Consider the following 56,296-nt stretch of genomic DNA (forward strand, 5'->3'; position numbering starts at 1 on the left):
CCTGCTCGAGCGGATCGCCGACGACCCGACGGACCCGGGCGTCCTGCAGCCCGGCCAGGGCGCGCCGGACCGCTGCGCCTGGCTGTGGCCGTCCATTACCCTGGCGACGGGTCTGGTCCCGACCCCGGGTGACGACGCATGAGGTGATGAGCGGTGGTGCGCAGCGGCCGGGAGGTGCTCGAGGCCCGACTGGCTGCTGCGCAGGCCGTGAACGCGCGCGGCCAGCACCGGCGCGCGAGCCGTGCGTTCGCGCAGATCGTCCAGGACGTCGACGCCGCGGGCGAGGACGCGAGCCGGGACGACGCCTACCTGGCCGCGCGCGCCCTGCTGGGGCTCGCGCTCGCCGAGTTCGAGCTGACGGGCGACGTCGACGGCGCCTACGAACGGCTCGCCGAGGTCGAGGCGCGCGGTGCCGCGCTGGCCATGCGCGACCTGGCCCTCGTCGTGCGGTCGCAGCGCGGGCTCCTGCGGCTGCGGACCGGCGACGTCTCCGCCGCGCTGGACGAGCTTGAGACGGCGGCCGAGGTCATCGACGACGCGCGCCCCCTCGACGCGGCCGTCCTGCTGCTCAACCTCGGCTCCCTGCGCCTCGAGCTGGGCGACGCCGAGGGGGCGAGCCGCGACCTCGACGACGCCGTCCACCGGGCCACCGCGCTCGGGGACGAGCTCCTGGTGTCCAAGGCCCGGCACAACCTCGGGTACGCGGAGTACCTGCGCGGCGACCTGCCGGTCGCCCTGCGCGCCATGGACGAGGCCGCGGCGCAGGCGCCGGACCGGCACGCCGCCGTCGGGCTCATCGACCGCGCGCAGGTGCTGCTCGACGCCGGCCTGCTCACGGAGGCGGACGAGGCGCTGAGCGAGGCGCGCGAGCACCTCTCCCGCTACCGCATGCTGCGCGACCTCGCGGAGGTCGAGCTGGTCCGGTCGCGCGTCGTGCTCGGCCTGCGGCGGTACGCCGAGGCGCGGCGCCTCGCCCGCTCGGCGTCGCGCCGGTTCGACCGCCTCGGCAACAGGCCGTGGGTGCTGCGCGCCCGCGTCGCGGAGCTCCAGGCGGCGCTCACGGAGCACCGCGCGACCCCCGTGGGCCCGGCGCGCGCCCGTCGGCACGCGACCTGGGCGCTCGACCTCGCGCACGACGGCGAGAGCCTGGACAGCGTCTCGGGTCTCGGGATCACGGTCCCCGCGCGACTCCTCGCCGTCGAGTGGCTCGTGTCCGCGGGCGACGTGCGCGGGGCGCAGGAGGTCCTGCGGGCCGTGCCCCCGCGGCTCGGCCGCGCGCCGCTCCCCGTCCGTCTCCAGCACGAGGCGGTCCTCGCGCAGCTCGCGTTCGTGGCCGGCGACCGGCGCGCCGGCGTCCGCGCCGTGCGGCGCGGCCAGGCGGCGCTCGCGGACCACCGCGCGCGGCTGGGGTCCGTGGACGCGGTGACGGCGTCCGCGGTGCACGGCGTGCGGCTCGGCAACGTCGACGTCGAGGCCGCGCTGCGCACCCGGCGCCCCGGGACGATCTTCGACGCCGTCGAGCGTGGCCGGGCGGCGTTCGCCGGGACGGGCCGCGTGCGCCCGCCGGCGGACCCGGTCCTCGCGGACCTCCTCGCCGCCGCCCGGCGCGAGGTCGAGGCGGCCCGCGCGCTGGGGGCGCCCTCGGACGCGGCCAGCCTCGCGCGCCGGCAGGACCACCTCCAGGCGGCGCGGCGCCTCCAGGACGACGCACGACGGCGCTCCTGGCAGCACGGGGGAGGGGCCGCCGCCCCGGTCCCCGCGTCGGAACGGCGGCTGCGCGCCACGCTGGCCGACGCCGGGTCCGACGCGGTCGTGGCCGACCTCATGCTGGACGGCGACGACGTGCTCGCCGTCCGCGTCAGCGCCCGGGGTTCCCGGCTCGTGCGCCTCGCGTCGCGCGCGGCGGTCGCCGAGCAGGTGCGCCGTGCGCGCGCGGACTTCGCGGTCCTGTCGAACGTGCTCATCCCGGTCCCCATGCGCGAGGCCGCGGTCGGCTCGCTGTCCCGGACGCTGGCCGCGCTCGACGACGCGCTCGTCGTCCCGCTCGAGGCGGACGGCGACCTCCACGTCGCTGCCCGCGACCTGCTGCTCGCGCTGCCGTGGGCCTCGCTGCCCTCGCGGCGCGGGCTGCGCACGTGGGCGAACTCGTGGGTGGACCTACGCGACGGCGAGCCGGTGCGTCGGACGGACGAGGCGCTCGTCGTCGCCGGACCGGGCCTGCGCTTCTCCGGCGCCGAGGCGAAGCTCGTCGCGTCCGTGTGGGAGGGGGCCGAGGCGCTCGCGGGGGAGGAGGCGACGTGCGAGGCCGTCGTCGACGGCCTGCGCACCGCGGGGGTCGTGCACCTGGCCGCGCACGGCACGCACGAGACCGACAACCCGTTGTTCTCGTCGCTCCGGCTCGCCGACGGCCCGCTGTTCGCGCACGAGCTCGACGGCACCGACCTGCACGGTGTGGTCGTCGTGCTGTCGGCGTGCGAGGTGGGGCTCTCGACGCCGCGCATCGGCGGCGAGTCGCTCGGCCTGACGAGCGTCCTGCTGCGGCTCGGCGCCCGCGCGGTGATCGCGAGCGTGGCCCCGCTGCGCGACGACGTCGCGGCGCGCGTCATGCCGTCGCTCCACGCCGAGCTGCGCGACGGCGCCATGCCGGGGACGGCGCTCGCCCGGGCGGTCGCCGACGAGCCCGAGCCGGTACCGCTGGTCTGCTTCGGCCCGCTGGTGCTCTGACGGCACGGGCCGCGGTTTGGAGCACGCGCCGTCGTCCCGTACGATGAGCGTGTACCCAAGACCGCCGGTCGTCCGACGCTGCCCGCAGACTCCGTCTGCAGGACGTGACGGACCGAAGTCCCGCCCACGAGGTGGAGGCCAGCGCAGGTAGCGAATCGACGACGTCCGCCCGGCCCCGCCGCGCGTGCGACTGCGAGCCCCGCGCCTGCGCGGGGCTCTTTCTCGTTCCGGGACGGACGCCGGTGGTACCACCACCGGAAGGATTGCCATGGCGAGGCCGGACAAGGCAGCCGCAGTCGCCGAGATCTCGGACAAGTTCCGCGACTCGAACGCTGCCGTGCTGACCGAGTACCGCGGGCTCACCGTCGCGCAGCTCAAGCAGCTGCGTCGGTCGCTCAGCGGCAACGCAACCTACGCCGTGGTGAAGAACACGCTGACCGCTATCGCGGCCAAGGAGGCCGGTGTCGAGGGACTCGACGCCGACCTGCAGGGCCCGTCGGCAATCGCCTTCGTCACCGGGGACCCGGTCGAGGCAGCCAAGGGTCTGCGTGACTTCGCCAAGGCGAACCCCGCGCTGGTCATCAAGGGCGGTGTCCTCGACGGGCGCCCCCTGACCGCCGCGGAGGTCACGAAGCTCGCGGACCTCGAGTCCCGCGAGGTCCTGCTGGCCAAGGCGGCCGGCGCGATGAAGGCCAAGCTCTTCCAGGCTGCCTACGTCTTCACCGCGAACACCGCCCAGGCCGCTCGCGTCATCGATGCCCTGCGTCAGAAGCAGGAATCGGAGGGCGCTGCCGCCTGATCCCGCGCCCGGGGCACGCCCCGGTCTCGTGATCCACGCAGCGCAAGCACACACCCCGCTTCTGGCAGGCCCGCACCGGGCCGCTGCCGAGCACCGACCGAAAGGAACGCCATCATGGCGAAGCTCAGCACCGACGAGCTCATCGAGCAGTTCAAGGAGCTCACCCTCATCGAGCTCAACGAGTTCGTGAAGGCCTTCGAGGAGACCTTCGAGGTCACCGCCGCCGCCCCCGCCGCCGTCGCGGTCGCCGCCCCCGCGGGTGGCTCGGGCGACGCCCCGGCCGAGGAGGAGAAGGACGAGTTCGACGTCATCCTCGAGGCTGCCGGCGACAAGAAGATCCAGGTCATCAAGGAGGTGCGCGCGCTCACGTCCCTCGGCCTGAAGGAGGCCAAGGACCTCGTGGACGGTGCCCCGAAGCCGGTCCTGGAGGGCGCGAACAAGGAGACGGCCGAGAAGGCCAAGGCTGCCCTCGAGGGCGCCGGCGCCACGGTCACCCTCAAGTGATCTCACCGGTCCCGTCCTGACGGGACCGGTCGCACGCCGCACGAGGCCCGCACCCCGCCCGGGGTGCGGGCCTCGTCGTTCCCCGGCGGCGGCGCCGGGCGGGCAGGAGGGCCCGGGGGCGGCCCCGCGGCGTCGCGCCGCGTCCCGGGGCGACCGGGATCCGACGGCGTCGGCGCACCGGCTTCACGGAACGGCCACGAGTGTGCCACCATGTGCGGGTCGACGACGCAGGACAGCGAGGTCGACAGCAGCAGGTTCAGGCCCGCACGGCGGGCCGGAGGACGGGCGACGAGGCCCGTGCGAGTACCGGCGAGGCGCGCAGCGCCCGGGTCCGGGCGGGGGAGTGCGCCCCGAGGTTGTGTGGCGACGCCTTCTTGGGGTATGCTCACGCTTTGCGCTGTCCTGTGCCCCCGATCTCATATACCCCCGACCCCCTCGACGACGTACGTGCGCGTCCGCGAGGTGTCGTGGCGGCGGTGATCGTGTCCAGCCCGGCCGGTGCAGCGTTCTTTCGATCTGCAGGGAAGGACCCCTCTTGGCTGCCTCGCGCACCCCTTCTGCTCCGTCCGCCGACGCCATCGCGAACCGCACCGCATCGCGTCGCCTCTCCTTCGCCAAGATCTTCGAGCCGCTCGAGGTCCCCGACCTGCTGGGCCTCCAGACCGAGAGCTTCGACTGGCTGCTCGGCAACGAGGCGTGGCAGGCGCGCGTCGCCGCCGCGGCCGAGGCCGGGCGCCAGGACGTGCCCTCGACGTCGGGTCTCGAGGAGATCTTCGAGGAGATCTCCCCGATCGAGGACTTCGGGTCCTCGATGTCGCTGTCGTTCTCCAACCACCGCTTCGAGCCGCCGAAGTACACGGCCGACGAGTGCAAGGAGAAGGACTTCACGTACGCCGCGCCGCTGTTCGTCACCGCGGAGTTCGTCAACTACAACACCGGTGAGATCAAGAGCCAGACGGTCTTCATGGGCGACTTCCCGCTCATGACCGAGCGCGGCACGTTCATCATCAACGGCACCGAGCGCGTCGTCGTCTCGCAGCTCGTCCGCTCGCCCGGCGTCTACTTCGAGCGCGCCGCCGACAAGACGAGCGACAAGGACATCTTCTCCGCGAAGATCATCCCGTCGCGCGGTGCCTGGCTCGAGTTCGAGATCGACAAGCGCGACGCCGTCGGCGTGCGCGTCGACCGCAAGCGCAAGCAGTCCGTGACCGTGCTGCTCAAGGCGCTCGGCCTCACGGAGTCCGAGATCCGCGAGCAGTTCGCGGACTTCCCCTCCGTGCTCGACACGCTCGAGAAGGACCACGTCCACACGCAGGACGAGGCGCTCGTCGACCTCTACCGCAAGATCCGCCCGGGCGAGCCGCCGACGGTCGAGGCCGGCCGCGCGCTCCTCGAGAACTTCTACTTCAACCCGAAGCGCTACGACCTCGCGAAGGTCGGCCGCTACAAGGCGAACAAGAAGCTCGGCATCGACGCGCCGCTCAGCGACTCCACGCTGTCGGTCTCGGACGTCGTCGCGACGATCAAGTACCTCGCGGCGCTGCACGCGGACCACGCGAGCATCCCGGGCACCCGCAACGGCGAGGCCGTCGAGGTGCGCGTCGAGACGGACGACATCGACCACTTCGGCAACCGCCGCATCCGCGCCGTCGGCGAGCTCATCCAGAACCAGGTCCGCACGGGCCTGTCGCGGATGGAGCGCGTCGTGCGCGAGCGCATGACGACGCAGGACGTCGAGGCGATCACGCCGCAGACGCTCATCAACATCCGCCCGGTCGTGGCGTCCATCCGCGAGTTCTTCGGCACGTCGCAGCTCTCGCAGTTCATGGACCAGAACAACCCGCTCGCGGGCCTGACGCACAAGCGTCGTCTCTCGGCCCTCGGCCCGGGTGGTCTCTCGCGCGACCGCGCCGGCATGGAGGTCCGTGACGTCCACCCGTCGCACTACGGCCGCATGTGCCCGATCGAGACCCCTGAGGGTCCGAACATCGGTCTGATCGGCTCGCTCGCGTCGTACGGGCGCATCAACCCGTTCGGCTTCATCGAGACGCCGTACCGCAAGGTGACGGCGGGCAAGGTGACCGACGAGGTCGTCTACCTCACGGCCGACGACGAGGACCGCCACGTCATCGCGCAGGCGAACCAGACGCTCAACGCCGACGGCTCCTTCGCGGACGAGCGCGTGCTCGTGCGCACCAAGGGCGGCGAGGTCGAGATCGTCCCCGGCGCGCAGGTCGACTACATGGACGTCTCGCCGCGCCAGATGGTCTCGGTCGCGACGGCGCTCATCCCGTTCCTCGAGCACGACGACGCGAACCGCGCCCTCATGGGCGCGAACATGCAGCGCCAGGCCGTGCCGCTGGTCCGCTCCGAGGCCCCGCTCGTCGGGACCGGCATGGAGTGGCGCGCGGCCGTCGACGCGGGCGACGTCGTCGTCGCGACGAAGCCCGGTGTCGTCACCGAGGTCTCGGCCGACCTCGTGCTCGTCGCGAACGACGACGGCACCACCGGCAGCTACCGGATCGCGAAGTTCCGCCGCTCGAACCAGGGCACGAGCTACAACCAGCGCGTGCTCGTCGACGAGGGCCAGCGCGTCGAGCCCGGCTCCGTCCTCGCGGACGGCCCGGCGACCGACGAGGGCGAGCTCGCGCTCGGCCGCAACCTCCTCGTGGCGTTCATGTCGTGGGAGGGCCACAACTACGAGGACGCGATCATCCTCAGCCAGCGTCTCGTGCAGGACGACGTGCTCTCCTCGATCCACATCGAGGAGCACGAGGTCGACGCGCGCGACACCAAGCTCGGCCCCGAGGAGATCACGCGGGACATCCCGAACGTCTCCGAGGACGTCCTGGCGGACCTCGACGAGCGCGGCATCATCCGCATCGGTGCCGAGGTCGGCGCGGGCGACGTCCTGGTCGGCAAGGTCACGCCGAAGGGCGAGACCGAGCTGACCCCGGAGGAGCGCCTCCTGCGCGCGATCTTCGGCGAGAAGGCGCGCGAGGTGCGCGACACGTCCCTCAAGGTGCCCCACGGCGAGTCCGGCACGGTCATCGGCGTGCGCGAGTTCAACCGCGAGGACGGCGACGAGCTGCCCGCGGGCGTGAACCAGCTCGTGCGCGTCTACATCGCGCAGCGCCGCAAGATCACGGACGGCGACAAGCTCGCCGGCCGTCACGGCAACAAGGGCGTCATCTCCAAGATCCTGCCCGTCGAGGACATGCCGTTCCTCGAGGACGGGACGCCGGTCGACGTCGTCCTCAACCCGCTGGGCGTCCCCGGTCGTATGAACGTGGGCCAGGTCCTCGAGACCCACCTCGGGTGGGTCGCGAAGCAGGGCTGGGACATCTCGCTCGCCGACGGCAAGGACCTCTCCTGGCGGGAGAACGTCCCGGAGATCGCCGCGACGTCCGAGCCGGGCCGTCCCGTCGCCACCCCGGTGTTCGACGGCGTCCACGAGGACGCGCTCACGGGCCTGCTCTCGACGACGATCCCGAACCGCGACGGCGACCGCATGGTCGGCGCCGACGGCAAGGCGCGCCTCTTCGACGGCCGCTCCGGCGAGCCGTTCCCCGAGGCCGTGTCGGTGGGCTACATGTACATCCTCAAGCTCCACCACCTGGTCGACGACAAGATCCACGCGCGCTCGACCGGCCCGTACTCGATGATCACCCAGCAGCCGCTCGGTGGTAAGGCGCAGTTCGGCGGTCAGCGCTTCGGCGAGATGGAGGTGTGGGCCCTCGAGGCGTACGGCGCGGCCTACACGCTCCAGGAGCTCCTCACGATCAAGTCGGACGACGTGCCCGGTCGCGTCAAGGTCTACGAGGCGATCGTCAAGGGCGAGAACATCCCCGACTCGGGCATCCCGGAGTCCTTCAAGGTCCTCCTCAAGGAGATGCAGTCGCTGTGCCTGAACGTCGAGGTGCTCTCGAGCGACGGCGTGTCCATCGAGATGCGGGAGTCGGACGACGACGTGTACCGCGCAGCCGAAGAGCTCGGCATCGACCTGTCGCGCCGCCCCAACGCGGCGTCCAGCGTCGACGAGATCTGATCTCGGGCAGGTGGGAGCGGGTCACCCCGCTCCCACCGACGACCCCCACACCAACCGTCTTTTTGGCGTCGGGGCCGGCCACGGCCGGTCCCGGCAGGCGAAGGAAGTAGGACAACTTGCTCGACGTCAACGTCTTCGACGAGCTGCGTATCGGCCTGGCCACGGCCGACGACATCCGTGCGTGGTCGCACGGTGAGGTGAAGAAGCCCGAGACCATCAACTACCGCACCCTCAAGCCCGAGAAGGACGGACTCTTCTGCGAGAAGATCTTCGGCCCCACCCGGGACTGGGAGTGCTACTGCGGCAAGTACAAGCGCGTGCGCTTCAAGGGCATCATCTGCGAGCGCTGCGGCGTCGAGGTGACGCGCTCGAAGGTGCGTCGTGAGCGCATGGGCCACATCGAGCTCGCCGCGCCGGTCACGCACATCTGGTTCTTCAAGGGCGTGCCCTCGCGCCTCGGCTACCTGCTCGACCTCGCCCCGAAGGACCTCGAGAAGGTCATCTACTTCGCGGCGTACATGATCACCTCGGTCGACGAGGAGGGTCGCCAGGAGGACCTCCCGAACCTCCAGAACGAGATCGACCTGGAGAAGAAGGAGATCGCGGACGCCCGCGACAACGACATCAACTCCCGCGCCCAGAAGCTCGAGGCCGACCTGGCCGAGCTCGAGGCCGAGGGTGCCAAGGCCGACGCGCGCCGCAAGGTCCGCGACTCGGCCGAGCGCGAGATGGCGCAGATCCGCAAGCGCGCCGACGCCCAGCTCGACCGTCTCGAGCAGGTGTGGGACCGCTTCAAGAACCTCAAGGTCGCCGACCTCGAGGGCGACGAGATGCTGTACCGCGCCCTCCAGGACCGCTACGGCACCTACTTCGAGGGCTCGATGGGCGCTGCGGCGATCCAGAAGCGTCTCCAGGACTTCGACCTGGAGGCGGAGGCCGAGTCCCTGCGCGAGACCATCCGCTCGGGCAAGGGCCAGCGCAAGACGCGTGCCCTCAAGCGCCTCAAGGTCGTCAACGCGTTCCTCACCACGACGAACTCGCCCACGGGCATGGTGCTCGACGCCGTCCCGGTCATCCCGCCGGACCTGCGCCCGATGGTGCAGCTCGACGGTGGCCGCTTCGCGACGAGCGACCTCAACGACCTGTACCGCCGCGTGATCAACCGGAACAACCGCCTCAAGCGTCTCCTCGACCTGGGTGCGCCGGAGATCATCGTCAACAACGAGAAGCGGATGCTCCAGGAGGCCGTGGACTCGCTGTTCGACAACGGCCGCCGTGGTCGTCCGGTCACCGGCCCGGGCAACCGCCCGCTCAAGTCCATCTCGGACATGCTCAAGGGCAAGCAGGGTCGTTTCCGTCAGAACCTGCTCGGCAAGCGCGTCGACTACTCGGGCCGTTCGGTCATCGTCGTCGGCCCGCAGCTCAAGCTGCACCAGTGCGGCCTGCCGAAGCAGATGGCGCTCGAGCTGTTCAAGCCGTTCGTCATGAAGCGCCTCGTGGACCTCAACCACGCGCAGAACATCAAGAGCGCGAAGCGCATGGTCGAGCGTGCCCGCCCGGTCGTGTGGGACGTGCTCGAAGAGGTCATCACCGAGCACCCCGTGCTGCTCAACCGTGCACCGACGCTGCACCGCCTGGGCATCCAGGCGTTCGAGCCGCAGCTCGTCGAGGGCAAGGCGATCCACCTGCACCCGCTCGTCTGCGCCGCGTTCAACGCGGACTTCGACGGTGACCAGATGGCCGTCCACCTGCCCCTGAGCGCCGAGGCGCAGGCCGAGGCCCGCATCCTCATGCTCTCGAGCAACAACATCCTCAAGCCGTCGGACGGCCGTCCGGTGACCATGCCCTCGCAGGACATGATCATCGGTCTGTACCACCTGACGAGCGACCGCGAGGGTGCCGAGGGCGAGGGTCGTGCGTTCGGCTCCGTGGCCGAGGCGATCATGGCGTTCGACCAGGGCACGCTGGACCTCAACGCCCGGGTGAAGATCCGCACCACGGACCTCGTCCCGCCGGTCTCCGGCTTCGAGGCTCCCGAGGGCTGGGAGGAGGGTCAGCCGATCCTCTTCGACACCACGCTCGGTCGCGCGCTGTTCAACGAGACGCTCCCCGTCGACTACCCGTACGTGAACTCGGTCGTCGACAAGAAGCGCCTCTCGGCGATCGTCAACGAGCTCGCGGAGCGCTACCCGAAGGTCGAGGTCGCGGCGTCGCTCGACGCGCTGAAGGCCGCCGGCTTCCGCTGGGCGACCCGCTCGGGCGTCACGATCGCGATCTCCGACGTGGCGACGCCCAAGGAGAAGGCCGTCATCCTCGAGCAGCACGAGGAGCGCGCGCTCAAGGTCCAGCAGCAGTACGACCGTGGTCTCATCACGGACGACGAGCGCCGTCAGGAGCTCATCGAGATCTGGACCCAGGCGACGGACAAGGTCGCGTCGGTCATGCGCGAGAACCTCGAGGCGAACGACCGCAACACCGTGTACCGCATGGTCGGCTCGGGTGCGCGTGGTAACTGGATGCAGGTCCGTCAGATCGCCGGTATGCGCGGTCTCGTGGCGAACCCGAAGGGCGAGATCATCCCGCGCCCGATCAAGTCCAACTACCGCGAGGGCCTGTCCGTCCTCGAGTACTTCATCGCGACGCACGGTGCCCGCAAGGGTCTGGCGGACACCGCGCTGCGGACCGCCGACTCGGGCTACCTCACGCGTCGTCTCGTGGACGTGTCGCAGGACGTCATCGTCCGCGAGGAGGACTGCGGCACCGAGCGCGGCCTGACCCTGCCGATCGCCGAGGAGCTCGCGGGCAAGCTCGTGCGCCACCCGAAGGTGGAGACGAGCGTCTACTCGCGCACCCTCGCGGCCGACCTGGTCGACCCCGACGGGAACGTCGTCGGCAAGGCCGGCGACGACGCGGGCGACGTCCTCATCGACGCCGCGGTCACCGCGGGCGTCCGCGAGGCCAAGGTCCGCTCGGTCCTCACGTGCGAGTCGCGCGTCGGCACGTGCGCCAAGTGCTACGGGCGCTCGCTCGCCACGGGCAAGCTCGTCGACATCGGCGAGGCGGTCGGCATCATCGCCGCCCAGTCGATCGGTGAGCCGGGCACGCAGCTGACGATGCGTACCTTCCACACCGGTGGTGTCGCCTCCGCGGACGACATCACGCAGGGTCTGCCGCGTGTCACGGAGCTCTTCGAGGCCCGCACCCCCAAGGGTGAGGCGCCCATCGCGGAGTTCTCGGGCCGCATCGCGATCGACGACTCGGAGCGCTCGCGCCGTCTGGTGCTCACGCCGGACGACGGCTCGGAGGAGATCGCCTACCCGGTGACGAAGCGTGCCCGCCTGCTCGTGCAGGACGGCGACCACGTCAACGTCGGCACGCAGCTCGTCCAGGGTGCGGTGGACCCGAAGAAGGTCCTGCGCATCCTCGGCCCGCGCGCCACGCAGAAGCACCTGGTGGACGAGGTCCAGGAGGTCTACCGCTCGCAGGGCGTGGACATCCACGACAAGCACATCGAGGTCATCGTGCGGCAGATGCTGCGTCGTGTGACCGTGCTCGACTCGGGCGACTCGCACCTCCTGCCGGGCGAGCTCGCCGAGCGCGGCCGCTTCGAGGACGCGAACCGTCGCGCGGTGGCGGAGGGTGGCCAGCCGGCCTCCGGCCGTCCCGAGCTGATGGGCATCACGAAGGCGTCGCTCGCGACGGACTCGTGGCTCTCGGCCGCGTCGTTCCAGGAGACGACGCGCGTGCTCACCGAGGCGTCGATGAGCGGTCGTCGTGACCCGCTCCTCGGCCTCAAGGAGAACGTCATCATCGGCAAGCTCATCCCGGCCGGTACCGGTCTTCCCCGGTACACCAAGGTCCAGGTCGAGCCGACCGAGCAGGCCAAGACGGAGCTCTACCCGAGCTTCGGCTACGACGAGATCGACTTCCCGGCGCTCGGCATGGGCTCCGGCGAGGCGATCCCGCTCGAGGACCTGGACTTCGGCGACTACCGCTGACGTCCCACGACGGGTGCCCGTCGGCTGCCGCGCCTCGTGCGCGGTGGCCGACGGGCACCCGTCGTCGTCCCTCCTGCGGGACGACGACGGGCCCGGGGGAGCGGCCGTGCTCGCGACCTGCTCCTTTGACTCCTTGCCGGGTGGAAGGTAACCTGGTAAACCGTGCCCGCGCCGTCGGGCCCTCCGTGATGTCCCTAGCGGGACGGTGCGGGCGAGCGATCGTCGCACACCGCCGCGTGGCGGTCTCCGGACGGGCCGATGTGAGTGCCCGGGCACTCCGGATCCCGGTCCTGGTGGCGCGCTCGCGCCCACGGCCCGGAGCCGGACCATCGAGCCGGTGGTAGGTGGCTGCTGCAGCGTCTCTCGCGCTGCGGGTGCCTCGTGCGATCGGCTCCAGCAGCCAGCACGACCACCATCGGGGATAGCCCCGGTAGCTCGAGAAGACACGGAGACGTAGTGCCTACGATCCAGCAGCTCGTCCGCAAGGGGCGGACCTCGAAGGTGGGGAAGTCCAAGACTCCCGCCCTCAAGGGCTCCCCGCAGCGGCGCGGTGTGTGCACGCGCGTGTACACCACCACCCCGAAGAAGCCGAACTCCGCGCTGCGCAAGGTCGCTCGCGTGAAGCTCTCCTCCCAGGTCGAGGTCACGGCCTACATCCCCGGCGTCGGCCACAACCTCCAGGAGCACTCCATCGTGCTCGTGCGCGGCGGTCGTGTGAAGGACCTCCCGGGTGTGCGCTACAAGATCGTGCGCGGCGCGCTCGACACGCAGGGCGTGAAGAACCGCAAGCAGGCCCGCAGCCGCTACGGCGCCAAGAAGGAGAAGAGCTGATGCCTCGCAAGGGCCCGGCCCCGAAGCGGCCGCTCATCGTCGACCCGGTCTACGGGTCTCCCGTCGTCACGCAGCTCATCAACAAGGTGCTGCTCGACGGCAAGAAGTCCACCGCCGAGTCGATCGTCTACGGCGCCCTCGAGGGCGTCCGGGCGAAGACGGACGGCGACCCGGTCGTCGTCCTCAAGCGCGCGCTCGAGAACGTCCGCCCGGCGCTCGAGGTCCGCTCGCGCCGCGTCGGTGGTGCGACCTACCAGGTCCCGGTCGAGGTGCGCCCGGCGCGTGCGACGACCCTCGCGCTGCGCTGGCTCACGGACTACTCGCGCGCCCGTCGCGAGAAGACCATGACGGAGCGCCTCATGAACGAGATCCTCGACGCCAGCAACGGCCTCGGCGCCGCGGTCAAGCGCCGCGAGGACATGCACAAGATGGCGGAGTCCAACAAGGCCTTCGCCCACTACCGCTGGTAGTCCGCACGACGGGCCCCGGGGACCGGAGCGTCCCCGGGGCTGTCGGCGGGTCCGAGGCCGGTCATCCCGGTCCGAGCAGCGCCCCCGACTCAACCCATCTAACGAGGGAAGCAGACCGTGGCACTTGACGTGCTGACCGACCTGAGCAAGGTCCGCAACATCGGCATCATGGCCCACATCGATGCCGGGAAGACCACGACCACCGAGCGCATCCTGTTCTACACGGGTGTGAACTACAAGCTCGGCGAGACGCACGACGGCGCGTCCACGACCGACTGGATGGAGCAGGAGAAGGAGCGCGGCATCACGATCACGTCCGCCGCCGTCTCGTGCTACTGGAACAAGAACCAGATCAACATCATCGACACGCCCGGCCACGTCGACTTCACGGTCGAGGTCGAGCGCTCCCTGCGCGTGCTCGACGGCGCCGTCGCCGTCTTCGACGGCAAGGAAGGTGTCGAGCCGCAGTCGGAGACGGTGTGGCGCCAGGCGGACAAGTACAACGTCCCCCGCATCTGCTTCGTCAACAAGATGGACAAGCTCGGCGCGGACTTCTACTTCACCGTCGACACGATCATCAACCGCCTCAAGGCGAAGCCGCTGGTCATCCAGCTCCCGATCGGGGCCGAGAGCGACTTCACCGGTGTCGTGGACCTGCTCGAGATGAAGGCGCTCGTCTGGCACGGGGAGACCCAGCTCGGCGAGGCGTACGACACCGAGGAGATCCCCGCGGACCTGGTCGAGAAGGCTCAGCAGTACCGCAGCGAGCTCGTCGAGGCCGTCGCCGAGGCCGACGAGGAGCTGCTCGAGAAGTACCTCGGCGGCGAGGAGCTGACGATCGCCGAGCTCAAGGCCGGCATCCGCAAGCTCGTCATCGCGGGCGAGGCGTTCCCGGTCCTGTGCGGCTCCGCGTTCAAGAACAAGGGCGTCCAGCCCATGCTCGACGCGGTCATCGACTACCTGCCGTCGCCCCTCGACGTGCCGGCCATCGACGGTCACGACCCGAAGGACGAGGAGAAGGTCATCCAGCGTCACCCCGACGCCTCGGAGCCGTTCTCCGCGCTCGCCTTCAAGGTCGCGGCGCACCCGTTCTTCGGCAAGCTCACCTACGTGCGCGTGTACTCCGGTCGTGTCGAGCCCGGCCAGCAGGTCGCCAACTCGACCAAGGGCAAGAAGGAGCGCGTCGGCAAGATCTTCCAGATGCACTCCAACAAGGAGAACCCGGTCGACGAGGCGAGCGCCGGTCACATCTACGCGGTCATCGGCCTCAAGGACACCACGACCGGTGACACGCTGAGCGACATGGCGAACCCGGTCATCCTCGAGTCGATGAGCTTCCCCGAGCCCGTCATCGACGTGGCGATCGAGCCGAAGACGAAGGCCGACCAGGAAAAGCTCTCCACGGCGATCCAGAAGCTCGCCGAGGAGGACCCGACCTTCCGCGTCAAGCTGGACGACGAGACCGGCCAGACCGTCATCGGCGGCATGGGCGAGCTCCACCTCGACATCCTCGTCGACCGCATGCGTCGCGAGTTCAAGGTCGAGGCGAACGTCGGCAAGCCGCAGGTCGCGTACCGCGAGACGATCCGCCGCAAGGCCGAGAAGATCGAGTACACGCACAAGAAGCAGACCGGTGGGTCCGGGCAGTTCGCGAAGGTCCAGGTGACCTTCGAGCCGCTCGACACGTCCGAGGGCGAGCTCTACGAGTTCTCCAACGCGGTCACCGGTGGTCGCATCCCGCGCGAGTACATCCCCAGCGTCGACGCCGGCATCCAGTCCGCGATGGAGCTCGGCGTGCTCGCCGGCTTCCCGCTGGTCGGGGTGAAGGCGATCCTGCTCGACGGCGCCTACCACGAGGTCGACTCCTCGGAGATGGCGTTCAAGATCGCCGGCTCGATGGTCCTCAAGGAGGGCGTCAAGCGGGCGGACCCGGTTCTGCTGGAGCCGGTGATGGCGGTCGAGGTGCGTACGCCCGAGGAGTACATGGGCGACGTCATCGGCGACCTGAACTCACGTCGTGGAATGATCCAGTCCATGGAGGACGCGACGGGTGTGAAGGTCGTCCGGGCCCACGTACCGTTGTCAGAGATGTTCGGGTACATCGGTGACCTCCGGTCCAAGACCCAGGGTCGTGCGGTGTACTCGATGCAGTTCGACAACTACGCCGAGGTTCCTCGGAACGTTGCCGAAGAGATCATCAAGAAGACCCGGGGCGAGTGAGTCCCCACAGGTCGAAGACCCGCACAACCATCAACCTGTAGGAAACCGCAACGCCCCGCGGATGTAGGATCTCTCGGTCGACATTCGCAACGTTCGGCACATCTACCCAAGTCCCAGGAGGACCCCAGTGGCTAAGGCCAAGTTCGAGCGGACCAAGCCGCACGTCAACGTCGGCACCATCGGTCACGTCGACCACGGTAAGACGACGCTCACGGCGGCGATCTCGAAGACGCTCGCGGACACGTACCCGGACCTGCCGGCGAACACGCAGCGCAACTTCGACGAGATCGACGCGGCTCCCGAGGAGAAGCAGCGCGGTATCACGATCAACATCGCGCACATCGAGTACGAGACGCCGAAGCGCCACTACGCGCACGTCGACGCCCCGGGTCACGCCGACTACATCAAGAACATGATCACCGGTGCCGCCCAGATGGACGGCGCGATCCTGGTGGTCGCCGCGACCGACGGCCCGATGGCCCAGACGCGCGAGCACGTCCTGCTCGCCCGCCAGGTCGGCGTGCCGTACCTGCTCGTGGCGCTCAACAAGTCCGACATGGTCGACGACGAGGAGATCCTCGAGCTCGTCGAGATGGAGGTGCGCGAGCTCCTCTCCTCGCAGGAGTTCGACGGCGACAACGCGCCGGTCGTGCGCGTCTCCGGTCTCAAGGCGCTCGAGGGCGACCCCGAGTGGACCGCGAAGATCCTCGAGCTCATGGAGGCCGTGGACGAGAACGTGCCCGAGCCCGTCCGCGAGCTCGACAAGCCGTTCCTCATGCCCGTCGAGGACGTCTTCACGATCACCGGTCGTGGCACCGTCGTCACCGGCAAGGTGGAGCGTGGCACGCTCGACCTCAACTCGGACGTCGAGATCGTCGGCATCCGCTCGCCCCAGAAGACCACGGTCACGGGCATCGAGACGTTCCACAAGCAGATGGACCAGGCTCAGGCCGGCGACAACACCGGTCTGCTCCTGCGCGGCATCAAGCGCGAGGACGTCGAGCGCGGCCAGGTCGTCGTGAAGCCGGGCTCGATCACCCCGCACACGCAGTTCGAGGCGCAGGTCTACATCCTGGGCAAGGACGAGGGCGGCCGTCACAACCCGTTCTACTCGAACTACCGTCCGCAGTTCTACTTCCGCACGACGGACGTCACCGGCGTCATCACGCTGCCCGAGGGCACCGAGATGGTCATGCCCGGCGACAACACCGAGATGACGGTCGAGCTGATCCAGCCGATCGCCATGGAGGAGGGCCTCGGCTTCGCCATCCGTGAGGGTGGCCGCACCGTCGGCTCGGGCCGCGTCACCAAGATCCTCAAGTGATCTGACGCTGCCTCCGCAGCACCTCGTCGAAGGCCCGGTCCCGTCCGCGGGGCCGGGCCTTCGGCCTGCGGTCACCGTCACACCGGCGTCGCGTCGTCCCGACTTGGACGACGGCGGCTTCGTGTGGCAGACTGTTCAGGTTGCCTGTTACGGGTGCGCTCTTTCACGTGTCGAACAGTGTGTTGAACCGGTCCTCTCGCCGAGGGCCAGGACCCCGGGACTTTTCCCGGGTCTGCGGGTTGAGCTCTCTGTGTCGCCATGGATCGAGTACCCCGCGGAGCACACGTTCCGACAGGCTCGCACAAACGTTGTGGTCCGGTTCGCGGAGCCGTGCGTCAGCACGGAGCCCGGCGGGAGTCCACATATCCAACGGCCCTGCGCCTCTCGGCGTGTGCGCCCAGGTGCGTCGCGACTACGCGACACGCCCGAGCGCGGGGGTCGGACAGCTAGCGGTTCGAGAGAGAGAGTCAGACGACGCCATGGCGGGACAGAAGATCCGCATCCGGCTCAAGTCCTACGACCACGAGGTCATCGACAGCTCGGCGCGCAAGATCGTCGACACGGTGACGCGCGCTGGTGCAACGGTCGTGGGTCCGGTGCCGCTGCCGACGGAGAAGAACGTCTTCTGCGTCATCCGGTCGCCTCACAAGTACAAGGACAGCCGCGAGCACTTCGAGATGCGCACGCACAAGCGGCTGATCGACATCATCGATCCCACGCCGAAGGCGGTCGACTCGCTCATGCGTCTCGACCTGCCGGCTGACGTGAACATCGAGATCAAGCTCTGAGGCTGGAGGACATCATGACTACCCCCCAGCAGAACGCGCGCCCGGTCACCGCGGTGCTCGGCACGAAGCTCGGGATGACGCAGCTCTGGGACGAGGCCGGGCGCCTCGTGCCCGTCACCGTCGTCGCGGTCGGCACGAACGTCGTGACGCAGGTGCGCACGTCGGACGCCGACGGCTACGCCGCCGTGCAGCTCGCCTACGGCCAGATCGACCCGCGCAAGGTCACGAAGCCGCTCAAGGGCCACTTCGAGAAGGCCGGCGTCACGCCGCGTCGTCACGTCGCCGAGGTCCGCACCACCGACGCCACCGAGTACTCGCTCGGCCAGGAGATCACCGCGGAGGCCTTCGAGGCCGGCGCCGTGGTCGACGTCGTGGGCACGACCAAGGGCAAGGGCACCGCCGGTGTCATGAAGCGTCACGGCTTCTCCGGCGTGGGTGCCTCCCACGGCTCGCACCGCAACCACCGCAAGCCCGGCTCGATCGGTGGGGCCTCGACCCCGTCGCGCGTCTTCAAGGGCCTGCGCATGGCCGGTCGGATGGGCAACGTCCGTCAGACCACCCAGAACCTGACCGTCCACGCGGTCGACGCCGAGAAGGGTCTGCTGCTCGTCAAGGGCGCGGTTCCCGGCCCCAAGGGCGGCGTCGTCCTCGTGCGCAGCGCCGCGAAGGGAGCGTGAACCCCATGTCCGCTCTGACCGTTGACGTGCTGGACCCCAAGGGCAAGAAGGCCGGCACCGCCGAGCTCCCCGCCGAGGTGTTCGACGTCGAGCTCAACGTCCCCCTGATCCACCAGGTCGTCGTCGCCCAGCGTGCTGCCGCACGCCAGGGCACCCACGACACCAAGTCCCGCGGCGAGGTCCGCGGTGGTGGTCGCAAGCCGTACAAGCAGAAGGGCACCGGCCGCGCCCGCCAGGGTTCGACCCGTGCGCCGCAGTTCGCCGGCGGTGGCGTCGTCCACGGCCCGACGCCGCGCTCGTACGACCAGCGGACGCCCAAGAAGATGAAGGCCGCCGCGCTCCGCGGTGCCCTCTCGGACCGCGCCCGCAACGGCCGCGTCCACGTGGTGACCGGCTTCGGTGTCGACGGCGTGCCGTCGACCAAGACCGCCGTCACGACGCTCGCCAAGCTCTCCGGGCGCAAGCACGTCCTCGTCGTCACCGAGCGTGGCGACGAGCTGACGATCAAGTCGCTGCGGAACGTCGAGCAGGTCCACCTCCTGGTGGCCGACCAGCTCAACACCTACGACGTGCTCGTCTCCGACGACGTCGTCTTCACGCAGGGCGCGCTCGACGCGTTCCTGACGGGCCCGGCCACGGGTCGCTCCGCGAAGGCCGTCGCCACCTCCACCGAGGCGGACGAGACTGCTGCCGAGGAGGCCGCGAAGTGACCACCGTGACCAAGGACCCCCGTGACGTGATCCTCGCGCCGGTCGTCTCCGAGAAGAGCTACGGCCTGCTCGACGAGGGCAAGTACACGTTCGTCGTCGACCCGCGGGCCAACAAGACCGAGATCAAGATCGCCGTCGAGCAGATCTTCTCGGTCAAGGTCGCCTCGGTGAACACGATCAACCGCAAGGGCAAGACGCGTCGCACGCGTTTCGGCCTGGGCAAGCGCAAGGACACCAAGCGTGCGATCGTCACCCTCCGCGAGGGCACGATCGACATCTTCGGCTGAGCCGACGAGAGCAGATTGAGGACAGATCCCCATGGGAATCCGTAAGTACAAGCCGACGACGCCCGGCCGCCGCGGCTCGAGCGTCGCCGACTTCGCCGAGATCACGCGCTCGCAGCCGGAGAAGTCTCTGGTCCGCCCGCTCTCCAAGAGCGGCGGCCGCAACAGCTCCGGTCGCATCACCACCCGTCACAAGGGTGGTGGCCACAAGCGTGCGTACCGCGTGATCGACTTCCGTCGTCACGACAAGGACGGCGTGCCGGCGAAGGTCGCGCACATCGAGTACGACCCCAACCGCACCGCGCGCATCGCGCTCCTGCACTACGCGGACGGCGAGAAGCGCTACATCGTCGCGCCGGCCAAGCTCAAGCAGGGCGACGTCGTCGAGGCGGGCGCGGGCGCGGACATCAAGCCCGGCAACAACCTGCCGCTGCGCAACATCCCGACCGGTACGGTCATCCACGCCATCGAGCTCAAGCCCGGTGGCGGCGCGAAGATCGCCCGTTCGGCCGGTGCGTCCGTGCAGCTCGTCGCCAAGGATGGGCCGTACGCGCAGCTGCGCATGCCCTCCGGCGAGATCCGCAACGTCGACCTGCGCTGCCGCGCGACGGTCGGCGAGGTCGGCAACGCCGAGCAGTCGAACATCAACTGGGGCAAGGCCGGCCGCATGCGCTGGAAGGGCAAGCGCCCGACCGTCCGCGGTGTCGCCATGAACCCGATCGACCACCCGCACGGTGGTGGTGAGGGCAAGACCTCCGGTGGTCGCCACCCGGTGAGCCCGTGGGGCCAGCCGGAGGGTCGTACCCGCCGTCCCAACAAGCCGAGCGACAAGCTGATCGTGCGTCGTCGCCGTACCGGCAAGAAGCGCTGATAGGAGCCTGGAGACATGCCTCGTAGCCTGAAGAAGGGCCCCTTCGTCGACGACCACCTGCAGAAGAAGGTGGACGCTCAGAACGAGAAGGGGACCAAGAACGTCATCAAGACCTGGTCCCGTCGGTCGGTCATCACGCCCGACTTCCTCGGTCACACGTTCGCCGTGCACGACGGTCGCAAGCACACGCCGGTGTTCGTCACCGAGTCGATGGTCGGCCACAAGCTCGGCGAGTTCGCTCCCACGCGGACCTTCCGCGGCCACGTGAAGGACGACAAGAAGGGTCGTCGCCGCTGACCCCCGGGTCAGTCTGGTGACGACCTGGACGGTCAAGAGACAAGAAGGCAGGACAGCAATGGAAGCCAAGGCGCAGGCGCGGTTCGTCCGTGTCACGCCCCAGAAGGCCCGGCGCGTCGTGGACCTCATCCGTGGCAAGCAGGCCTCCGAGGCCGTCGCGGTGCTGAAGTTCGCACCGCAGGCGGCGAGCGAGCCCGTCCGCAAGGTCGTGGAGAGCGCCATCGCCAACGCCCGGGTGAAGGCGGACCGCGCGAGCGAAGCGTTCGAGGAGCAGGAGCTCGTCGTGCGTGAGGCGTTCGTCGACGAGGGCCCGACCCTCAAGCGTTTCCGCCCCCGGGCCCAGGGCCGTGCGAACCGCATCCTCAAGCGCACCAGCCACATCACCGTGGTCGTCGCTCCGCGTGAGAACACGAAGGGAAGTGCCCGATAGTGGGACAGAAGGTTCACCCGCACGGGTACCGCCTCGGCATCACCACCGACCACCGGTCGCGCTGGTTCGCCGACAGCACCAAGCCCGGCCAGCGGTACCGCGACTACGTCCGCGAGGACGTCCAGATCCGCAAGCTCATGAGCACGGGTCTCGAGCGCGCCGGCATCTCCAAGGTCGAGATCGAGCGCACCCGTGACCGCGTCCGCGTGGACATTCACACGGCGCGCCCGGGCATCGTCATCGGCCGCCGCGGCGCCGAGGCCGACCGCATCCGCGGCGAGCTCGAGAAGCTCACCGGCAAGCAGGTGCAGCTCAACATCCTCGAGGTGAAGAACGCCGAGACGGACGCGCAGCTCGTCGCGCAGGGCATCGCCGAGCAGCTCGCGAGCCGCGTCTCGTTCCGTCGCGCCATGCGCAAGGGCATCCAGTCCGCGCAGCGCGCCGGCGCGAAGGGCATCCGCGTGCAGGTCTCCGGCCGCCTCGGTGGCGCGGAGATGAGCCGGTCGGAGTTCTACCGCGAGGGTCGTGTGCCGCTGCACACGCTGCGCGCGTACATCGACTACGGCTTCTTCGAGGCCCGCACCACGTTCGGCCGCATCGGCGTGAAGGTGTGGATCTACAAGGGCGACGTCACCGAGAAGGAGTTCGCCGCGCAGCAGGCCACGGCCGCTCCGCGCCAGGGCCGTGGCGGCCCGCGCGGTGAGCGCGGCGGCGACCGTCGTGGTGGCGGCCGTCGTCCCGAGCGTTCGGCCGAGCGGACCCCCGCGTCCGAGTCGCCGGCGGCGCCCGAGCAGGCTGCTCCCGCCGCAGAGGCGAAGGCCCCTGAGACCGGAACGGAGGCCTGAGTCATGCTGATCCCGCGCAGGCTCAAGCACCGCAAGCAGCACCACCCGTCGCGCTCCGGCGCGGCGAAGGGTGGCACCCAGATCTCGTTCGGCGAGTACGGCATCCAGGCTCTCGAGCCGGCGTACGTGACGAACCGCCAGATCGAGGCTGCTCGTATCGCGATGACCCGCCACATCAAGCGTGGCGGCAAGGTCTGGATCAACATCTACCCGGACCGTCCCCTGACCAAGAAGCCTGCCGAGACCCGCATGGGTTCCGGTAAGGGTTCGCCCGAGTGGTGGGTCGCCAATGTCAAGCCCGGCCGGATCGTCTTCGAGCTGGCGGGTGTCCCGGAGGACCTGGCTCGCGAGGCCATGCGCCGCGCGATCCACAAGCTCCCGATGAAGTGCCGTTTCGTGGTGCGCGAGGGTGGTGGCAACTGATGGCAATCGGAACGAAGGGGCTCGCCCCCGTCGACCTCGACGCCATGGACGACGAGACGCTCGTCGCCGAGCTCAAGAAGGTCAAGGAGGAGCTCTTCAACCTCCGCTTCCAGTCGGCCACCGGCCAGCTGGAGAGCCACGGGCGCCTCAAGGCCGTCCGCCGCGACATCGCGCGGATCTACACGATCCTGCGTGAGCGCGAGCTCGGCATCCGAACCGCGCCGAGCGCCGAGTGAGTGAGGCTGGAATGAGCGAGAACGCAACGAACGCGCCCGAGGCGGCCGAGGAGCGCGCGCACCGCAAGACGCGCCGCGGCTACGTCGTGAGCGACAAGATGGACAAGACCGTGGTGGTCGAGGTCGAGGACCGGGTCAAGCACCCGCTCTACGGCAAGGTCATCCGCCGCACGAGCAAGGTCAAGGCGCACGACGAGCAGAACTCTGCCGGCGTGGGCGACCTGGTGCTCATCATGGAGACCCGCCCGCTGTCCGCGACCAAGCGGTGGCGCCTCGCGGAGATCCTCGAGAAGGCCAAGTGATCCACCGGTCGTGACGGGCGGGCCCCGGCTCGCTCGTCACGACCGCTCTCGTGCCGCACCGCGGTGCGGCAACCAGTGAGGACAGGTCCGGCGGGTCCACCGCCCGGTCCTGGCCGGTTCACCCGCGAGGGACCCGGCACTGACAGCTATCCGTTCGGCAAGGCTCGCCCTCGGCGAGAACCGGCTCGACGACAGGAGTTCATTACATGATCCAGCAGGAGTCGCGACTTCGTGTCGCCGACAACACGGGTGCCAAGGAGATTCTCTGCATCCGTGTTCTCGGTGGCTCGGGCCGTCGCTACGCCGGAATCGGCGACGTCATCGTCGCAACCGTCAAGGACGCGATCCCGGGCGGCAACGTGAAGAAGGGCGACGTGGTCAAGGCCGTCGTCGTCCGCACCGCCAAGGAGCGCCGTCGTCCGGACGGTTCCTACATCAAGTTCGACGAGAACGCCGCCGTGATCCTCAAGAACGACGGCGAGCCGCGCGGCACGCGCATCTTCGGCCCGGTCGGGCGCGAGCTGCGCGACAAGCGGTTCATGAAGATCATCTCGCTGGCTCCGGAGGTGCTCTGACCATGGCCAAGATCAAGAAGGGCGACCTCGTCGTCGTCATCGCGGGCAAGGACAAGGGCAAGCAGGGGCGCGTCCTCGAGGTGCTCACCGACCGTGACCGCGTCATCGTCGAGGGCGTCCAGCGCGTCACCAAGCACACCAAGGTCGGCCAGTCGCAGCGCGGCACGCGGACCGGTGGGATCGAGACCGTCGAGGCCCCGATCCACATCAGCAACGTGATGGTCGTCGACCCGGAGACCAAGAAGGGCACCCGCGTCGGGTACCGCACCGAAGAGGTCGAGCGTGACGGCCGCAAGCGCACCGTGCGCGTGCGTGTCGCCAAGCGCTCCGGGAAGGACATCTGATGAGCACCGAGATCGTCGCCCCCGAGGTGCCCCGCCTGAAGCAGCGCTACCGCGAGGAGATCGTCGCCGGTCTGCGCGAGGAGTTCGGGCACGAGAACGTCAACCAGGTCGCCCGCGTCACGAAGATCGTCGTGAACATGGGTGTCGGTGACGCCGCCAAGGACTCGAAGCTCATCGAGGGCGCCATCCGCGACCTGTCCGCGATCACCGGCCAGAAGCCGCAGGTGACCAAGGCCCGCAAGTCCATCGCGCAGTTCAAGCTGCGCGAGGGCATGCCGATCGGCGCGCACGTCACGCTGCGCGGCGACCGCATGTGGGAGTTCCTGGACCGCCTGCTGTCGATCGCCCTGCCGCGCATCCGCGACTTCCGCGGCCTGTCGCCCAAGCAGTTCGACGGGAACGGCAACTACACGTTCGGTCTCACGGAGCAGTCGATGTTCCACGAGATCGACCAGGACAAGATCGACCGTGTCCGCGGTATGGACATCACGATCGTGACCACGGCGACGACCGATGACGAGGGCCGCTCCCTGCTGCGCCGTCTCGGCTTCCCCTTCAAGGAGAACTGACATGGCGAAGAAGGCCCTGATCAACAAGGCGGCCGCCAAGCCGAAGTTCGCGGTCCGCGCCTACACCCGGTGCCAGAAGTGCGGTCGCCCGCACTCGGTGTACCGCAAGTTCGGCCTGTGCCGCATCTGCGTGCGCGAGATGGCCCACCGTGGTGAGCTTCCGGGCGTCACCAAGAGCAGCTGGTAACAACTACGTCGTAGGTCCTGGCGGAGCGCGTCGCTCGACGCGCCCCGCCCGGATACCACGTCGAGGAAGGGCTAGAGCCCGATGACGATGACCGACCCGATCGCAGACATGCTGACGCGTCTGCGGAACGCGAACTCGGCTTACCACGAGACGGTGACCATGCCGTACTCGAAGCTGAAGTCGCACATTGCCGAGATCCTCCAGGCCGAGGGCTACATCTCCGGCTGGAGCGTCGAGGACGCGACGGTGGGCAAGAACCTCACCATCCAGCTCAAGTTCGGCCCGAACCGTGAGCGCAGCCTCGCCGGCGTGCGCCGCGTGTCGAAGCCCGGCCTGCGCAAGTACGTCAAGTCCACCGAGCTGCCGAAGGTTCTCGGCGGCCTGGGCGTGGCGATCCTGTCCACGTCCTCCGGTCTGCTCACCGACAAGCAGGCCGCCACGAAGGGCGTGGGCGGCGAAGTCCTCGCCTACGTCTGGTAACCCGGAAAGGAGATACGCCATGTCTCGAATCGGCAAGATCCCCGTTCCGGTTCCCGCCGGAGTGGACGTCACCATCAGCGGCGCGCTCGTGACCGTGAAGGGCCCCAAGGGCTCGCTCGAGCACCACGTGCCCGCCCCCATCCAGGTCGCTCAGGAGGACGGCACCCTCGTGGTGTCGCGCCCGAACGACGAGCGCGAGTCCCGCGCGCTGCACGGCCTGACCCGCACCCTCCTGGCGAACCTCGTCCAGGGCGTGACGCAGGGCTACGAGAAGAAGCTCGAGATCGTCGGCACCGGTTACCGCGTGACGGCCAAGGGCTCGGACCTCGAGTTCGCCCTCGGCTTCAGCCACCCGGTCGTCGTGACCCCGCCCGCGGGCATCACGTTCGCGGTCGAGAGCCCGACGAAGTTCTCGGTCTCCGGCATCGACAAGCAGCAGGTCGGCGAGATCGCAGCGAACATCCGCAAGATCCGCAAGCCCGAGCCGTACAAGGGCAAGGGTGTGCGTTACGCCGGCGAGGTCGTCCGCCGCAAGGCTGGAAAGGCTGGTAAGTAACGATGGCTCTGAAGGTTCTCGGCAAGGGCAAGGCCGTCGCGCGTCAGCGCCGGCACCTGCGCCTGCGCAAGAAGATCAAGGGGACCGCCGGTCGTCCGCGCCTCGTGGTGACGCGTTCCACGCGTCACATCACGGCTCAGGTCGTGGACGACACGATCGGTCAGACGCTCGCGTCGGCCTCGTCGCTCGAGGCGGACCTGCGTGCGCTCGACGGCGACAAGAGCGCCAAGGCCCGCAAGGTCGGCGAGCTCGTCGCCGAGCGTGCGAAGGCCAAGGGCGTCGACTCCGTCGTCTTCGACCGTGGCGGCAACAAGTACCACGGTCGGGTCGCTGCGGTCGCCGACGGCGCTCGCGAGGGCGGTCTGTCCCTGTGACGACGCCGACCATCCCCACACGGAAGCAAAGGATTCTCTGATGGCTGCAGGGCAGCGCAGCAACACCGGCGCCCCCACGGGTGCCGCCAACGAGTCGAGCGACCAGAACGCGCGCGGGGGGCGCCGCGACGACCGTCGCGGTGACCGTCGCGACGGTCGCCGTGGCGACGCAGCCGAGAAGAACGCCTTCGTCGAGCGCGTCGTCACCATCAACCGCGTCTCCAAGGTCGTCAAGGGCGGCCGCCGCTTCAGCTTCACCGCGCTCGTCGTGGTGGGCGACGGCGACGGCACCGTCGGCGTCGGCTACGGCAAGGCGAAGGAGGTGCCCGCGGCGATCGCCAAGGGTGTCGAGGAGGCCAAGAAGAACTTCTTCAAGGTCCCGCGCATCCAGGGCACCATCCCGCACCCCATCCAGGGTGAGGCCGCCGCCGGCGTCGTGTTCCTCCGTCCGGCCGCTCCGGGTACCGGTGTGATCGCCGGTGGTCCGGTGCGCGCCGTGCTGGAGTGCGCGGGCATCCACGACGTGCTGAGCAAGTCGCTCGGCTCGTCCAACGCGATCAACATCGTGCACGCGACCGTCGAGGCCCTGCGCAACCTGGAGCAGCCTGAGGCTGTCGCCGCGCGCCGTGGTCTCCCGCTCGAGGACGTGGCCCCGGCCGCGCTCCTGCGTGCCCGTGCTGCGGGGGTGAACGCCTGATGGCCAGGCTCAAGGTGACCCAGACGAAGTCCGCCATCGGCGGCAAGCAGAACCAGCGCGACACGCTGCGCACTCTGGGCCTCAAGCGGATCGGCGACACCGCCGTGAAGGAGGACCGCCCGGAGATCCGCGGCATGGTCGCGACGGTGGCGCACCTCGTCACCGTTGAGGAGGTCGAGTGACCATGGCTGAGAAGGCCACCAAGGAGACCGCCGAGGCTCCGAAGAAGAAGACCGCTGCGAAGGCGTCTGCTCCGGCGAAGGCCGAGCAGACCCCCGCGCAGACCGAGGGTGCCGGCGGCACGCTCAAGGTCCACCACCTGCGTCCGGCTCCCGGCGCCAAGAAGGCCAAGACCCGCGTGGGTCGTGGTGAGGCGTCGAAGGGTAAGACGGCGGGCCGCGGTACCAAGGGTACGAAGGCTCGTTACCAGGTTCCCGAGCGCTTCGAGGGTGGGCAGATGCCTCTGCACATGCGCCTCCCGAAGCTGCGCGGCTTCAAGAACCCGTTCCGCACCGAGTACCAGGTCGTGAACCTGGACAAGCTCGCGGCGCTGTACCCCGAGGGTGGCCAGGTCACCGTCGAGGACCTCGTCGCGAAGGGCGCGGTCCGCAAGGGCCAGCTCGTCAAGGTGCTCGGCACGGGTGAGATCACCGTCAAGCTCGAGGTCGCGGTCGACGCCCTCTCGGGCGCGGCTCGCGAGAAGATCCTCGCGGCCGGCGGTTCGGTCTCGGAGGACTGACACCCCTGGACAGGGCCGGTGGCGCGTACGCGCCGTCGGCCCTGTCCGCGTCTGAGGGCGCCTCCCTGCACGACCCGTGGTCCGTCCGGCAGCGCACCACGGTCTAGACTCTCCGACGGCTGTCTCCCCGCACCCCGGGGGTGACCGCCGTCACTCCCAGGTCCACGGCCGGCCCGTCCGGTGATCGGGACCGACTTGCCGTTCGACGCGGCGCTACGGCTAGGGTGCCTCTTGGCGCCCGTGCCGTGCGTCACACCTCGCCGGGCCTCCCGGCGACACGACATCCCGCCTCGGCGGGCCAGGAGGATAGGTGCTCAGCGCATTCGCCCGGGCTTTCCGGACGCCCGACCTGCGGCGCAAGCTGCTGTTCACGATCGCGATCATGGCGATCTTCCGGGTGGGGTCGTTCATCCCCACGCCCGGCGTGGACTACCCCAACGTGCAGCAGTGCATCGCGGAGACCGCCGACGGCAACGACCTGCTTAGCCTGGTCAACCTCTTCAGCGGCGGCGCGCTGCTCCAGCTGTCGATCTTCGCGCTCGGCATCATGCCGTACATCACCGCGAGCATCATCGTCCAGCTGCTGCGCGTCGTGATCCCTCGCTTCGAGGCGCTCCACAAGGAGGGCCAGTCGGGCCAGGCGAAGCTGACGCAGTACACGCGCTACCTGACGATCGCGCTCGCCATCCTCCAGTCGACGACCGTCATCACGACGGCGCGCAACGGCCTGCTCTTCCAGGGCTGCTCCGTCGACGTCATCCCGGACGCCAGCTTCGTCACGATGGCCCTCATGGTCATCACGATGACCGCGGGCACCGGTCTCATCATGTGGCTCGGCGAGCTCATCACGGAGCGCGGCGTCGGCAACGGCATGTCGCTGCTCATCTTCACGTCCATCGCCGCGAGCTTCCCGACCGCACTGTGGTCGATCGCCGGCGGCGCGAACGGCGCGACGAACTTCATCATCATGATCGCGGTCATCGTGCTCGTCATCGGGCTGGTCGTGTTCGTCGAGCAGTCCCAGCGCCGCGTGCCGGTGCAGTACGCCAAGCGCATGGTCGGTCGCCGCATGTACGGCGGCTCGAGCACCTACATCCCGATCAAGATCAACATGGCGGGTGTCATCCCGGTGATCTTCGCGGCCTCGCTGCTCGCGGTCCCGGGCCTCATCGCGCAGTTCGGCGACCAGAGCGCCGACTGGGTGATCTGGATCAGCACCAACCTGGCCGACCCGTCCGCGCCGCTGCACATCCTGCTGTACGTGCTGATGATCCTGTTCTTCTGCTTCTTCTACACGTCGATCACGTTCAACCCGGACGAGGTCGCGGACAACATGAAGAAGTACGGCGGCTTCATCCCGGGCATCCGTGCCGGCCGGCCCACCGCCGAGTACCTCGACTACGTCATCACCCGCATCACCTCCGCGGGTGCCATCTACCTCGCGCTCGTCGCACTGCTGCCGACGCTGGTCCTCATCGGGCTCGGCGTGAGCACGAACATCCCGTTCGGTGGCTCCTCGATCATCATCGTCGTCGGCGTCGGCCTGGAGACGGTCAAGCAGATCAACTCCCAGCTGCAGCAGCGCCACTACGAAGGGTTCCTCCGTTGAGCAACGCCACCGACGGCCAGTCCGCCGCGCGCCCCACGCGCCTCGTCATCATGGGCCCGCAGGGCGCGGGCAAGGGGACGCAGGCCGCCCGGCTCGCCGAGCAGCTGTCCATCCCGGCGATCTCGACCGGCGACATCTTCCGGGCGAACATCAAGGGCGGCACGGAGCTCGGCCGCCTCGCGCAGGAGTACACCGCGAAGGGCGACCTCGTCCCCGACTCGGTGACGAACGCGATGGTCCGCGACCGTCTCGCGCAGGACGACGCCGCGCAGGGGTTCATCCTCGACGGCTACCCGCGCAACGCGGCCCAGGTCGTCGAGCTCGACGCGATCCTCGCCGACCTGGGCGTCGCGCTGGACGGCGTCGTGGAGCTCACCGCGGACCGCGACGAGCTGCTCGCGCGCCTCGCGAAGCGCGCGGAGATCGAGGGTCGCGAGGACGACACGGAGGAGGCCATCGCGCGCCGCCTCGACATCTACGCGGAGCAGACGGCGCCGCTCACCTCCGCCTACGCGGACCGCGGCCTGCTGGTGCGGGTCGACGGGATCGGCGACATCGACGAGGTCACCGGCCGCATCGTGTCGGCGCTGACCGCGCTCGTCGGCTGAGCGCCCGCACGTCTTTCGGTCGGTTCTGAGGAGCAGCAGGGTGTTCGGTCGCGAGCGCATCGAGTACAAGACGCACGACCAGGTCCGGTCCATGCGCAGCGCCGGCCTCGTCGTGGCGCGCGCGCTCGGGACGGTGCGCGACGCCGTCCGACCGGGCATGACGACCGCCGACCTCGACGCGCTCGCCGCCGCGGTCATCGCCGACGCCGGGGCGACGCCGTCGTTCCTCGGGTACGAGGGCTACCCGGCGTCGCTCTGCGTGTCGGTGAACGACGAGGTCGTCCACGGCATCCCCGGGCCGCGGGAGCTGCGCCCGGGGGACGTCGTCTCCGTCGACTGCGGGGCCGTCGTCGACGGCTGGCACGGTGACTCGGCGGTCTCGTTCGTGCTCGGTGAGGGCGACCCGCACGACGAGGCGCTCGTCGAGGCCACGCGCCGCGCCATGTGGGCCGGGATCGCCGCGCTCGCGACGAGCGAGCGGCTGTGCGACGTCGGGGCCGCCATCGAGGACTCGGTGCGTGTCTCGGGGGAGTCGGACGGCGTCACCTACGGCATCGTCGAGGACTACGTCGGCCACGGGATCGGGTCCGCGATGCACCAGCCCCCGGACGTCCCGAACTACCGCACGCGCGAGAAGGGCCCGCGGCTGCGCCCGGGCATGTGCCTCGCGATCGAGCCGATGCTCACGCGGGGCGAGCGGTTCACCGAGGTGTGCGAGGACGACTGGACGGTCGTGACGGACGACGGCACCCGTGCCGCGCACTGGGAGCACAGCGTCGCGATCCTCGACGAGGGCATCTGGGTCCTCACCGCGCCCGACGGCGGCGCCGCGGAGCTCGCGGAGCTCGGCGTGCGCGTCGCACCGCTCGCGGCCTGACCGCGCACCGGCCGGTCGCGGGCCGCCTCGCTCCCGTCCGGCAGCGCTCGACGGCACCCGGCGCGACGGGGGAGTGACGCGTCGCACCGCGCGCACGACCCGCCACGGTTTCCCGTCCCTTGCCGGATGCCGTAGGATGGTCTGTCGGGTGTAGTCCGTGCACGTCGTTCATCCGGCCCCCGTCCCTCGGGACCCGGGCGACCGACCACCGCACGCGGCTCCACGCACCTCCCACGATCGGACGACCCTCGGGTCGGGCGTGCGCGGGAGTCCTAGCAGTTCAGACGAGAGTTAGCGGAGGACATGGCAAAGAAGGACGGTGTCATCGAGATCGAGGGCAGCGTGGTCGAGGCCCTGCCGAACGCGATGTTCCGCGTGGAGCTGGCCAACGGGCACAAGGTTCTCGCGCACATTTCGGGCAAGATGCGCCAGCACTACATCCGGATCCTCCCCGAGGACCGGGTCGTGGTCGAGCTGAGCCCGTACGACCTGTCCCGCGGCCGGATCGTCTACCGCTACAAGTAGTCGTCACGCGTCCACCCACTCACCCGCCTCGCACCCGGGACCACCGGGGCCGCTCGTCGGTCGCGCCCGGAGCGGGGCACCACTGAGGGAACGAAGATGAAGGTCAAGCCCAGCGTCAAGAAGATCTGCGACAAGTGCAAGGTGATCCGCCGGCACGGTCGCGTCATGGTGATCTGCGAGAACCTGCGGCACAAGCAGCGCCAGGGCTGAGCCCTCACCTGCGCCACGGGTGACGGTCCTCCGGGACCGCGGTCACCAGGCCGCCCGTCACGACGACGGCCGGCCACCAGCGCACCACCACGAACCTGCTCGGCACCCCGGACGCGAGTCCGGGAGGAGAACGCCACAGGCAGGGGAACCCCCGGCTCGGAGGCCGGGGCCCACGGAGCTCCCCGTGGGAGGGCGGTGCGACAGACCTCCGACGAAGCACGAGGAGCCGAAAGGCACATGGCACGTCTCATCGGCGTCGACCTCCCCCGCGACAAGCGGCTCGAGGTCGCGCTCACCTACATCTACGGCGTCGGCCGTACCCGCGCCCAGCAGACGCTGGCCGCCACCGGCATCAGCCCGGACGCCCGCGTGAAGGACCTCGGCGACGCCGAGCTCGTCGCGCTCCGCGACTACCTCGAGGGCAACTACAAGCTCGAGGGTGACCTCCGTCGTGAGGTGGCCGCCGACATCCGCCGCAAGGTCGAGATCGGCACCTACCAGGGCCTGCGTCACCGCCGCGGCCTGCCCGTGCGCGGCCAGCGCACGAAGACCAACGCGCGTACGCGCAAGGGACCGAAGCGCACCGTGGCCGGCAAGAAGAAGGCCCGCTGAGCCAGTCCGCAGGGCGGGCCCTGCTCGCGCACTGACGCGGACCTCACGGTCCGTCCCGTGCCGGGTGGAGATCCCCGCGGTCAGACCACCTCAGACCAGGAGAGAAGAAGGACATGCCTCCCAAGACTCGCGCCGCCGCTGGGCGCAAGCCTCGTCGCAAGGACAAGAAGAACGTCCCCGCCGGCCAGGCGCACATCAAGAGCACGTTCAACAACACGATCGTGTCGATCACGGACCCGTCGGGCGCCGTGATCGCGTGGGCCTCCGGCGGCGACGTCGGCTTCAAGGGCTCCCGCAAGTCGACCCCCTTCGCCGCCGGCCTCGCGGCCGAGGCCGCTGCCCGCAAGGCGCAGGAGCACGGCATGAAGAAGGTCGACGTCTTCGTCAAGGGCCCGGGCTCGGGTCGCGAGACGGCGATCCGCTCGCTGCAGTCGGCCGGCCTCGAGGTCGGCTCGATCCAGGACGTGACGCCGCAGGCGCACAACGGGTGCCGGCCGCCCAAGCGTCGTCGCGTCTGACCCTCGTCGTCGGCGTGCCGTCGACGGGCCGCCCGGTCACCGACCGGCCGAGCCCGTCGACGGCGCCCGTCACGGGGCAGCCGCCTCCTGACGGGGTCGACGCACCCTTCCCGGCCGGGTGGACAGAGTCCCGGCCGGGGCCGCGTGCCGCAGGCACGCACCTCGCCTTGAACCGTGCAGCGTCATATGGCGGACGCTCACCGAAAGGAAACCACCAGTGCTGATCGCACAGCGCCCCACCTTGACCGAAGAGGTCATCTCGGAGAACCGTTCGCGCTTCTCCATCGAGCCGCTGGAGCCCGGCTTCGGCTACACGCTCGGCAACTCGCTGCGTCGCACGCTGCTGTCGTCCATCCCGGGCGCGGCGGTCACCTCCATCCGCATCGACGGTGTGCTCCACGAGTTCACCACCGTGCCGGGTGTGAAGGAGGACGTGACCGAGGTCATCCTCAACATCAAGAACCTCGTCGTCTCCTCGGAGAACGACGAGCCCGTCGTGATGTACCTGCGCAAGCAGGGTGCTGGTGCGGTCACCGCGGCGGACATCGTCCCGCCCGCGGGTGTGGAGGTCCACAACCCCGAGCTGCACATCGCCACGCTCAACGACAAGGGCAAGCTCGAGATCGAGCTGACCGTCGAGCGCGGCCGTGGCTACGTCTCGGCCTCGCAGAACAAGTCGTTCGACGCCGAGATCGGCCGGATCCCGGTCGACTCGATCTACTCGCCGGTCCTCAAGGTGACCTACAAGGTCGAGGCGACGCGTGTCGAGCAGCGCACGGACTTCGACAAGCTGGTCGTGGACGTCGAGACGAAGCCGGCGATCTCGCCGCGCGACGCGCTCGCGTCGGCCGGCAAGACGCTGGTGGAGCTCTTCGGCCTCGCCCGCGAGCTCAACGTCGAGGCCGAGGGCATCGAGATCGGTCCGTCGCCGACGGACGCGGCCCTGGCCGCGGACCTGGCGCTGCCGATCGAGGAGCTCAACCTCACGATCCGCTCGTACAACTGCCTCAAGCGCGAGGGCATCCACCAGGTGGGCGAGCTCGTCGCACGCAGCGAGGCGGACCTGCTGGACATCCGCAACTTCGGTGCGAAGTCCATCAACGAGGTGAAGGAGAAGCTCGCCGAGCTCGGCCTGTCCCTCAAGGACTCGCCGCTCGACTTCGACCCGTCGGCCGCCGCGTACTACGACGGCGACGACGACGAGGCGACGTTCTCGGACACCGAGCAGCAGTACTGAGCCTGCGGCTCTAGACACCTCAGCGCGTCCGGGTCCGCACCTGCGGCGCGATCACTTCCCAAGGAGCACATCCCATGCCTACCCCCGCCAAGGGCCCCCGGCTCGGCAGCGGACCGGCTCACGAGCGCCTGATGCTCGCGAACCTGTCCACCCAGCTCTTCGAGCACGGCCGCATCACGACCACCGAGACCAAGGCGAAGCGCCTGCGCCCGGTGGCCGAGCGCCTCATCACGTTCGCCAAGCGCGGCGACCTGCACGCGCGCCGTCGCGTCCTGCGCGTCGTCCGCGACAAGTCCGTGGTGCACACGCTGTTCACCGAGATCGCCCCGCAGATGGCGGAGCGTGAGGGTGGCTACACGCGCATCACGAAGGTCGGCACGCGCAAGGGCGACAACGCGCCCCTCGCGGTGATCGAGCTCGTGACCGAGCCCGTCAGCCCGAAGCAGGCCGTCGTCCGCGAGGCGGAGAAGGCTGCCGAGAAGGCGAGCAAGAAGAAGGCCGACAAGCCGTCCAAGAAGGCCGACAAGGTCGAGGACGCGCCCGTCGAGGACGCCGCCGTCGAGGACGCTCCCGCCGAGGACGTCCAGGACGCGCCCGTCGAGGACGCCACGGAGGAGAAGAAGGAGGCCTGAGCCTCCTCTTCCCGCCCGAGCCCTCCGGGGCTCGTCGCGCAGGGCCCGGGACCGTACGGTCCCGGGCCCTGCTGCGTCTCCGGCTCTGCCGAGTCTCCGGCCCTGCCGCGTCCCTGGCCTGCCGCGTCCCGGCCGCTCCGGGGGAGGGGCACCGTCGGGCCGGGACGGGCCGAGCGAGCGGCCGGGTTCGACCCGGACGGCGGAGACCGGCCTGCCCGAGGTCGGCCTCGTGCCCCCTCGGGTCGATCTCGCGTGGAGCAGGGCCTACGGTCGAGCCGTGACCTCCACCGACGCGTCGCCCGGGACCGGGACGTGGCCGCCCGTCGTCCTCGTGCACGGGTCGCGCACCTCGCGCTCGATGTGGCGCGACCAGCTCGCGGCGCTGCGTCGCGCCGGTGTGCGGGCCGTCGCGGTCGACCTGCCGGGCCACGGCGTGCGGCGCGGCGAGGCGTTCACGCTCGACGGCGCGGTCGAGGCGGTCGCGTCCGGGATCGACGAGGTCGGCGGCCGCGCGCTCGTCGTCGGGCTGTCGCTCGGGGGCTACGTCGCGATCGAGACGCGCGCGCGGCACCCCGAGCGCGTCGTGGGGCTCGTCGCCGCCGCGTGCTCGACGCCGCCGTCGACGCGCCTGCGCGGCGGCTGGCTCGTCCTCGCGCGCGGGATCGAGCGGCTCCCGGACGGGGGAGCCGGGCTGAACCAGGCGCTCGTCGACCGGGCGATGACGGCCCAGGCCGCCGCCGACCTCGCGGCCGGCGGGTTCGCCCTCGACGTCATGAGCGCGATCCTGCGCGAGGTGGGGTCGGTCGACCCGGTCCGGGCCCTCGCGGCGGCGGACTCGCCGGTCTGGCTCGTCAACGGGCGCTGGGACCACTTCCGGCTGGGGGAGCGCGGGTTCCTCGCTGCGGCGCACGCGGGCGGGGCCCCGGCCCGGCTCGTCGTCGTCCCGGGCGCGCGGCACCTGGTGAGCCTGGACGCGCCCGTGGCGTTCAACCGCGTCCTGCTCGACGCGCACGGCGCGCTCGCCGCGGGCGCGCCGCCGGGGGGCGGGGACGAGGGCGCGCCACCGGGCCTCCTCGAGCCCGCCGCGGCCGCGCCCAGGCCGCGCACCGCGGACGGGGCGCCGGGCGACGGCGCGGCCGGTCGCTGAGGCGTCAGGCCGGCGGGAGGTCCCACGCGCGGGCGCCCCCGACGAGGGCCGCCGAGTTCGGCACCACGACGACGTCGTCGCCGAGCCGGTCGAGGACGCTCGGGGTGATGCGCCGCGAGTTGCCCCCGCCCAGGTAGAGGCGGTCCCACCAGAACACGGGCCGCAGCCCCTCGACGACCGCGAGGACCCGGCGCGACCAGAGCCCGTCGCCGAGGCGGCGGCGCTCGGGCTCGCCGACGTACTCGTCGTACGTGGTGCCCCGCCGCACCGGGGCGCGCGACCACTCGAGGTGCGGCGCGAGCCGGCCCCCGTGGAACAGCGCGGAGCCGAGCCCCGTCCCCAGCGTCAGCACCAGCTCCAGCCCGGACGCCGCGACGACGCCCGCGCCGTGCACCTCGGCGTCGTTGAGCACGAGCGCCGGGACGCCGAGCCGGCGCTCGACCGCCGCGCGGACGTCGAAGCTCGTCCAGGCCTCGACGAGCGCGGGGTCCACGCGCGAGCGGGGCCCGCTGCGCGTCACGTAGTGGGGCGTGTGCACGACGACTCCGCGCCGGATCATCCCGGGCATGCCCACCGTGACGCGGTCGGCGGGAGGCAGCGTGGCCGCGATGCCCGCGACCGTCTCGACGAGGAGGTCGGGCGGGAGGGGGTAGGGCGTGGGGACGCGCACCGCCGCGGCGTGCGCGGTGCCCGACGCGTCGAGCACGTTCGCCTTGATGCCGCCCCCGCCGCAGTCGACGGCGAGGGTGCGGACGTCGTGCGGGTCGCCGGTCATGGGCGGCAGCGTAGGCACGGCGGCGCGCGCGGCGCACGGGCGGGCGACTACGGTGAACTCCCGTGACCGCCGTCCCGCACCCCGCCCTCCCGGACCCCGACGCCCCGCGACCCGACGTGCCGGACGACGTCGTGCGCGTGCGCCTGGACCTCGCCTACCAGGGGACGGCGTTCGCCGGCTGGGCCCGGCAGCCGACGCTGCGCACCGTGCAGGGCACGCTCGAGGACGGGCTCGCGACGATCCTGCGGGGCGCGGCGCCGCGGCTCACGGTGGCGGGGCGCACGGACGCGGGCGTGCACGCGCGGGGGCAGGTCGCGCACGTCGACCTCACGCGGGCGCAGTGGGAGGCGCTGCCCGGCCGGTCCGACCGCGCGCCGGGGGACGCGCTCGTCGCGCGGCTGGGGGGCGTGCTGCCGGGGGACGTCGTCGTGCACCGTGCCGCGCCGGCCCCGACCGGGTTCGACGCCCGATTCTCCGCGCTGCACCGCGCGTACACCTACCGCGTCGCGGACGACCCGGCGCAGCGCGACCCGCTGCGCCGGGAGTGGGTGCTGTGGAACCGGCGGCCGCTCGACGTCGCGGCGATGGACGCCGCCGTGCGGCCCCTGCTCGGGGTGCGGGACTTCGCGGCGTTCTGCAAGCCGCGACCCGGCGCGACGACGATCCGGGAGCTGCAGCTCCTGTCGTGGTCGCGCCCGACGGACGGGCCCGACGCGGGGCTCGTGGTCGCGCACGTCCGCGCGGACGCGTTCTGCCACAACATGGTGCGCGCGCTCGTCGGCGCGTCGCTCGCCGTGGGGGAGGGGCGCCGCGACGTCGGGTGGCCGGCGGAGCTCCTCGCGAGCCGGCGCCGGGACGCGGGGGCAGGCGTCGTGCCGGCGCACGGGCTCGTGCTCGAGGAGGTCACCTACCCGCCCGACGCGGAGCTCGCGGCGCGTGCCGACCGCATCCGCGCCGTGCGGAACGAGGAGGACGTCTGGGAGGACGCGCCGCCCCGCGAGCCGGCCTGAGCCGGCCGCGGGCGGGCGCTCGCCCTCAGGGCTTCCTCAGGGCTTCTCAGGGCTCCTCGACGACGTGGACGGCGGCCTCCTCGGCGCCCGCGGCGCCCCCGGAGATCCCCTCGTCGTCGGCGTACGTGTCGTTCTGGCGCCCGTCGAGGGCGTCGGGGTCCGCGACGAGGCGGCCCGCGCGGGTCTCGTCGGGCCGCTCGGCCGGGTCGCGCTCCCACTCCTCCGGCTCCTCCTCGGCGAGGCGCTGGTCGAGCGTCTCGCCGTGCACCTCTTCCCACGGCGTCTCGCCGAAGTGGTTCGAGCGGGGGCGCTCGGGCGGGGAGTAGCCCTCGTCGAGCACGTCGTCCACGCCGCGGTCGAGGAGCGTCTCCTCGGGCTGGAGCTGGTCGGTGTCGCCCTCGGCGCCCGTCTCCGGGTCGGGGCTCGTAGCGGTGGTGTCTTCGCTCATGCGTCCCACCCTGGCACCTCACGGGGACGGACGCAGCCCCGGACGCGAGTGCCTGCGAGGGCGCCCGGCCGGGACTACGGTGGGGCCGCACCGCGCCCCGGTGCGCACCCGCTGGAGCACCCCTGAACCGGAGGACGACCCCATGGCCGGCATCGACGACATCCTGTCCACCGTCCCGCTCGACCAGCTCGCCGGTCGGCTCGGCGTCGACGAGGCGACGGCGCAGCGCGCGGTGGGCGCGGCGCTGCCCGCGCTGCTGGGCGGGCTGCGCGCCAACGCGCAGGACCCGGCGGGCGCGGCGTCGCTCGGTGAGGCCCTCGCGCAGCACGACCCGGCGCTCGTGGAGGGCGGCGTCGACCTCGACGACGTCGACACCGACGACGGCCGCAAGATCGTCGGGCACGTGTTCGGGCAGAACGAGCAGGCTGTCGTCGCGCAGCTCGCCCGGTCGACGGGCACCGGCAAGGACCTGCTCGCGAAGGTGCTGCCCGCGCTCGCGCCGATCGCGCTGGCCTTCCTCGCGAAGCAGCTCGGCGGCGCCGGGTCGTCGGGCGGCGTCCCGACCGGCACCTCAGGCGGCACGGCGGGCGGTACCGCGGCGGGGAAGGGCGCGGGCGAGCGGCCGGGCGCCTCGCAGACCGGCGGGGGCGGCCTGGGCGACGTCCTCGGCGGGCTCCTGGGCGGCGGGTCGGGCGCCGGCGGCGGTCTCGGCGACCTCCTGGGCGGGCTGGGCGGCCTCCTCGGCGGCGGCCGGCGCTGAGCCGTCCCGCCATCCCGCCATCCCGGCGTCCCGCCACCCGCCATCCCGCCACCCGGCGTCCCGCGTCTCGGCGCCCGCCGGCCGTGGTGCCGGGCGGCGGGTGGCGTCGGCCCGGCCGAAGTGCCGGACGCCGGGGTCCGCAAAGCGCGTGACCGCGCGGCCGACGTCGGGGACCATGACGGGGTGGGACACCTCGACCTCAGCGACGTCACGTATCACCTGCCCGACGGGCGCACCCTGCTCGACGGCGTCGACCTGCGGGTCGCGGACGGCGCGCGCGTCGCGCTCGTGGGGCCCAACGGCGTCGGGAAGTCGACGCTGCTGCGCATCGTCACCGGTGAGGTCGCCCCGCACGGCGGTGCCGTCGTGCGCAGCGGCGGGCTCGGGGTGATGCGCCAGGACGTCGGCCGCATCGACGACGACCGCACGGTGCGCGACCTTCTCGTCGGGCTCGCGCCGACCGCCGTCCGCGAGGCGGCGCTCGAGCTCGCGGCTGCCGAGCACGACATCATGACGGTCGACGACGAGCCCGCCCAGCTCCGCTACGCCCAGGCCCTCGTGGACTGGGCGGACGTGGGCGGCTACGACGCCGAGGCCGGCTGGGACGAGGTGACCGACGAGGTGCTGTCGGTCCCGTTCGAGAAGGCGCAGTGGCGCGACGTGCGGTCGCTGTCCGGGGGCGAGCAGAAGCGGCTCGCGCTCACGGCCCTGCTGCGTGGGCCCGAGGAGGTCCTGCTGCTCGACGAGCCGGACAACCACCTCGACGTGCCGACGAAGCGCTGGCTCGAGGAGCGGCTCGTCGCGTCGTCCAAGACGGTCCTCTTCGTGTCCCACGACCGCGAGCTGCTGTCGCGCACCGCGACCCAGGTCGCGACGCTCGAGCCGACGCCGGGCGGCGGCACGGTGTGGGTGCACGGCGGCGGCTTCGCGACGTACGCCCAGGCCCGTGCGGACCGGCGCGACCGGCTCGCCGAGCTCGCGCGCCGCTGGGACGAGGAGCACGCCAAGCTCCAGGAGCTCGTGCGGACGCTCAAGACGAAGGCCGCGTTCAACGACGGCCTCGCGAGCCGGTACCAGGCCGCGCGCACGCGCCTGCGCAAGTTCGAGGAGGCGGGGCGTCCCGAGGTCGTCGCGCGCGACCAGAACGTGACCGTGCGGCTCACGGGCGGGCGGACGGCCAAGCGCGCGGTGACGTGCGAGCGGCTCGAGCTCACGGGGCTCATGAAGCCGTTCGACGTCGAGGTGTTCTTCGGCGAGCGCGTCGCGGTGCTCGGCTCGAACGGCTCCGGGAAGTCGCACTTCCTGCGCCTCCTCGCCGCTGGCGGGAGCGACCCCGAGCCGGGCACCGTGCCCGACGACGTCGCCGGCGGCCCGGCGGCGCCCGCTCCCGTGGCGCACACGGGCCGGGCCGTGCTCGGGTCGCGGGTGCGGCCGGGGTGGTTCGCGCAGAACCACGACCACCCGGAGCTGCGGGGGCGCACGCTGCTGGAGATCCTCCACCGCGGTGAGGGGCACCGGGCGGGCATGGGTCGCGAGGGCGCGAGCCGGGCGCTCGACCGGTACGAGCTCGTGGGCCAGGCCGAGCAGCGCTTCGAGACGCTCTCGGGCGGCCAGCAGGCGCGCTTCCAGATCCTGCTCCTCGAGCTCGACGGCGCGACGCTGCTCCTGCTCGACGAGCCGACCGACAACCTCGACCTGCACTCGGCGGAGGCGCTCGAGGCGGGGCTCGCGGCCTTCCAGGGCACCGTGCTCGCGGTGACGCACGACCGGTGGTTCGCGCGCGGCTTCGACCGGTTCCTCGTGTTCCGCGAGGACGGCGAGGTCGTCGAGGCACCGGAGCCGGTCTGGGACGTCGAGCGCGTCCGTCGGGCGCGCTAGCCCTCCCTATCCTGGTGGGCATGGCCGTCCACAAGATCGTGCTCTTCTACGCCTTCACGCCGGTGCGGGACCCGCGTGCCGTGCAGCTCTGGCAGCAGGCGCTGGGGGAGCGGTGGCACCTCACGGGTCGCGTGATCGTGTCGGAGCACGGGATCAACGCGACCCTCGGCGGGACGGTCGAGGACCTCAAGCAGTACGTGAAGACGACGCGCCGGTACCCGGGCTTCGAGGGCGTCGACGTCAAGTGGTCCGACGGCACGGGCCGCGACTTCCCGCGCCTGTCCGTCAAGGTGCGCCCCGAGCTCGTCGCGTTCGGCGTGCCGGACGAGGTCCGGGTCGACGAGCACGGCGTCGTCGGCGGCGGGGAGCGGCTGAGCCCGCAGGCCCTGCACGACCTCGTCGAGGAGCGCGGCGACGACGTCGTGATGCTCGACGGCCGCAACGCGTTCGAGGCGGCCATCGGCCGCTTCCGCGGGGCCGTCGTGCCCGACGTCGCGACCACGCGGGACTTCGTCGCCGAGATCGACTCGGGCCGCTACGACGACCTCAAGGGGCGGCCCGTCGTCACGTACTGCACGGGGGGCGTGCGGTGCGAGGTGCTGTCGGCCCTGCTGCGCGCCCGCGGGTTCGAGGAGGTGTACCAGCTCGACGGCGGCGTCGTGCGCTACGGCGAGGTGTTCGGCTCGCAGGGGCTGTGGGAGGGGTCGCTCTACGTGTTCGACGAGCGCATGCACGTCGAGCTCGGCCCGGGGTCGACGCCGCTCGGCGCGTGCACGGCGTGCGGGGCGCCGACGGCGAAGTACGAGAACTGCGCCGACCCGAGCTGCCGGACCCTGCGCCTGTACTGCCCCGGCTGCGTCCACGAGGCCCGCTCGACGCGCTGCGAGACGTGCGTCCGGGAGCGCCCGGCCGCTTTGACCGGCGGCCTGCCTCGCGGGTAGTCTGGTGAGTCGTTGTGCTCATCTCACGACACCCGTGTCGCTAGCGCGCCCACTCGCTGCCGGCCAAGGAGCGGGTGTCGACCGAGCCCGCCGCGCAACGACCTGCCCTCTCGGCCGCACGCTTCAGCGGTCGAAGAAGACATCCTGAGACAGAAACGAAGGCTACGACCGTGCGTACGTACACCCCGAAGCCCGGCGACGTCCAGCGCGACTGGTACGTCATCGACGCGACCGACGTCGTCCTGGGCCGCCTGGCCACCCACGTGGCCACCCTGCTGCGCGGCAAGCACAAGCCGACCTTCGCTCCGCACGTCGACGGCGGTGACTTCGTCATCGTCATCAACGCCGGCAAGGTCGCCCTGAGCGGCAACAAGCGCGAGCAGAAGATGGCCTACAACCACTCCGGTTACCCGGGTGGTCTGCGTGCCGTCGCCTACGGCGACCTGCTCGACAAGCACCCCGAGCGTGCCGTCGAGAAGGCCGTCCGGGGCATGCTCCCCAAGACGACCCTCGGTCGCGCCCAGTTCGGCAAGCTGAAGGTCTACGCGGGTGCCGAGCACCCGCACGCCGCTCAGCAGCCGAAGCCGTTCGAGATCACCCAGGTCGCGCAGTAATCGCCGCCCAGGCGTAGCGCACAGAGAGACGCGAGGACACCACCCGTGGCCGAGACCACCGTCGACACCGACACCCTGGGCGACGAGACGCCCAGCACCTACACCTCCGAGTCCGCCGCCCCCACGGGCCGCGGCCAGAGCATCACCGCCCCCGGCCAGGCCCTGGGCCGCCGCAAGGAGGCCGTGGCGCGCGTGCGCCTCGTCCCCGGCACCGGCACCTGGAAGGTCAACGGGCGCACGCTCGAGGACTACTTCCCGAACAAGGTCCACCAGCAGCTCGTCAACTCCCCGCTGAAGCTGGTCGACGTCGAGGGTCGCTTCGACGTCGTCGCCCGCATCACGGGCGGCGGCTCCTCGGGCCAGGCCGGCGCGCTGCGCCTGGCGATCGCGCGCGCGCTCAACGCGATCGACGCCGAGCACAACCGCCCCGCGCTGAAGAAGGCCGGCTTCCTCACTCGCGACGCCCGCGTCGTCGAGCGCAAGAAGGCCGGTCTCAAGAAGGCCCGCAAGGCACCGCAGTACTCCAAGCGCTGATCCTGCGCTGTGCGCTCGTCGGCCCCGGTGGACCTCGTCCACCGGGGCCGACGGCGTTTGTGAGGAGCGGTGACCAAGACCCGTCGACGGCGGGCAGCGGCTGACGGTCGTACGGTCGGCGTACGGCCGGTACGAGGGGAAGGACTTCCATGGGACGGCTTTTCGGCACCGACGGGGTGCGCGGTCTCGCGAACGGCAACGTGACGGCGGAGCTCGCGCTGGACCTCGGCGTCGCCGCGGCCCGCGTGCTCGCGAGCGGTCAGGAGGAGGGGCACCGCCCGCGCGCGGTCGTCGGGCGCGACACGCGCGTGTCCGGGGAGTTCCTCGGCGCCGCGCTCATCGCGGGGCTCGCGAGCGCGGGCGTCGACGTGAAGGACGTCGGTGTCCTGCCGACCCCGGCCGTCGCCTACCTGACGAGCACCATGGACGTCGACTTCGGCGTCGTCATCTCGGCGTCGCACAACCCCATGCAGGACAACGGGATCAAGTTCCTCGCGCGCGGCGGCGTGAAGCTCGACGACGCGGTCGAGGACCGCATCGAGAGCCTCCTGGGCCAGGAGTGGGAGCGCCCGACGCACGGCGTCGTCGGCCGCATCTCCCCGGACTCGGGCCGCGCGGGCGGCGCGTACGTCGAGCACCTCATGTCGAGCATCGGCGCCGACGAGGACCACAAGCCGCTGGCCGGCCTGCGGATCGCGGTCGACTGCGCGAACGGCGCGGCGAGCGACGTCGGGCCCGCGGCGCTGCGTGCGGCCGGGGCGGACGTCGTCGTCATCAACGCGAGCCCCGACGGCCGCAACATCAACGCGGCGTGCGGCTCGAACCACCCGGAACAGCTCCAGGCCGTCGTCGTCGCGTCCGAGGCCGACTTCGGCGTCGCGTTCGACGGCGACGCGGACCGCTGCATCGCGGTCGACCACGGGGGCACCGTCGTCGACGGCGACCAGATCATGGGCGTCCTCGCCCTCGCGCTCAAGGACGAGGGCGCGCTCCCGCACGACACGCTCGTCGTGACGGTCATGAGCAACCTCGGGCTCCTCCTCGCGATGCGCGCGGCGGGGATCAGCACCGTCCAGACGGCGGTCGGCGACCGGTACGTGCTCGAGGAGATGCGCGCCCACGGCTACGGCCTGGGCGGCGAGCAGTCAGGCCACATCGTCATGTCGCGCTACGCGACGACGGGCGACGGCGTGCTCACGGCCCTCCAGCTCGCGGCGCGGGTGCGCGCGACCGGCCAGAAGCTCGCGGACCTCGCGGGCGTCGTGCAGCGGCTCCCGCAGACCCTGCTCAACGTCCCGGGCGTGGACAAGGCGCGCGCGTCGACCGACGAGGCGCTGCTGGCCGCGGTCGCCGGTGCGGAGCGCTCGCTCGGCGAGACGGGGCGGGTGCTCCTGCGGCCGTCGGGCACCGAGCCGCTCGTCCGGGTCATGGTCGAGGCGGCGACGCAGCAGCAGGCCGACGCGGTCGCCGGGCAGCTCGCGGGCGTCGTGCGCGAGCGGCTCGCCCTGTGAGCGCGTCGGGACGGCCGACGGGACGCGAGGCGGGCACGAGCGTGAGGCAGGGGGTCGACGAGGCGCTGCGCGAGCACGTGCTCGCGCTCCTCGCCGCCTACCCCGACGGCGTCCTGCCGATCGTGCAGGCCGGCCACCCCGTGCTGCGCACGCCGGCCGTGCCGTACGCGGGCCAGCTCGGCGACGCGCTGCCGAGCTTCCTCGACGCGATGCGCGCGACCATGCGCGCGGCGCCCGGAGTGGGGCTCGCCGCGCCGCAGGTCGGCCTCGGCCTCGCGGTGGCCGTTGTCGAGGACCCGGGTGCCCCGGACGTCGACGACGACCGGGAGCGAAGCCCCCTGGAGTACCGGGTGCTCGTGAACCCGCGCTACGAGGTCGTCGGCGAGGAGACCCGCACGTTCTTCGAGGGCTGCCTCTCCGTGCACGGCTGGCAGGCCGAGCGGACGCGCGCCCACGCCGTCCGGCTCACGGGCCAGGACGAGGCCGGCGAGCCGTTCGACGACGTGCTGACCGGGTGGCCCGCGCGCATCGTCCAGCACGAGACGGACCACCTGCGGGGCGAGCTCTACCTCGACGCCGCCGACCTGCGCACGCTGTCCTCGACCCTCGGGGTCGCGCGGCTCCCGGGCGCCGGGAACTAGCCCACCGGGCGTCCGCGGCCCCTGGTCCTCACGACGTACGGGCCCGCCGCGGGAAGTCGTCCGCCGGGATGACGACCCTGCCGCGGCGGGCACGGCAGAATCGTCACGGGCGCGGCGCCGTCGCGCCCGGGGTCCTCAGGGGTGAACCGGGGGTCTCCCTGATGGTCGTCGTCCTCGCGCTCCGTAGGCTTGTCCTGGTGCAGGACGACCGACCTGCCGCCACCGCCCGCCTGGCCTCCCCGCCAGCAGACGAACGAGGACGCCGTTGCCGGACGCCGTGTCGACCTTCCTGGAGAATCTCGAGCACTGGATTCTCGCCCTCGCGGCGTCCGCGTGGATCTATCCCGCCCTGTTCGGCTTCGCGACGATCGACGGGTTCTTCCCGCCGGTCCCCAGCGAGTCGGTCGTCATCACGCTCGCGGTCTCCGCGCACGCGACCGGCGAGCCGAACCTCGTCCTCGTGCTCCTCGTCGCGGCCCTGGGTGCCTGGACCGGGGACCAGATCGCGTTCGCGATCGGTCGCGCCGTCGGCACGGAGCGTCTGCGCATCCTGCGCACGCCCCGCGGGCGGCGCGCCGTGGGGTGGGCCGAGCGCGCCCTCGCGCACCGCGGGGCGTCGTTCATCCTCGCGGCGCGCTACATCCCCGTGGGCCGCGTCGCGGTGAACATGACGGCCGGCGCCGTCGGGTACCCGCGGCGTCGGTTCATGGCGTTCTCCGGCATCGCGGCGGTGACGTGGGCCGTCTACTCGGTGCTCATCGGGCTCGTCGCCGCCCGCTGGCTGGGCCACGAGCCGCTGCTCGCGATGGTCGTGGGCATCGTGCTGGGCGTCGGGAGCGGGTTCGTCATCGACCGCGTGCTCATGATGCGCGCGCGCCAGCGCGGCGAGCTGCCGCCGACGGCGCGGGTGCCTGTCGGAGAGGATGCGACCGACCCGGCCGGGGCCGCGCCGACGACCGGCGGGACGCCGGCCGCGACCGCGCCCAGCGGGGGCGCGACGGCCGGCGGGAACCCCGCGACCGGGCCGGTGACCGGCGCGCCCGCGCCCCGTCCGCGCGCGGCGGACGCCTCCGGGACGGTGCCGCCCGGGTCGTCGGGGGCGACGTCGTCGGGCACGCCGCCCCGCGCGACCTGACCCTGCCCTGTGCTGAGCGTGCCGCCTCAGAGCTTGCGCAGGCGGACGCGCTGGACCGAGTGGTCCGAGCCCTTCGTGAGGACGAGGGTCGCGCGGCCGCGCGTCGGCAGGATGTTCTGCTCGAGGTTCGGCGCGTTGATCGCGTCCCAGATCGACTTCGCCCGCTCCACCGCCTGCTCGTCCGTGAGATCGGCGTAGCGGCGGAAGTACGACTCGGGGCGCGCGAACGCGGTGCGGCGCAGCGCGAGGAACCGGTCGACGTACCACTGGCGGATGTTGCGCGTGCGGGCGTCGACGTAGATCGAGAAGTCGAAGAAGTCCGACACGGCGACGGTCGACTCGTCGTGCGCGCTCGGGCGCGCCGGCTGGAGCACGTTGAGGCCCTCGACGACGAGGACGTCGGGCTTGCGGACGACGGCCTCGGCGCCCGGCACGATGTCGTACGTGAGGTGGTCGTAGACGGGGGCCCGCACCTCGGCGTGGCCGGCCTTGACCTTGGACAGGAACCGGATGAGCGCGCGACGGTCGTAGGACTCGGGGAAGCCCTTGCGGTCCATGAGGCCCCGGCGCGCGAGCTCCGCGTTGGGGTAGAGGAAGCCGTCGGTCGTGATGAGCTCGACGCGCGGCGTCTCCGGCCAGCGGGCCAGCATCTCGCGCAGCACGCGCGCCGTCGTCGACTTCCCGACGGCCACGGAGCCGGCCACGCCGATGACGTACGGCGTGTTGCCGGTCTCCTCCCGCAGGAACGTCGACGTCGCCTCGTGCAGGCCCGACGTCGCGGTGACGTAGAGGTTGAGCAGGCGCGAGAGCGGCCGGTACACGGCGTCGACCTCGGCGAGGTCGATCGGGTCACCGAGGCCGCGCAGGCGCGCGACGTCGTCGTCGGTCAGCGGCAGCGGCGTCGACTCCGACAGCCGGCTCCACACGGCCCGGTCGAGATCGACGTACGGCGAGGACGACGGCGCGGCCAGGTGGGCCCGCAGGAGGTCGGACGGGTCGTCGGCGGGGGAGGACACCCGCCCGATTCTGCCGGATGCGCGCCCGTGCCGGTGCACGGGGCGGCTTCGCGCCCCGACGACGGCACCGCGGGGCCGCCCTCCCCGGGTCGCCTCAGCGGGCGTCGTCGGCCCCGCGCGCGGCCCGACGGCGGCGCGGCGCCGGCTCGACGGCGTGCCCCGGGCCGGGGAGCGCGAGGTCGGGCAGGCGGGCCATGAGGGCGAGCGCGTCGGCCGGGGCGTGGGCGTCCACGTCGTTGTCGAAGTAGACCTCGATGTCGTGGCCCGCGGCGTGCCAGGCGCGCACGCGCTCGGCCCACGCGTCGAGCACGTGCGGCCGGTAGCCGCTGCGGTAGAGCTCCTGGTCCCCGTGCAGGCGCACGTACACGAGCGGGCTCGTGACCGCCTCGACGAGCGGCCAGCGGCCCGCGCCGTCCGACACGGCGAACGCCACCCCGTGCCGGCGCAGGAGGTCGAGCGCTTCCGGCGTGGCGAACGACGCGTGCCGCGGCTCGAGCGCGTGCACGATCGGGCGGTCCGCGTCCGCCTCCGTCCAGGCGGGCGCGCGCAGGCGGTCGTCGTGCTCCTGCGCGAGCCGCGCCGCCTCGCCGGTGGTGCGCGGCAGGAGCGTGAGGAACGCGTCGAGCAGCTCGTGGTCGAAGGCGGTGCGCGCGGGGAGCTGCCACAGGACGGGCCCGAGCCTGCTGCCGAGCGCGAGGACGCCGCTCGCGACGAAGTTGGCGACCGGCGTCCGCACGTCCCGCAGCCGCTTCATGTGGGTGACGAAGCGCGGTCCCTTGACCGCGAACGTGAAGCCCTCGGGCGTCTGGTCGCGCCACGCGACGAACGACGACGGCCGCTGCAACGAGTAGAACGACCCGTTGAGCTCGACGGCGGGGAAGAGCGAGGCGACGTGCTCGAGCTCGCGGCGCTGGGGGAGCCCCGCGGGGTAGAACGGTCCGCGCCAGTCCGCGTACCGCCACCCCGAGAGACCGATCCGGACGGTGGGCACGAGCACCAGCCTCGCGGTGCCGCGCGTCCCACGCCCGGCGAACGCGTCACGGACCGGGACGCGACGAGGCCCCGGGCTCGGGGAACGGTCCGTGCGCCGCGCGGGCCTCGATTAGGCAGCGGACCTCACGAAGAACCGCGGGATCGCGCGGCCCCGAAGGGGCGCGGGTCCGTGGCTAGACTCGATCACCATGTGCGGAATCGTGGGCTACGTGGGCCCTGGAACCATGGTCGGAGAGGCCTCGGGGCGACCCCTCGACGTGGCTCTCGAAGGACTCGGACGGCTCGAGTACCGCGGCTACGACTCGGCCGGGGTCGCGCTCGTCGCGCCCGGCGTCGACGCCGTCGCGTTCGCGAAGAAGTCCGGCAAGCTCGCGAACCTCGTGCAGGAGATCGAGACGCACCCGCTGCCCGCGGCGTCCGCGTCGATCGGCCACACGCGGTGGGCGACGCACGGCGGTCCCACGGACACCAACGCGCACCCCCACCTCGCGGACGACGACCGCCTCGCCGTGATCCACAACGGCATCGTCGAGAACTTCGCGACCCTCAAGGCCGAGCTGCTCGCCGAGGGCGTGACGTTCCGGTCCGAGACCGACACCGAGGTCGCGGCGCAGCTCCTCGCGCGGGCGTACCGCGACACCAAGGACCTCACGCTCGCGATGGGGCAGGTGGCGCGGCGGCTCGAGGGCACCTTCACGCTCCTCGCCGTGCACGCCGACGCCCCGGACACGGTCGTGGGCGCGCGGCACGACTCGCCGCTCGTCGTCGGGCTGGGGGAGGGCGAGAACTTCCTCGGCTCCGACGTCGCGGCGTTCATCTCCCACACCAAGGAGGCGCTCGAGCTCGGGCAGGACCAGATCGTCACGATCACGCCGACGTCGGTCGAGGTGACCGACTTCGACGGCAACCCGGCCGAGGCGAAGCGCTACACGGTCGACTGGGACGCGGCCGCCGCGGAGAAGGGCGGCTTCTCGTCCTTCATGGACAAGGAGATCCACGACCAGCCGCACGCCGTCGCCGACACGCTGCTCGGCCGCACGGACCCGTCGGGCAAGCTCGTGCTCGACGACCTGCGCATCGACGAGGCCGTGCTGCGCTCGGTCGACAAGATCATCGTCGTCGCGTGCGGCACGGCGGCCTACTCGGGCCACGTCGCGAAGTACGCGATCGAGCACTGGTGCCGCATCCCGGTCGAGGTCGAGCTCGCGCACGAGTTCCGCTACCGCGACCCGATCGTCGACGAGAAGACGCTCGTCGTCGCCGTGACCCAGTCCGGCGAGACCATGGACACGCTCATGGCCGTGCGCCACGCGCGTGAGCAGGGCGCGAAGGTCATCTCGATCGTCAACACGCACGGCTCGACGATCCCGCGCGAGTCCGACGCCGTGCTCTACACGCACGCCGGCCCGGAGATCGCGGTCGCCTCGACGAAGGCGTTCCTGTCGCAGATCACCGCCGCGTACCTCCTGGGCCTCTACCTCGCGCAGCTGCGCGGGAACAAGTTCCCCGACGAGATCGCGGCGATCCTCGAGGACCTGCGCGAGATGCCGCGCAAGATCCAGACCGTCATCGAGCGCGGCGAGTACGTGCGCGCGACCGCGCGGTCGATGAAGGACGCCTCGTCCGTGCTGTTCCTCGGGCGCCACGTCGGGTTCCCCGTCGCGCTCGAGGGCGCGCTCAAGCTCAAGGAGCTCGCGTACATCCACGCGGAGGGCTTCGCGGCCGGCGAGCTCAAGCACGGGCCGATCGCGCTGATCGACGAGGGCCAGCCGGTGTTCGTCGTCGTGCCGTCGCCGAAGGGCCGCGAGGGCCTGCACTCCAAGGTCATCTCGAACATCCAGGAGATCCGGGCGCGCGGCGCACGCACGCTCGTCATCGCCGAGGACGGGGACGACGCCGTGCGTCCCTACGCGGACGAGATCTTCTGGATCCCCGAGTCCCCGACGCTGCTCTCGCCGCTGCTGGCCGTCGTGCCGCTGCAGATCTTCGCGATGGCGCTCGCGACGGCGAAGGGCCTCGACGTCGACCAGCCGCGCAACCTCGCGAAGTCGGTCACGGTCGAGTAGCCCTCCCGGCCCCGCCCCCGCCCACGCGTCGACCAGGTGGTCCTGGTTCGTCCGGTCTCCCGGACGAACCAGGACCACCTGCTCGTGGAGGCGGGGAGGCCTGGTCGCCACCGTAGGGTGGACGCATGATCAAGGGCGTGGGGATCGACGTCGTGGACGTCGCGCGGTTCATGGAGACCCTGGAGCGCACGCCCCGGCTCCGCGAGAAGCTGTTCACCGAGGCCGAGCGTGACCTGCCTCCCGCGTCGCTCGCCGCGCGGTTCGCCGCGAAGGAGGCCATCGCCAAGGCGCTGGGCGCCCCGGCGGGCATGCGCTGGCACGACGCGACGGTGCACCGCGTCGTCGGCGGCCCGCCGGAGGTCGAGATCACCGGCACGGTCGCGGCACGTGCGGACGCGCTCGGCATCACGGCCTGGCACCTGAGCATCTCGCACGACGCCGGCATCGCCTCGGCGATGGTCGTCGCAGAGGGCTGACCCCCGCCCCCACCACCCGCCCGCCCCGCCCCCACCCGCTGCCGCCGAGCAGGTGGTGCTGGCTCGTCCTACGACGTGGACGCGCCAGGACCACCTGTTCGGCCGGCGGGGATCGCCTGCTCGACTCGCGAGAAGTGCTGCGCGAGGTTTGGTCGACCGTGGCGTGCCGCCGTCGGGCGGTGAGGTGCCCGTCAGACGGCGAGGTGCCGGCGCACGGTCGCGGCGACACGCCCGAGGTCGCGTGCCGTGAAGCGCAGGAGGTCCACGGTGCCCGAGCCGGTGAGGAGGTTCTGGCGACGACTGTCCGCGAAGACCGCGACGGGGGTGTCGTGGTGCTCCCGGCCGTCGAGCTCGGCGACGAGCCAGCGACCGCCGCGACGCCGCCATCCCATGTCACCTCGAGCGACCACGGCGCCCGTCTCGTCGCACACGGGGAGCTGCAGGGCGTCCGGCGGCACCTCCTCCTCGATGCACTCCAGGCGGGCGAACGACTCCAGCGGGGACTCCGCCCGGCCGTCCGACAGCTCCCAGAGGTCGTGCCGGGTAGCGATGCCTCGCCGTCCGCGAGCGAGGTCGTGCGCGCGGGCGAGCTCGTCGGGCGTCAGAAGCCGGCGGCGCTGGACCGCGTCGAGGACGGCGAGCCCGTGGGAGCGAGGAAGCTCCGGGACGGCCTGGGCGAGAGCCCGGTCGAGCGTCACGACCCGGAACCCGTCGATCGTCGTCGTGCGCATCCCGTCGTCGAACTGGCGCAGGCGGACGCCGTCGCGATGCCGCCGGCGCGACGCCTCGTCGAGGGCGACCTGAGGGGTGAGCCGGTGCGGTAGACCCTCCACGCCGTGCAGCACCAGGGCGCAGGCACCGACGGCGACGGCGTCCGCGCCGAAGGCGAGCAGTCCGAGGAGCGCTGCGCGGCGGCGTCGGTCGTCGAGGCTCGTCACGGCAGACGACCGGACCTCGTAGACGTTCATCGCGGCGCGGCGCCACTCTCCCCGGTTGACGAGCCCGCGGACCGCGCCTCGCGACAGTCCTGCCGCACCGGCCTGCGCGGTCGTGACCAGCCCTGCCTGCCGGGACGCGATCCGGAGGAGCTCGGCGGGGACGGCGGTGCGTGCGTGCATGACGCGATCTCAGCGGGTCGTACGCTGCCACCGCAGCATCGTCGTCGCGACCTGTGGACGACACCCCACGCCGCCCACCCTGTGGTCGGCGTCGACCAGGCGATCCGCGACGGACGAACAGACGGTCCTGGTTCGTCCCGTCGACGGGACGAACCAAGACCACCTGCTCGCGCGGGGAGGGGGGAGGGGAGGGGAGAGAGAGTCAGCGCTGGAGGGCCGGGATCACCTGGCGCTGGAAGAGCTCGAGCTGGTCGCGGTCGGTCGCGGCGAAGGGGAAGTAGCCGATCGCGTAGCCGAGGCCCTGGGCGCGCAGCGCCGTGAGGGTCTCGACGATCTGCTCCGGCGTCCCGACGAGGGGGCCGTTGCGCCACGACGCGATGCTGTCGTCCGCCTTCTCGGGGAAGTACCGGCGGGCGTGCTCCTCGACGCGGGCGAGGCGGTCCGCGACGTCCCGCTCGGTCTCGCCGATGACGACGTTGTAGTTGGCCGACCGCGTGATCTCCCCGAAGTCGCGGCCCAGGTCGCGGCAGTGCTGCTCGAGCACGGCGGACTTGTGGGCGAAGCCCTCCGGCGACCCGTCGAAGTTCGTGTACTGGGCGTGCTGAGCCGCGATGCGCAGCGTCTTCTTCTCGCCGCCGCCCGCGATCCACAGGGGGATGCTCGGCACGGCACCCTCGCCGTCGACCGCCACGCGCTGCAGCGGCTGCGGGTAGCACAGCGCGCCGTCCACCTGGTAGCGCCGGCCCTCGAACGTGCCCGACGACCCCGTGCGCCACATGCGCGCCATGATCTGCACGCCCTCGTCGAGCGCGCGCAGGCGCTCGCCAGCGCTGGGGAAGCCGTACCCGTAGGCGCGCCACTCGTGCTCGTACCAGCCCGCGCCGATGCCCATCTCGAGGCGGCCGCCCGAGACGTGGTCGACCGTCGCGGCGACCTTCGCGAGGTAGGTCGGCTCGCGGTACGCCATGCACGTGCACATCTGGCCCAGGCGCACGCGCTGCGACGCCGCGGCGAACGCCGCCATGAGCGTCCACGCCTCGTGGGTCGCCTCGGTGCTCGGGGTCGGGGTCGTATGGAAGTGGTCGTAGACCCACACGCCGTCCCACGCGAACTCGCCGCCGGGCAGGGGCTCGCCCGCCGCCGCGTTGTCGGCGTAGTGGAGCAGGGAGAGCATGGTCTTCCAGTGGTCCTCGGGCGCGACGTCGACGAGGTCGTAGCGCCAGCCCTGCGGGATGAAGAGTCCGAATCGCATGCTCGTCACCCTATGCGGGTCCGCGCGGCCCGCAGCGCGCCCGCGGGGACCGTCTCAGCCCTCGGCCGTCCCGGCGGTCGTCGCCCCGGCCGGCTCGGCGCGGGCGCCGCGCAGGCGGCCCCGGCGCCCGGTGGGCAGGATGAGGTCATGATCGAAGCCTGGTCCGTCGCCGACGTCCGCGCCGCCGAGGAGCCCCTGCTCGTCGCGGGCGTCCCGCTCATGGAGCGGGCGTCGTTCGCGCTCGCCACCGTCGTCGCGCGCGACCTCGCCCGACGCCGGTCGGTCGCCCTGCCCGACGGCGGCCGTCGCGACGGGCGCGTCACCGGCGCCCGGGCGGTCCTGCTCGTCGGCTCGGGCAACAACGGCGGGGACACGCTGTACGCGGGCGCGTACCTCGCGCGCCGCGGCGTCGAGGTGCTGGCGGTGCTCACGGGCGAGCACGCGCACGCCGGTGGTCTCGCGGCGCTCCGGGACGCGGGCGGGCGCGTCGAGGTGCTCGTCGGCAGCGCGGACGGCACGGCGCACGGCGACGGTCACGACGACCGCCACCGCGACCACCTCGACCCGCACGTCGCCGACCGGGTCGCTGGCCAAGCGGCGCGCGCCGACGTCGTGCTCGACGGCCTCGTCGGGATCGGCGCCCGCGGGGCGCTGCGCGGGGTCGCGGCGGACCTCGTGGAGCGCCTGGCCGCGGCGCTCGACGGCGACCCCGCGCACCATCCCGAAGGCCCCGGTCGGCCGTGGGTCGTCGCGGTGGACGCGCCGAGCGGCATCGGCGTCGACGACGGCACGGTGCCGGGCCCGGTGCTGCGCGCCGACCGCACGGTGACGTTCGGCGCCGCCAAGCCGGGGCTGCTCCTGCCGCCCGCGACGCACCTCGCGGGGCACGGCGCGGTCGTCGACATCGGGCTGCGCCTCGGCGCACCCGTCCCTGACGCACCCGTCCCTGACGCACCCGGCCTCGGCGCACCGGGCCCCGGCGTCGCCGGCCCCGACGCGCCCGCCCCGGACCGGGGGAAGACGACACCGGTCGTGCGTCGGCTCGAGCCGGCGGACGTCGCGGCCCTCTGGTCCGTGCCCGGCGCGACCGACCACAAGTACACGCGCGGCGTCGTCGGCGTCGTGGCGGGCACGCCGACCTTCCCGGGCGCAGCGGTGCTCGTCACGACCGCGGCCGTCCGCACGGGTCCGGGCATGGTGCGCTACGGCGGGCCCGACGACGCCACGCGCGCCGTCCTCGCGGCCCGCCCCGAGGTGGTGCCCGCCGCGGGCCGCGTCCAGTCCTGGGTGCTGGGCCCGGGCGTCCCGGCGGTCCCCGGCCCGGGCGACGACCCGGTCGACGACGGCGGACAGCACGAGCGCGTGCGGGCGGCGCTCGCCGCCGCGACGGCGACAGACGCGACGGCGACAGACGCGACGGCGACAGACGCGACGGCGACCGACGCGACGACCACCGACGCGACGCCGGAGCGCGTGCCCGCGGTCGTCGACGCGGGCGCTCTGTCCCTGCTGCCCGAGCGCTGCCCGCCGTCGGTCGTGCTGACCCCGCACGCCGGGGAGCTCGCGACGCTCCTGCGGGCGCGCGGCGACGACGTGGCGCGGACCGACGTCGAGGCCGCGCCGCTGCGCTGGGCGCGCCGCGCGCACGACGCCACCGGCGCGACGGTGCTGCTCAAGGGGTCGGCGACGGTCGTCGTCGGGCCGGAGGGCGCGTGGTCCCAGGCGGACGCGCCCGCGTGGCTCGCGACCGCCGGCGCGGGCGACGTCCTCGCCGGCATCCTCGGCACGCTGCTCGCGGCGCACGCGGAGCGCGTCGTGCGGGAGCCGGGCCTCGCCGCGCGGCTGGCCGCGGCGGCCGCCGTCGTGCACGGTCTCGCCGCCGAGCGCGCGAACCCGGGCGGTCCCGTCGCGGCGCTCGACGTCGCGGACGCGGTCCCGGGCGTCGTCGCGGAGCTGCTCGCCGCGCGCTGACCGCGCCCACGGCGTGCCGCACCACGCGCCGACCGCGCCGGTTGCGCCCGCGTGCCGACCGCGCCGCCGCGCACCCCACCGCACCCACGCGCGACCCGCACCGACCGCGGGGACGCCGCCGGTACCGTGGAGGGCGTGGTCCCCCTCCCCGTGCGCGACGGCCTCAACCCGACGCGCCTCGTGCTGCCGCACGACGCCGAGAGCGTCGCGCGGTACCCGCGCACCCTCGACTACGTGCGCCACCGCTTCCCCGACGACGCCGCGCGCCTCGCGGAGAAGGTCGCGGCGGGGGAGGTCGTCGACGGCCGCGGGCGCCCGGTGGACGCACGCACGCCGTACGAGCCGCGCGGGTTCGTGTTCCTCTACCGCGACCCGCCCGTCGAGCCGGACGTGCCGTTCGAGGTCCGCGTGCTGCACCGCGACCGGGACCTGCTGGTCGTCGACAAGCCGCACTTCCTCGCGACCATCCCGCGCGGGGCGTACGTCGCGCGGTCGGTGCTGGTGCGGCTGCGCCGCGACCTCGACCTGCCCGAGCTCAGTCCGGCGCACCGACTCGACCGCGTGACCGCGGGCGTCCTGCTGCTCACGCTGCGCCCGCAGGTGCGCGGGGCCTACCAGGAGCTCTTCGCGCGGCGCGAGGTGCGCAAGACGTACGAGGCGGTCGCGCCGTGGGACCCGTCGCTCGACCTCCCCGCGACCGTGCGCAGCCGTATCGTCAAGCGCCGCGGCGTCATGCGGGCCGAGGAGGTGGACGGCGAGCCCAACGCGGAGAGCCGCGTCGACGTCGTCGAGACCGACCCGGCGCGCGGGCTCGCGCGGTACCGGCTCGAGCCGCACAGCGGCAGGACGCACCAGCTCCGCCTGCACATGGCGCGGCTCGGCGTGCCGATCGTGCACGACAACTTCTACCCCGAGCCGTACGACGTCTCGCCCGAGGACTACTCGCGCCCGCTCCAGCTCGTGTCGCGGTCGCTCGCGTTCACGGACCCGTTCACGGGCCGCGAGCGCCGCTTCGCGACGGACCGCGCGCTCTCCGCGTGGTGACGCGCGGGTGAGAGAATCGACGACCGTGAGCGACACCCAGCGCACGACCTCTCCCGGCACACCCCCCGGCACACCCGCCGGCACCCCCGGCACCGTCCCGACCGGCGCGCGGGCGGGCTCCCTCGCGGGCCCCGCCCCGACGTCCCGCGCGAGCGGCTCCGACGGCCCGGACCCCCGTGCCTACCCGGCCCGCGCCGTCGTCGACCTGGCGGCGGTCCGCGACAACGTGCGCGCGCTCGCGGACCTGGCGCCGTCGTCCGAGGTGATGGCCGTGGTCAAGGCGGACGCGTACGGGCACGGGCTCGTCGCGAGCGCGCTCGGGGCGCTCGCGGGCGGTGCGACGTGGCTCGGGACGGCGCAGCCGGGCGAGGCGCTCGCGCTGCGGGCGGCGGGCGTCGGCCCGGACCGGGCGCGGGTGCTCACGTGGCTGTACCCGCCGGGCGCGCCGCTGCGCGACCTCGTGGAGGCGCATGTCGACGTGTCGCTCGCCGCGCGCTGGGCCGTGGACGAGGTGGTCGCGGCGGCGCGGGCCGCGGGCCGGACCGCGCGGGTGCACCTCGCGGTCGACACGGGCCTGGGCCGCAACGGGATCATGCCCGCGGACCTGCCGGACGTGCTCGACGCCGTCGCGCGCGCCGAGGCGGAGGGTGCCGTGCGCGTCGTCGGCATGTGGTCGCACCTGGCGTTCGCGGACGAGCCTGGCCACCCGACCGTCGTCGCGCAGGCCGACGTCTTCGACGAGGCCGTGCGCGAGGCCGAGCGGGCGGGCGTCGTGCCGGAGCTGCGCCACCTCGCGAACTCCGCCGCGACGCTCACCGCCCCCCGCACCCACTACG

Annotated in this window: 61 protein-coding genes (2 of these 61 cut by a window edge); 55 read left to right on the forward strand and 6 right to left on the reverse strand. The window is 72.0% G+C overall.

Features of this window, described 5'->3' with window-relative positions:
• The 41 genes from BXA05_RS11295 to BXA05_RS11495 all read left to right on the forward strand — a co-directional run.
• Positions 1–142, forward strand: partial view of a S8/S53 family peptidase gene (locus BXA05_RS11295; protein ID WP_076405083.1) — the final stretch only. Its footprint begins 1,646 nt before the window's first position; only the last 142 of its 1,788 coding nucleotides appear in the window; its start codon lies off the left edge, out of view; it ends in the stop codon at positions 140–142.
• Positions 143–153: 11 nt separating this feature from the next.
• Positions 154–2,724 (forward strand): CHAT domain-containing protein, encoded by a 2,571-nt coding sequence (locus BXA05_RS11300; protein ID WP_083711824.1) that lies wholly within the window; start codon positions 154–156, stop codon positions 2,722–2,724.
• Positions 2,725–2,992: 268 nt separating this feature from the next.
• Entirely contained in the window at positions 2,993–3,523 is a 531-nt protein-coding gene (gene rplJ, locus BXA05_RS11305; RefSeq protein WP_021483443.1) for a 50S ribosomal protein L10, read from the forward strand.
• A 114-nt stretch (positions 3,524–3,637) separates the two neighbouring features.
• Positions 3,638–4,027 (forward strand): 50S ribosomal protein L7/L12, encoded by a 390-nt coding sequence (rplL, locus tag BXA05_RS11310; RefSeq protein ID WP_021483444.1) that lies wholly within the window; start codon positions 3,638–3,640, stop codon positions 4,025–4,027.
• Positions 4,028–4,562: 535 nt separating this feature from the next.
• Positions 4,563–8,075, forward strand: coding sequence for a DNA-directed RNA polymerase subunit beta (rpoB, locus tag BXA05_RS11315; protein ID WP_021479867.1), 3,513 nt, complete (start codon positions 4,563–4,565; stop codon positions 8,073–8,075).
• Positions 8,076–8,191: 116 nt separating this feature from the next.
• Positions 8,192–12,073, forward strand: a complete 3,882-nt coding sequence (locus BXA05_RS11320) for a DNA-directed RNA polymerase subunit beta' (protein ID WP_021479868.1) — start codon at positions 8,192–8,194, stop codon at positions 12,071–12,073.
• 456 nt (positions 12,074–12,529) lie between these two features.
• Positions 12,530–12,904, forward strand: coding sequence for a 30S ribosomal protein S12 (gene rpsL, locus BXA05_RS11325; RefSeq protein WP_021479869.1), 375 nt, complete (start codon positions 12,530–12,532; stop codon positions 12,902–12,904).
• Positions 12,904–13,374, forward strand: coding sequence for a 30S ribosomal protein S7 (gene rpsG / locus BXA05_RS11330; protein ID WP_021479870.1), 471 nt, complete (start codon positions 12,904–12,906; stop codon positions 13,372–13,374). Before rpsL ends, rpsG begins: the two co-directional genes overlap by 1 nt.
• A gap of 117 nt (positions 13,375–13,491) precedes the next feature.
• The gene (gene fusA, locus BXA05_RS11335; protein WP_021479871.1) at positions 13,492–15,594 is read left to right on the forward strand and encodes an elongation factor G; all 2,103 of its coding nucleotides are present in this window, start codon (positions 13,492–13,494) and stop codon (positions 15,592–15,594) included.
• Positions 15,595–15,721: 127 nt separating this feature from the next.
• The gene (gene tuf / locus BXA05_RS11340) at positions 15,722–16,918 is read left to right on the forward strand and encodes an elongation factor Tu (RefSeq protein WP_021479872.1); all 1,197 of its coding nucleotides are present in this window, start codon (positions 15,722–15,724) and stop codon (positions 16,916–16,918) included.
• 479 nt (positions 16,919–17,397) lie between these two features.
• Positions 17,398–17,706, forward strand: coding sequence for a 30S ribosomal protein S10 (gene rpsJ, locus BXA05_RS11345; protein ID WP_012867945.1), 309 nt, complete (start codon positions 17,398–17,400; stop codon positions 17,704–17,706).
• Between the two features lie 14 nt (positions 17,707–17,720).
• Complete coding sequence (gene rplC / locus BXA05_RS11350; RefSeq protein WP_021479874.1) at positions 17,721–18,383, forward strand: 50S ribosomal protein L3; 663 nt, start codon at positions 17,721–17,723, stop codon at positions 18,381–18,383.
• A 5-nt stretch (positions 18,384–18,388) separates the two neighbouring features.
• Positions 18,389–19,093, forward strand: coding sequence for a 50S ribosomal protein L4 (rplD, locus tag BXA05_RS11355; protein ID WP_034654917.1), 705 nt, complete (start codon positions 18,389–18,391; stop codon positions 19,091–19,093).
• Positions 19,090–19,380, forward strand: coding sequence for a 50S ribosomal protein L23 (gene rplW / locus BXA05_RS11360; protein WP_021479876.1), 291 nt, complete (start codon positions 19,090–19,092; stop codon positions 19,378–19,380). The genes rplD and rplW overlap by 4 nt, the downstream gene beginning before the upstream one ends.
• A gap of 31 nt (positions 19,381–19,411) precedes the next feature.
• Positions 19,412–20,248, forward strand: a complete 837-nt coding sequence (rplB, locus tag BXA05_RS11365) for a 50S ribosomal protein L2 (RefSeq protein WP_021479877.1) — start codon at positions 19,412–19,414, stop codon at positions 20,246–20,248.
• Between the two features lie 15 nt (positions 20,249–20,263).
• Positions 20,264–20,545, forward strand: coding sequence for a 30S ribosomal protein S19 (rpsS, locus tag BXA05_RS11370; protein ID WP_021479878.1), 282 nt, complete (start codon positions 20,264–20,266; stop codon positions 20,543–20,545).
• Positions 20,546–20,603: 58 nt separating this feature from the next.
• Positions 20,604–20,975 (forward strand): 50S ribosomal protein L22, encoded by a 372-nt coding sequence (rplV, locus tag BXA05_RS11375; RefSeq protein WP_021479879.1) that lies wholly within the window; start codon positions 20,604–20,606, stop codon positions 20,973–20,975.
• The gene (gene rpsC, locus BXA05_RS11380; protein ID WP_034654910.1) at positions 20,975–21,820 is read left to right on the forward strand and encodes a 30S ribosomal protein S3; all 846 of its coding nucleotides are present in this window, start codon (positions 20,975–20,977) and stop codon (positions 21,818–21,820) included. The genes rplV and rpsC overlap by 1 nt, the downstream gene beginning before the upstream one ends.
• A gap of 3 nt (positions 21,821–21,823) precedes the next feature.
• Complete coding sequence (gene rplP / locus BXA05_RS11385) at positions 21,824–22,243, forward strand: 50S ribosomal protein L16 (protein WP_021480428.1); 420 nt, start codon at positions 21,824–21,826, stop codon at positions 22,241–22,243.
• Positions 22,243–22,479 carry a 50S ribosomal protein L29 gene (rpmC, locus tag BXA05_RS11390; protein WP_021480429.1) on the forward strand — a complete coding sequence of 79 codons (237 nt, stop codon included), beginning with the start codon at positions 22,243–22,245 and terminating at the stop codon, positions 22,477–22,479. The genes rplP and rpmC overlap by 1 nt, the downstream gene beginning before the upstream one ends.
• Before the next feature lie 11 nt (positions 22,480–22,490).
• Positions 22,491–22,781 (forward strand): 30S ribosomal protein S17, encoded by a 291-nt coding sequence (gene rpsQ / locus BXA05_RS11395; protein ID WP_021480430.1) that lies wholly within the window; start codon positions 22,491–22,493, stop codon positions 22,779–22,781.
• A gap of 206 nt (positions 22,782–22,987) precedes the next feature.
• Positions 22,988–23,356 (forward strand): 50S ribosomal protein L14, encoded by a 369-nt coding sequence (gene rplN, locus BXA05_RS11400; RefSeq protein ID WP_021480431.1) that lies wholly within the window; start codon positions 22,988–22,990, stop codon positions 23,354–23,356.
• Positions 23,357–23,358: 2 nt separating this feature from the next.
• The gene (gene rplX / locus BXA05_RS11405; protein WP_021480432.1) at positions 23,359–23,700 is read left to right on the forward strand and encodes a 50S ribosomal protein L24; all 342 of its coding nucleotides are present in this window, start codon (positions 23,359–23,361) and stop codon (positions 23,698–23,700) included.
• Positions 23,700–24,269 (forward strand): 50S ribosomal protein L5, encoded by a 570-nt coding sequence (gene rplE / locus BXA05_RS11410; protein ID WP_021480433.1) that lies wholly within the window; start codon positions 23,700–23,702, stop codon positions 24,267–24,269. The genes rplX and rplE overlap by 1 nt, the downstream gene beginning before the upstream one ends.
• A 1-nt stretch (position 24,270) precedes the next feature.
• The gene (locus BXA05_RS11415; protein ID WP_021480434.1) at positions 24,271–24,456 is read left to right on the forward strand and encodes a type Z 30S ribosomal protein S14; all 186 of its coding nucleotides are present in this window, start codon (positions 24,271–24,273) and stop codon (positions 24,454–24,456) included.
• A gap of 81 nt (positions 24,457–24,537) precedes the next feature.
• Entirely contained in the window at positions 24,538–24,936 is a 399-nt protein-coding gene (gene rpsH, locus BXA05_RS11420; RefSeq protein ID WP_021480435.1) for a 30S ribosomal protein S8, read from the forward strand.
• Between the two features lie 19 nt (positions 24,937–24,955).
• On the forward strand, positions 24,956–25,492 hold the full coding sequence (gene rplF / locus BXA05_RS11425; RefSeq protein ID WP_021480436.1) for a 50S ribosomal protein L6: 537 nt from the start codon (positions 24,956–24,958) through the stop codon (positions 25,490–25,492).
• 2 nt (positions 25,493–25,494) lie between these two features.
• Positions 25,495–25,866, forward strand: coding sequence for a 50S ribosomal protein L18 (gene rplR / locus BXA05_RS11430; RefSeq protein ID WP_021480437.1), 372 nt, complete (start codon positions 25,495–25,497; stop codon positions 25,864–25,866).
• A gap of 40 nt (positions 25,867–25,906) precedes the next feature.
• The gene (gene rpsE, locus BXA05_RS11435) at positions 25,907–26,563 is read left to right on the forward strand and encodes a 30S ribosomal protein S5 (RefSeq protein WP_021480438.1); all 657 of its coding nucleotides are present in this window, start codon (positions 25,907–25,909) and stop codon (positions 26,561–26,563) included.
• A complete protein-coding gene (gene rpmD / locus BXA05_RS11440; protein WP_021480439.1) occupies positions 26,563–26,745 on the forward strand; it encodes a 50S ribosomal protein L30 in 183 nt (60 codons plus the stop codon). Before rpsE ends, rpmD begins: the two co-directional genes overlap by 1 nt.
• A 2-nt stretch (positions 26,746–26,747) precedes the next feature.
• Entirely contained in the window at positions 26,748–27,302 is a 555-nt protein-coding gene (rplO, locus tag BXA05_RS11445) for a 50S ribosomal protein L15 (protein WP_074808895.1), read from the forward strand.
• Between the two features lie 310 nt (positions 27,303–27,612).
• Entirely contained in the window at positions 27,613–28,911 is a 1,299-nt protein-coding gene (gene secY, locus BXA05_RS11450; protein ID WP_021480441.1) for a preprotein translocase subunit SecY, read from the forward strand.
• Complete coding sequence (locus BXA05_RS11455; protein WP_280174310.1) at positions 28,908–29,519, forward strand: adenylate kinase; 612 nt, start codon at positions 28,908–28,910, stop codon at positions 29,517–29,519. Before secY ends, BXA05_RS11455 begins: the two co-directional genes overlap by 4 nt.
• Positions 29,520–29,559: 40 nt before the next feature.
• Positions 29,560–30,396: a type I methionyl aminopeptidase gene (map, locus tag BXA05_RS11460; RefSeq protein ID WP_061268495.1), complete on the forward strand. Its 837-nt coding sequence runs from the start codon at positions 29,560–29,562 to the stop codon at positions 30,394–30,396.
• A 303-nt stretch (positions 30,397–30,699) separates the two neighbouring features.
• On the forward strand, positions 30,700–30,921 hold the full coding sequence (gene infA, locus BXA05_RS11465) for a translation initiation factor IF-1 (RefSeq protein WP_012867920.1): 222 nt from the start codon (positions 30,700–30,702) through the stop codon (positions 30,919–30,921).
• Between the two features lie 96 nt (positions 30,922–31,017).
• On the forward strand, positions 31,018–31,131 hold the full coding sequence (rpmJ, locus tag BXA05_RS11470) for a 50S ribosomal protein L36 (RefSeq protein ID WP_009740505.1): 114 nt from the start codon (positions 31,018–31,020) through the stop codon (positions 31,129–31,131).
• A 237-nt stretch (positions 31,132–31,368) separates the two neighbouring features.
• The gene (gene rpsM / locus BXA05_RS11475) at positions 31,369–31,743 is read left to right on the forward strand and encodes a 30S ribosomal protein S13 (RefSeq protein ID WP_021479758.1); all 375 of its coding nucleotides are present in this window, start codon (positions 31,369–31,371) and stop codon (positions 31,741–31,743) included.
• Between the two features lie 113 nt (positions 31,744–31,856).
• On the forward strand, positions 31,857–32,261 hold the full coding sequence (gene rpsK, locus BXA05_RS11480) for a 30S ribosomal protein S11 (RefSeq protein ID WP_021479759.1): 405 nt from the start codon (positions 31,857–31,859) through the stop codon (positions 32,259–32,261).
• A gap of 217 nt (positions 32,262–32,478) precedes the next feature.
• The gene (locus BXA05_RS11485) at positions 32,479–33,498 is read left to right on the forward strand and encodes a DNA-directed RNA polymerase subunit alpha (RefSeq protein WP_021479760.1); all 1,020 of its coding nucleotides are present in this window, start codon (positions 32,479–32,481) and stop codon (positions 33,496–33,498) included.
• A 74-nt stretch (positions 33,499–33,572) separates the two neighbouring features.
• Positions 33,573–34,130, forward strand: a complete 558-nt coding sequence (gene rplQ / locus BXA05_RS11490) for a 50S ribosomal protein L17 (protein ID WP_021479761.1) — start codon at positions 33,573–33,575, stop codon at positions 34,128–34,130.
• Positions 34,131–34,407: 277 nt separating this feature from the next.
• The gene (locus BXA05_RS11495; RefSeq protein ID WP_244550445.1) at positions 34,408–35,277 is read left to right on the forward strand and encodes an alpha/beta fold hydrolase; all 870 of its coding nucleotides are present in this window, start codon (positions 34,408–34,410) and stop codon (positions 35,275–35,277) included.
• 4 nt (positions 35,278–35,281) lie between these two features.
• On the opposite strand, the gene BXA05_RS11500 is transcribed toward BXA05_RS11495, so the two are convergent.
• A complete protein-coding gene (locus BXA05_RS11500; RefSeq protein ID WP_034654905.1) occupies positions 35,282–36,052 on the reverse strand; it encodes an ROK family protein in 771 nt (256 codons plus the stop codon).
• A 116-nt stretch (positions 36,053–36,168) separates the two neighbouring features.
• Between BXA05_RS11500 and truA the strand changes: the two genes are divergently transcribed.
• Positions 36,169–37,062, forward strand: a complete 894-nt coding sequence (gene truA, locus BXA05_RS11505) for a tRNA pseudouridine(38-40) synthase TruA (RefSeq protein ID WP_076405313.1) — start codon at positions 36,169–36,171, stop codon at positions 37,060–37,062.
• 46 nt (positions 37,063–37,108) lie between these two features.
• On the opposite strand, the gene BXA05_RS11510 is transcribed toward truA, so the two are convergent.
• Complete coding sequence (locus tag BXA05_RS11510; protein WP_043652004.1) at positions 37,109–37,510, reverse strand: DUF5709 domain-containing protein; 402 nt, start codon at positions 37,508–37,510, stop codon at positions 37,109–37,111.
• A gap of 142 nt (positions 37,511–37,652) precedes the next feature.
• Between BXA05_RS11510 and BXA05_RS20710 the strand changes: the two genes are divergently transcribed.
• The 8 genes from BXA05_RS20710 (at position 37,653) to BXA05_RS11550 (ending at position 45,524) form a co-directional block, all read left to right on the forward strand.
• Entirely contained in the window at positions 37,653–38,270 is a 618-nt protein-coding gene (locus BXA05_RS20710; RefSeq protein WP_076405084.1) for a DUF937 domain-containing protein, read from the forward strand.
• A gap of 183 nt (positions 38,271–38,453) precedes the next feature.
• Positions 38,454–40,148: an ABC-F family ATP-binding cassette domain-containing protein gene (locus BXA05_RS11520; protein WP_074808910.1), complete on the forward strand. Its 1,695-nt coding sequence runs from the start codon at positions 38,454–38,456 to the stop codon at positions 40,146–40,148.
• A 20-nt stretch (positions 40,149–40,168) separates the two neighbouring features.
• On the forward strand, positions 40,169–41,089 hold the full coding sequence (gene trhO, locus BXA05_RS11525) for an oxygen-dependent tRNA uridine(34) hydroxylase TrhO (protein ID WP_083711825.1): 921 nt from the start codon (positions 40,169–40,171) through the stop codon (positions 41,087–41,089).
• Between the two features lie 170 nt (positions 41,090–41,259).
• Positions 41,260–41,703 carry a 50S ribosomal protein L13 gene (rplM, locus tag BXA05_RS11530; RefSeq protein WP_021479847.1) on the forward strand — a complete coding sequence of 148 codons (444 nt, stop codon included), beginning with the start codon at positions 41,260–41,262 and terminating at the stop codon, positions 41,701–41,703.
• A 45-nt stretch (positions 41,704–41,748) separates the two neighbouring features.
• Complete coding sequence (gene rpsI / locus BXA05_RS11535) at positions 41,749–42,237, forward strand: 30S ribosomal protein S9 (RefSeq protein WP_021479846.1); 489 nt, start codon at positions 41,749–41,751, stop codon at positions 42,235–42,237.
• Between the two features lie 149 nt (positions 42,238–42,386).
• Positions 42,387–43,748 carry a phosphoglucosamine mutase gene (gene glmM, locus BXA05_RS11540; protein ID WP_043658749.1) on the forward strand — a complete coding sequence of 454 codons (1,362 nt, stop codon included), beginning with the start codon at positions 42,387–42,389 and terminating at the stop codon, positions 43,746–43,748.
• A gap of 41 nt (positions 43,749–43,789) precedes the next feature.
• On the forward strand, positions 43,790–44,389 hold the full coding sequence (locus BXA05_RS11545; RefSeq protein ID WP_061268670.1) for a peptide deformylase: 600 nt from the start codon (positions 43,790–43,792) through the stop codon (positions 44,387–44,389).
• 265 nt (positions 44,390–44,654) lie between these two features.
• Positions 44,655–45,524: a DedA family protein gene (locus BXA05_RS11550; RefSeq protein ID WP_083711826.1), complete on the forward strand. Its 870-nt coding sequence runs from the start codon at positions 44,655–44,657 to the stop codon at positions 45,522–45,524.
• Positions 45,525–45,550: 26 nt separating this feature from the next.
• Here the strand turns inward: BXA05_RS11550 and coaA are convergent, their stop codons facing one another.
• Positions 45,551–46,540, reverse strand: a complete 990-nt coding sequence (coaA, locus tag BXA05_RS11555) for a type I pantothenate kinase (RefSeq protein ID WP_044144243.1) — start codon at positions 46,538–46,540, stop codon at positions 45,551–45,553.
• A gap of 94 nt (positions 46,541–46,634) precedes the next feature.
• Positions 46,635–47,531, reverse strand: a complete 897-nt coding sequence (locus BXA05_RS11560; protein ID WP_083711874.1) for a DUF72 domain-containing protein — start codon at positions 47,529–47,531, stop codon at positions 46,635–46,637.
• A 190-nt stretch (positions 47,532–47,721) separates the two neighbouring features.
• Here BXA05_RS11560 and glmS point away from each other — a divergent pair, with 190 nt between their 5' ends.
• Positions 47,722–49,599 carry a glutamine--fructose-6-phosphate transaminase (isomerizing) gene (gene glmS, locus BXA05_RS11565; RefSeq protein WP_076405086.1) on the forward strand — a complete coding sequence of 626 codons (1,878 nt, stop codon included), beginning with the start codon at positions 47,722–47,724 and terminating at the stop codon, positions 49,597–49,599.
• Between the two features lie 125 nt (positions 49,600–49,724).
• Complete coding sequence (locus tag BXA05_RS11570; protein WP_021482029.1) at positions 49,725–50,075, forward strand: holo-ACP synthase; 351 nt, start codon at positions 49,725–49,727, stop codon at positions 50,073–50,075.
• Between the two features lie 191 nt (positions 50,076–50,266).
• Here the strand turns inward: BXA05_RS11570 and BXA05_RS11575 are convergent, their stop codons facing one another.
• Together BXA05_RS11575 and BXA05_RS11580 are read right to left on the reverse strand one after the other, a co-directional pair.
• Positions 50,267–51,193: a type IV toxin-antitoxin system AbiEi family antitoxin domain-containing protein gene (locus BXA05_RS11575; protein WP_076405087.1), complete on the reverse strand. Its 927-nt coding sequence runs from the start codon at positions 51,191–51,193 to the stop codon at positions 50,267–50,269.
• Between the two features lie 202 nt (positions 51,194–51,395).
• Entirely contained in the window at positions 51,396–52,445 is a 1,050-nt protein-coding gene (locus BXA05_RS11580) for a TIGR03560 family F420-dependent LLM class oxidoreductase (RefSeq protein ID WP_076405315.1), read from the reverse strand.
• A gap of 147 nt (positions 52,446–52,592) precedes the next feature.
• Between BXA05_RS11580 and BXA05_RS11585 the strand changes: the two genes are divergently transcribed.
• From BXA05_RS11585 to alr, 3 genes are all read left to right on the forward strand, one after another.
• Entirely contained in the window at positions 52,593–54,416 is a 1,824-nt protein-coding gene (locus tag BXA05_RS11585; RefSeq protein WP_076405088.1) for a bifunctional ADP-dependent NAD(P)H-hydrate dehydratase/NAD(P)H-hydrate epimerase, read from the forward strand.
• A gap of 135 nt (positions 54,417–54,551) precedes the next feature.
• Complete coding sequence (locus BXA05_RS11590) at positions 54,552–55,460, forward strand: pseudouridine synthase (RefSeq protein WP_043660468.1); 909 nt, start codon at positions 54,552–54,554, stop codon at positions 55,458–55,460.
• Between the two features lie 205 nt (positions 55,461–55,665).
• A protein-coding gene (gene alr, locus BXA05_RS11595; protein WP_076405317.1) for an alanine racemase crosses the window boundary here: on the forward strand, positions 55,666–56,296 show its 5' portion. 614 nt of this gene lie beyond the right edge of the window; only the first 631 of its 1,245 coding nucleotides appear in the window; the start codon lies at positions 55,666–55,668; its stop codon lies off the right edge, out of view.

The sequence above is a fragment of the Cellulosimicrobium funkei genome, assembly GCF_900155925.1.
Classification (GTDB): Bacteria; Actinomycetota; Actinomycetes; order Actinomycetales; family Cellulomonadaceae; genus Cellulosimicrobium; species Cellulosimicrobium funkei.

Bases quoted from the DNA above. Each gene is read 5' to 3' on its own strand.
- rplV (WP_021479879.1), top strand. From the start codon at position 20,604: ATGGAAGCCAAGGCGCAGGCGCGGTTCGTCCGTGTCACGCCCCAGAAG.
- BXA05_RS11575 (WP_076405087.1), bottom strand. From the start codon at position 51,193: ATGCACGCACGCACCGCCGTCCCCGCCGAGCTCCTCCGGATCGCGTCC.
- rplJ (WP_021483443.1), top strand. From the start codon at position 2,993: ATGGCGAGGCCGGACAAGGCAGCCGCAGTCGCCGAGATCTCGGACAAG.
- rplB (WP_021479877.1), top strand. From the start codon at position 19,412: ATGGGAATCCGTAAGTACAAGCCGACGACGCCCGGCCGCCGCGGCTCG.
- rplR (WP_021480437.1), top strand. From the start codon at position 25,495: ATGGCTCTGAAGGTTCTCGGCAAGGGCAAGGCCGTCGCGCGTCAGCGC.
- rplQ (WP_021479761.1), top strand. From the start codon at position 33,573: ATGCCTACCCCCGCCAAGGGCCCCCGGCTCGGCAGCGGACCGGCTCAC.
- rpsQ (WP_021480430.1), top strand. From the start codon at position 22,491: ATGAGCGAGAACGCAACGAACGCGCCCGAGGCGGCCGAGGAGCGCGCG.
- rpsE (WP_021480438.1), top strand. From the start codon at position 25,907: ATGGCTGCAGGGCAGCGCAGCAACACCGGCGCCCCCACGGGTGCCGCC.
- BXA05_RS11580 (WP_076405315.1), bottom strand. From the start codon at position 52,445: ATGCGATTCGGACTCTTCATCCCGCAGGGCTGGCGCTACGACCTCGTC.
- rpsK (WP_021479759.1), top strand. From the start codon at position 31,857: ATGCCTCCCAAGACTCGCGCCGCCGCTGGGCGCAAGCCTCGTCGCAAG.
- rplF (WP_021480436.1), top strand. From the start codon at position 24,956: ATGTCTCGAATCGGCAAGATCCCCGTTCCGGTTCCCGCCGGAGTGGAC.
- trhO (WP_083711825.1), top strand. From the start codon at position 40,169: ATGGCCGTCCACAAGATCGTGCTCTTCTACGCCTTCACGCCGGTGCGG.
- rpsJ (WP_012867945.1), top strand. From the start codon at position 17,398: ATGGCGGGACAGAAGATCCGCATCCGGCTCAAGTCCTACGACCACGAG.
- rplC (WP_021479874.1), top strand. From the start codon at position 17,721: ATGACTACCCCCCAGCAGAACGCGCGCCCGGTCACCGCGGTGCTCGGC.
- BXA05_RS11500 (WP_034654905.1), bottom strand. From the start codon at position 36,052: ATGACCGGCGACCCGCACGACGTCCGCACCCTCGCCGTCGACTGCGGC.
- BXA05_RS11585 (WP_076405088.1), top strand. From the start codon at position 52,593: ATGATCGAAGCCTGGTCCGTCGCCGACGTCCGCGCCGCCGAGGAGCCC.
- rplP (WP_021480428.1), top strand. From the start codon at position 21,824: ATGCTGATCCCGCGCAGGCTCAAGCACCGCAAGCAGCACCACCCGTCG.
- rplE (WP_021480433.1), top strand. From the start codon at position 23,700: ATGAGCACCGAGATCGTCGCCCCCGAGGTGCCCCGCCTGAAGCAGCGC.
- BXA05_RS11570 (WP_021482029.1), top strand. From the start codon at position 49,725: ATGATCAAGGGCGTGGGGATCGACGTCGTGGACGTCGCGCGGTTCATG.
- rpmJ (WP_009740505.1), top strand. From the start codon at position 31,018: ATGAAGGTCAAGCCCAGCGTCAAGAAGATCTGCGACAAGTGCAAGGTG.
- rplL (WP_021483444.1), top strand. From the start codon at position 3,638: ATGGCGAAGCTCAGCACCGACGAGCTCATCGAGCAGTTCAAGGAGCTC.
- rpmC (WP_021480429.1), top strand. From the start codon at position 22,243: ATGGCAATCGGAACGAAGGGGCTCGCCCCCGTCGACCTCGACGCCATG.
- glmM (WP_043658749.1), top strand. From the start codon at position 42,387: ATGGGACGGCTTTTCGGCACCGACGGGGTGCGCGGTCTCGCGAACGGC.
- infA (WP_012867920.1), top strand. From the start codon at position 30,700: ATGGCAAAGAAGGACGGTGTCATCGAGATCGAGGGCAGCGTGGTCGAG.
- rpmD (WP_021480439.1), top strand. From the start codon at position 26,563: ATGGCCAGGCTCAAGGTGACCCAGACGAAGTCCGCCATCGGCGGCAAG.
- rpsS (WP_021479878.1), top strand. From the start codon at position 20,264: ATGCCTCGTAGCCTGAAGAAGGGCCCCTTCGTCGACGACCACCTGCAG.
- BXA05_RS11415 (WP_021480434.1), top strand. From the start codon at position 24,271: ATGGCGAAGAAGGCCCTGATCAACAAGGCGGCCGCCAAGCCGAAGTTC.
- rplN (WP_021480431.1), top strand. From the start codon at position 22,988: ATGATCCAGCAGGAGTCGCGACTTCGTGTCGCCGACAACACGGGTGCC.
- glmS (WP_076405086.1), top strand. From the start codon at position 47,722: ATGTGCGGAATCGTGGGCTACGTGGGCCCTGGAACCATGGTCGGAGAG.
- BXA05_RS20710 (WP_076405084.1), top strand. From the start codon at position 37,653: ATGGCCGGCATCGACGACATCCTGTCCACCGTCCCGCTCGACCAGCTC.
- rpsG (WP_021479870.1), top strand. From the start codon at position 12,904: ATGCCTCGCAAGGGCCCGGCCCCGAAGCGGCCGCTCATCGTCGACCCG.
- rplO (WP_074808895.1), top strand. From the start codon at position 26,748: ATGGCTGAGAAGGCCACCAAGGAGACCGCCGAGGCTCCGAAGAAGAAG.
- rplD (WP_034654917.1), top strand. From the start codon at position 18,389: ATGTCCGCTCTGACCGTTGACGTGCTGGACCCCAAGGGCAAGAAGGCC.
- BXA05_RS11510 (WP_043652004.1), bottom strand. From the start codon at position 37,510: ATGAGCGAAGACACCACCGCTACGAGCCCCGACCCGGAGACGGGCGCC.
- rplX (WP_021480432.1), top strand. From the start codon at position 23,359: ATGGCCAAGATCAAGAAGGGCGACCTCGTCGTCGTCATCGCGGGCAAG.
- rpsM (WP_021479758.1), top strand. From the start codon at position 31,369: ATGGCACGTCTCATCGGCGTCGACCTCCCCCGCGACAAGCGGCTCGAG.
- rpsH (WP_021480435.1), top strand. From the start codon at position 24,538: ATGACGATGACCGACCCGATCGCAGACATGCTGACGCGTCTGCGGAAC.